Below are 44,460 nucleotides of genomic sequence, written 5' to 3'. Positions count from 1 at the left end.
GCGCCCGGGCCCCCCCCCGGGGGCCGCGCCGCCGCCGGCGCCCGGGGGGGGGCGGGGGGGGGGCCCGCGGGGGCCGGGGGGGGGGGGGGGGGGGGGGCGGCGGGGGGGGGGCCCCCCCCCCCCCCCGGGGGGGGGCGCCCCCGCGACAGACACTTCAGCGGGTCAGGAGATGCAGCCGCTCTTGCCGGTGGCGCTGATGCAGCCGCTCTTCGGCGTCGCGCTGATGCAGCCTTCCTTCGACTGGGCGCCGCCCGGACCGGAGTTGGCAGCGACCCACTTCTGCCACACGGACTCTTCGGTCATGCGCTTGATGAGCTTCTCCATGATGGAAACCTCCATAGATGTTTCTTATTCGGCATTCGCTACTGAATAGACAGGATTCATATCTTTCACCCCATCTGCAACGAACGTAAAGAGTTGGTCAAGAGAGTGTCAAGGGGAGGGGCGGGCCGGATGGCGCACTTCGCGCGGCTCCCACGAAGGCCCCTCGACTCCTACGGGGACCCCTCACCTCCGGAACCGGCCACCGGAAGCACCTTCACCCGCACAGCTTCCGTATCGCTGTCGTTGTGCCCCTTCGCCCAGTTCTCCAGCGTCGTACGGCAGGCGTGGTCCAGATGGCGCACCGCGGTCAGATCCAGCTCGATGAGCCGGTCCTTGGGCAGCGCCTCCAGGGTCTCCAGAATGCGCGGCAGGCGCAGGAACGTGGCGTTCCCGGTGAGGGTCACGACCAGTCGGCCATCGGTCAGTTCCCGTACGCCCACGTGCACATGGGAGGTGTCCCAGGCGGACTTGACCACCGCTAGCACCAGGCCGATGACCACGCCTTCGAACATGTTGGTCACCACGATGGCTATCGCGGTGGTGGCGAGGACCAGCGCCTCGCCCCGGTGAGCGCGGGCCAGCGGGACGATCGCCTTGACGGGGATCAGCTTGCAGCCCGCGTGCACCAGGACGCCCGCGAGCGCGGCGAGGGGGATGATGCCGAGCGCGGCGGGCAGCAGCACGGCGAACAGCAGCAGCCAGGCGCCGTGCAGGATCCGGGAGAGCGGAGTACGCGCCCCGGCCTCGACGTTGGCGGAGCTGCGCACGATGACCGCGGTCATCGGCAGGGCCCCGAGCACGCCGCAGACCGTGTTGCCGACACCCTGGGCGACGAGTTCCTTGTCGTAGTGCGTGCGTGGCCCGTCGTGCATACGGTCCACGGCGGCGGCGCTGAACAGCGATTCGGCGGAGGCGATCAGGGTGAACGCCAGGACCGTGCCGAGCGCAGCCACGCTGCCGAGGGCCGCCAGGTCACCGGGTCCCGGTGGCTGGATGGCGTCGACCAGACCTCGTACGGTCACGTTCGCCACATCCAGGCGCAGCCCGGCGGACACGGCGGTGGCGAGTGCGACGGCGGCCAGCGGAGCGGGCACCAGACGTACGGCCGCGGGCAGTTTCGGCCATAGCACCAAGACGGCGATGGTACCGAGGCCGATGCCCGCGCCCGCCGGTGAGGCGACGCCGCTCAGCGTGTCCACGACCAGTCCGGGCAACCCTGTGATCTTGTCGATACCGGACAGCGGCTGCTCGGCCCCGACCATGCTGTAGAGCTGACCGAGAATCAGTACGAGCCCGATGCCCGCCAGCATCCCCTGGACGACGGACACCGAGATGGCGCGGAACCAGCGACCGCAGCGCAGCAGACCGAGGACGATCTGTAGTACGCCGGTGAGCAGCACGATGGCGCCGAGCACGCCGAGCCCGAATTCGCGTACCGCCTCGAAGACGAGCACGGTCAGTCCGGCGGCGGGCCCGCTCACCTGTAGGGCGCTGCCCGGCAGGAAGCCGACGACGAGGCCACCGACGATGCCGGTGACCAGGCCGAGTTCGGCGGGTACGCCGGAGGCCACGGCCACGCCGACGCACAGCGGCAGCGCGACAAGGAACACGACGAGCGAGGCGAGTACGTCCTGGCGCGGAACGCCCGGTTCACGCAGTGCGCGAAAAGGGGAGGCGGCCTTGGGGGAAGTGGCCTTGGGGGTACCGGCCTTGGGGGTACCGGCCCTGGGAGAGGTGGCCCTCACAGCGGACCGAACGCCGGTCGGCCGTCGAAGGACGGCTGGTGGGCAGCAACGGCCCCGGTGTGCACCTCGTAGTACCAGGCGTGCAGGGTGAGCGATCCGTCGTCGGTCCGCTCCCGCACGCAGGGGTAGTCGCGCAGTCTCGCCAACTGCGCGAGCACATGCACCTGTACGGCTTCCGCCACGTCCGCGGAGGACGGGACGACGGAACGCAGGGCGGCGTCCGGAGCGACGGAGTGTTCGAGCCAGTCGCGCACGGCCGGTACGGCGGAGAGGTCTTCGCCCCGCACCAGGGCGCCGACCGCCCCGCAGTGCGAGTGCCCGCAGACGACGATGTCGCGGACCCCGAGCACGCACACCGCGTACTCGATGGTCGCGGCCTCACTCATGGGGCGGTTGTCCTGGCCGGTCGGTTCGCGCGATGGGTAGGGCGGTACCACACTGCCGGCCGTACGGAGTTCGAAGAGTTCACCGGGGTCTGCTCCGGTGATGAGAGCGGGGACGACACGTGAGTCGGAGCACGTGACGAAGAGGGCTTCGGGCGACTGCCCGGCTCTGAGGGCCTGGAAGGCCTCGGTGTTACGAGGGTCCGCCACATGAGTCGTGGCGAAGGAACGGGCGTTGTCGATCAGTGACTTCAAGGCGGCCTGCCTCCTGCGTCGCTACGGCCGGGGGCCGGGACGCGGTGTGGTCGGGTCGGAAAGCGGCAATGGGGTGGCGCGGACTGCTGTCGCAGCGGGTTGTGCGGCACCCGCGAGACAGCCTGAACGGCTGTCGCGTCTTCCACTTTGCCATCGCATTAACCTTGGGGGGTAGAGCAAATTTCTGCCAAAGGTTGAGTAAAAGACGCCCCTGCCGCCCCCTGGAGTGGAAGTTCGTCCAACGATCAACTTTTCAAGCGGCGACCAGGTGCGATCGCGTGGAGCACGAGCGGCGATTCCGTTCGCGCCTCCTTGCGATCGCGACGCGGCGGGGTGAAGGCGCGACGGAGCGAAGAGGGGCGGGCGCCAGACGGAAGGTGCCGTACGGAGATGTACGGCCGGTTCGAGCTGGACATGAACAGCCGCCTGGAGCTGGACCTGGCCGCGGCGACGGTGCCCGGCCCACGCAGACCGCATGGCGAGGCCGCCTCGGCTCGGGGATGACCCCGAGCCGCCGCCCGTGGCCGTAGGGAGTCGGGGACGTGGCCGGCAAAGTCGACGAGTCGGCGGCGCCCGAGCTACGAGGCTTGAGCGAACTTGTGCCGGGGCGGAGTCACCTCTTGACAGAACTGCACGTCGCTGAGCCACCCCACGCTCCGTGTTCATCACTCCGCAGTGCCTTGTGATCTCAGCAGCTCGAACACGCTGGAGAAGCTGTCCTGGCCGTGGCCGTCGGCCGATCGCCTGTCGAGCAGGGCTTTCAGCGGCTCATGGACGTCGGTGGCAATGCCGCTGGCTCTGCTGAGGTGGATGAGGCTGTCGACCCCGGCCCGGTTCAGGTCGACCGTGGAGACCCCATCCGCATACGCCGCTGCTTCGGCCTCGCGCGCCAGTTCGGGCAGGAACTCGGCCATGCCGTGCAGCCATCGGGCCGCCAGCGGGGCGAACACCTCAGGGGTGGTGCCCACCGAGTTGAGGAGTGCCGCAGCATGCAGAAACCCGGTAAGGGCCGCGTATCCGGTGCCCAGCAGGGCCAGGTCGTGGACCTCCGCAGAGCCGGGGTCCGTGCCGAAGTAGTGTGCCGGCGCCATCACTTCCAGCTCGCGCCGGTGGGTGGTGAAGGCACTCTGGGAACCGCTGTAGAGGAAGAAGCCCTCCGGGGTGGCGACGGTCTCGGGGAGGGCCATCATGGCGCCGTCGAGGTAGTCGGCGCCGTGTCCGGCGGCCCAGGCGGCCAGCTCACGAGCCTGACCGGGGGTGCTGTTGGCCAGGTTGACCAGGGTGCGGCCATGCAACGCGGAGACGGTGGGACCGAGGGTCTGCCATACAGCGTCGTGGTCGAGGAGCGGGGCGATCACCAGTGGGCCGGCCGCGACCGCCTCGGTGGTGGTTGTCGCGTGGATGGCGCCCTGGGCGACGAGTGCGTCGGCTTTGGCGGCGGTGCGGTTCCATACGGTCGTCGGGTAACCGGCGTCGAGGAACGCGGAGGCAATTGGGGTGCCCATCCGGCCGAGACCGAGGACCGTGACGTGCGGCTTCGTCTGCTCAGGCATTCCGCTCGCCCTTCGTGATCGTCTCGATGACGCTGGCGATGCCGCGGGAGCCGTTTCCGGTGGCCGCCGCCCGATCCAGCAGGTTCCCGATCAGCTCCGGCACGTCGGTGCCGATGCCGCGGGCCCTGCTGGTGTGCAGGAGGTGCTCCATCGCTGCCGCGTGCACCTCCACGGTGCCGTCGTCGTCCGGGAAACGGCCGTCCTCGATCTGGCGGGCGTGGTCGGCCATCAGCGAGGTGACGAACGGCATGTGCCCCGTCGCCACCGCGGCGAAGGCCGCCGGGTCGACGTCTGCCGCGCCCACCAGGGCCACGGCGTGGTAGAAGCCCGCCAGCGCACCCCAGGCCAGACCGAACAGTGCCGTGTCGTACAGCGGGGACAGCGCCGGGTCAGCGCCGAGGTGTACGGAGTTTCCCAGGCTCGCCAACACCGTCCGGTGGGTGGTGAAGGCTTCCGGAGAGCCGCTGAAGACGAACAGCCCCTCGGGCCGCCCGACCAGCCGGGTGCCGCTCATGGCGGCGCCGTCGAGGTAGTCCGCGCCGTGCCCGGCCGCCCAGTCGGCGATACGGACGGCTTCCTCCGGAGTGCCGGAGGTCAGGTTCGCCAGGGCACGGCCGCGCAGGCGCTCCGCCACCGGATCGAGCAGGTATTCCACGGTCTTGTAGTCCGGCACGCAGACCACGACCAGGGGACTCGCGGCGACCGCTTCCTCCACGGTCGTCGCCCGGACGGCGCCCTGGGCGACGAGTGCGTCGGCCTTCGCGGCGGTGCGGTTCCATACGGTCGTGACGTAGCCGGCGGCGAGGAAGGCCTGTGCGAGCCGGGTGCCCATCTGCCCCAGGCCGATCACCGACACCGTGGACCGCTCGTGGTTCTCGTGCTCCGACATGTGCTGACTCCCTGGCTCATTCGACTGACGGCACCGGACGGCTCGTTCGGTGTGCCCTCACTGTGTCGACCGGCGCTGTCGGACCTCTGTCGAGCCACTGTCGGTCCCCGGACAGCCGCTGCCGGTCGGCCGGATACCGTGCAGTCATGTACTTTTCCGTGCTCGGCCCGCTCACTGTCCGGACGGCGGCCGGAAGCACGGTTGACGTCCCGGAAGCGAAGGTGCGCGCCCTGCTGGCCGCTCTGCTCGTCCACGCGGGACAGACGGTCTCGGCCGACCGCCTGGTGGACGAACTATGGGGCGATCGGCTGCCCGGAAACCCGGCCGGTGCCCTGCAGACGAAGGTTTCCCGGCTGCGCCGCGCCCTGGCGCGGGCCGAGCCCGGGGCCGAGACACTGGTGCAGTCGAGGCCCCCGGGATACCTGCTGCGTATCGGCCCCGGAGACATGGACTCCCGTCAATTCGCCGATATGACTGCTGCCGCGTACGACACCGAGGACCCACGTACCAGGGCGGACCTGCTAACCGACGCTCTGGCGCTGTGGAGGGGGGAGGCCTTCGCCGACCTGCGCGACCTTCCGTTCCTGCGCGCCGCGGCCGGACTCCTTGAGGAGCAGCGCCTGACCACCATGGAAGCGCTCGCCGAGACCCGCCTTGAACTGGGCGAGCACCACACACTCAGCGGCGAGTTGGGTGAGCTGGCGGTCCACCACCCGCTGCGGGAGCGGCTGCGCGCCGTGCAACTGCGGGCCCTCTACCGGGCCGGGCGCCAGTCCGAAGCACTGGCCGTGTACGACGAACTGCGGAAGCAGCTGGCCGACGAACTGGGCGTGGACCCCGGACCGGAACTGACCGCTCTGCACCAGTCGATCCTCGCCCACGACGCGGCCCTTGAGACAGCCTCCGTCCCAGGCAAGATGAGGTACGGCGACCTGGCGGCGCCGCTCACCGGTCTGATTGGCAGGCAGGACGCGGTGCCCGCGATAGGTGAACTGCTCACCAGCCACCGGCTGGTGACGCTGACCGGCCCCGGCGGGGTGGGCAAGACTCGCCTGGCGGAGGAGGCGGCCGGCCGTGCGGCCGGTGCCTATCTCGACGGCGTCCGGATGGTCGGCCTCGCCGGATCCACCGAGGTGGCCGAGCAACTGAGCGCTGCCCTGGGCGTACGGGAGGAGGGAGCGGTGGGCCTGGAGGACGCTCTGCGGTCGAAGCGACTCCTGCTGCTCCTCGACAACTGCGAGCACGTCATCGACTCGGCGGCCGACGTTGTACGCCGGGTCCTGGCCGCCGCACCCGGGCTGAGCGTCCTGGCCACCAGCAGGGAACCACTCGGCCTGGCCGGAGAGGCGGTGTGGACCGTGCCGCCGCTGCCCCAGGCCGACGCCGAGGAGCTGTTCTCCGTACGGGCCGCGGCCGCCGCGCCCGGATTCGCCGTCACCGAGCACAACGCGGAGGCCGTCGCGACGATCTGCCGACGCCTCGACCGGATACCTCTTGCGCTGGAACTCGCTGCCACTCGGGTCCGTGCGCTGGGTGTGTCGGAGTTGTCCGCCCGCCTGGACGACAGGTTCCGTCTGCTGGCCGGCGGCCGGCGCGGCGTTCCACCGCGCCAGCGAACCCTCAGGGCAGTGATCGACTGGAGCTGGGAACTGCTTGCCGATGACGAACAGAAGCTCCTGCGCCGCCTGGCGGTCTTTGCCGACGGCTGCACCCTGGAAGCGGCCGAGGCCGTGTGCGGCAGCGATGACCGGGACGTCCTCGACCCGCTGATCCGGCTGGTGGACCGCTCGCTGGTCACCGTGGCCGACGGCCCTCGATACCGGCTGCCGGAGTCGGTGTCGGTGTATGCGCTGGAACGCCTGGTGGAGGCGGGTGAGTCCGAGGCTCTCCACCTACGCCACCACGCCTTCTACGCCGAACTCGTCGAACAGGCCGCAGCCCGACTCCACAGCTCTGAGCAGCAGCTCTGGCTGACGCGCCTTGACCGCGAAAGCGCCAACCTGCGTATTGCCCTGGAACGCGCCGTGCGACGACAGGACGCCACCGGGGCAATGCGCATGGTGCTCGCCACAACCTGGTACTGGTTCCTGCGCGGCCGGCTGAGCGAGGCCCGGCGATCGCTGGACGAAACCCTGCGTATCACCGGCGACGCCGAGGCGGGCCTCCGTTCCCAAGCCGCCGTCTGGCATGCGGGATTCACGATGCTGGCCGGGGAGGGACCCAACGGTCCAGCCCGTGCGCCCGAGAAAACCACCGACGACCGAGCCGGTGGCGCACGTGCCGCATGGTTCCTCGGCTACGCCTCGCTCAGCGCTGGCGAAGACCTGGCACGCAGCGAGACTCTGGTGGATCGTGCCCTGGCCGACTTCCACACAGCCGGGGACCGCTGGGGAATCGCCGCGGCACAGAGCACCCGGGCCACCCAGGCCCTGCTGCGGGGCGACCTCGCCGCACTGCGCCACAGCGCCGAGGACGGCCACGCGCTCTTCGAAGAACTCGGCGATCGCTGGGGACAGTTGCAGACCACCTATCCACTGGCAGCACTGGCCGCGATCACCGGCGACTACACGCACGCCGCACAACTGCACCAGGACGGTCTCTGCCTGGCCGAAGAACTGGGCTTCTGGACAGACGCCGCCGACCGGCTCACCGGGCTTGGCAGGGTCGCCCTCCTGACCGGTGACTTCCCGCTGGCCACCGAGCGCCACCGGCAGGCGATGGCCCTGGCCGCCGAACACGGCTACGCGGCGGGCGAGATCCACGCCGAAATAGGCCTCGCCCTCGGAGCCCGGCGCGAGGGCGACTTCGACCTCGCCGAGAAGCACCTCCGCAGAACCCTCGCATGGCACCACGATGTCGCCTTCGGCCCCGGCCCCGCACTGCTCCTTGCCGAACTCGGCTTCCTCGCCGAACAACGCGGCGACGCACCCGCGGCCCTCGCCCTGCACCGACAAGGTCTCGCCGTCGTCCGTGACAGCGGCGACCCCCGGGCCCTCGCCCTCGCCCACGAGGGCCTCGCCGGGGCGTACGCCCTCGCGGGTCAACCCGTGCAGGCCGCCCGCCTCCTGGGCATAGCCACCCGGGCCCGGGAATCCTCCGGCGCCCCTCTCCCGGAGGCCGAACGCGGCGACGTCGAGCGCATCACTGCCAAGGTTGTCGCGACGCTGGGCGCAGAGACGTTCGCTGCAGAGTTCTCTGCCGGCGTCGACGACGATCCCGACGTAGGACGCCACGGCGGGTCGACGAGTAGAGAGGGCTGAGGAACCCGACACGGTCACCTTGGCCGAGCCCGAGGCCCGACGGGGCCCGGTGAGCACCTCCCACAAATGACCCTTTCCCGGAGCAAGATCAAGAACAATCGGCGGAAGCGGTCCGGATCGCGGATTCACTGTCACAACTCGTCCTAGCCGCCGTAGGCCGCGAACGGCGCCCTGTCCGCACGCCACATACCTGCCTGCGAAGTATCTATGCTGGTCAAGCAGCGCAAGCTCTCTTCAGAGGCAAGAAAACACGAGGAGACGGATCTGGCCTGGCGGGCACTGGACGCGGGGTGGCAGATCCTTTACGAGCCGGAGTTGCTGCTCCAGCACCCCAAGACCTCCCCCGCCCGGCACGCGGTCTACTACCGGATGACCGCCCGCAACCGCGTCTGGCTCGCCCGGCGTAACCTTCCGCTCCCTCTCATCCCTGTCTACCTGGGCATCTGGACGCTGCTGACTCTGGCCCGCACACGGTCGCTCGGTGGGCTGCGAGCCTGGGCGGGTGGCTTCGTCGAAGGCGTGCGCCGCTCGTGCGGCCGGCGGCGGCCCATGCGCTGGCGCACGGTATGGCACATGACCCGCCTTGGCCGACCGCCGGTGATCTGACCCGTCGTACGGCCCCGGTCTCCGAGCGCGAGAAGCGGCTCTGAACAGAAGAAAACTCCTGTTCAGAGCCGCGAAGGCAGACGAGTCGGGCTGTACGCCGGGTTCTGTCGCCCGGTCGCCTCGCGGCGGCCGGGGAGACGGCCATCCATCTAGGGTCCGCATTGCTACGGACCTCGTGCGGTCTACCCGCGGACTCGGGCGGGCAGCCCTCAGTCATCCGCGCAGGGTCCTGTTTCCAGGGCCCCTCTTGACCTTGCTCCAGGTGGGGTTTACCTAGCCGCCTGAGTCACCTCAGGCGCTGGTGGTCTCTTACACCACCGTTTCACCCTTACCGGAGGCCGAAGCCTCCGGCGGTCTGTTTTCTGTGGCACTGTCCCGCGGGTCACCCCGGGTGGCCGTTAGCCACCACCTTGCCCTGTGGAGCCCGGACGTTCCTCGGGAAGAGCCCCTGGTGAGGGGAGCTTCACGCGGCCGTCCGCCCGGCTCGTCTGCCGTGTCGACCATGCTACCCGCCGTGTGCGGGAGCTCCGGCCCCCGGACGAAGCCGACGCCCCCGTCGCAAGGAACGAGCCCGCCAGGATGAGCAGGAAGGCTGTCGCGACGCCCGCCGTGATGGGTTCGGAGAGGAACGCGACGCCTGCCGCCACCGCCACCGCCGGGTTCACGTAGGTGAAGACGACCGCGCGGGTCGGGCCCGCCTCCCGGATGAGTTCGAGGAAGACGACGAAGGCCAGGGCCGTGCAGATGACGCCCAGGCCCGCCAGGGAGGCAAGGGTTTGAGGGCTCGGCACCGTCGTGGGCCAGGTGGCCGCCGCCGGGAGTGCGTAGACGAGGGCCGCCAAGGTCAGGCAGGGGGCTATCAGTTGGAGCGTGGGGACCGCCTTGAGGTGGCGGGCCACGATCAGCGGGGCGATCGCGTAACCGAGTGCCGTGAGCAGGACCTCCGTGAGGGACCAGGCATCGCCGCCGGTGAGGTGCGGGACGGTGAGGACCGCCACCCCGCCCAGGCCCAGGCCGAGGCCCGTCAGACGGCGTGCGCCGAGCCGCTCCGTGTCGCCGAAGAAGCGGGCCAGGACTGCGCCGATGATCGGTACGGCGGCGATCAACAGGCCCGCTGTGGAGCTGGAGAGGCGGCGCTCGGCGTCGGTCAGGGTCCACCAGGGGCCCAGGATCTCGATGCAGGCGAAGGCCAGCATCGGCTTCCAGTGGGTGCGCAGGACGCGGGTGAGGCCCCCTTGGCGCAGCGCGAACGGCAGCAACAGGGCGGCGCCGAGCGCACAGCGGGTGAAGACCACCATCGACGGTGAGAGGTCTTCGACCGCCACCTTGATCATCAGGTAGGGGATGCCCCAGAGGACGCCCATGAGGGAGAAGAGGAACCAGCCGCGTGCAGTCATGCGGGCAGTTTCAGGCCGTTCGACGCCCGCCGTCTTGAACGCTGTTGCGGTACGCCGCCGGGGTCACCCCTAGTACCCGGCGGAACCAGCGCGTCAGATGCGCCTGGTCGGCGAAGCCCACCAGGGAGGCTGTCTCCGCCGGTCGCAACCCCGCCTCCAGGAGCGCGCGGGCCCGGGTCACGCGGTGCTGGGCGAGCCACGCATAGGGCGGCATCCCCGTCGACGTACGGAAAGCGCGCAGGAGTTGGTAGCGGGACAGGCCGAGGGGCGCGGCGAGTTCGGCGAGGGAGGGTGGGGCCAGGAGCTCATCCGCCAGGCGGTCGCGTACCGCGCGGGCGATGCGGTCGGCGCCGGGCACCGTGTCGCACAGGAGCCGGGCGCCGCCGTGCCTGCGGGCGAGGGTGGTGAGCAGCCAGGGGAGGCGTGACTCGGCCTCCAACGGTTCGGGGCTGATGCTGAGTTCGGTGTGTGCCGTGCGCAGGGCCGCCGCGAGCTCGGGGTCGTTCAGGACCGGGTCGCGGAAGTGCGGGGCGGTGACGGTGCCCTCTGCGAGGAGGTGGGGCGCCGGGTACATCGCCCTGTACGCGTAGCCACCTTGGCGGCCGGGGCCACCCGTGTGCACTTCGCCGGGCGCGAGTACGACGATGGTTCCCGGGCCCACGTCGAGGCGGCCGCCCCGGTAGTCGATGATCTCGGAGCCGCCGACACAGACGCCGACGGTGAACTCCTCGTGGTAGTGCGGGGCGTAGCGGTGCCGGTCGAAGCGGGCGGTGAGGAGGTCGAGGGGCGGCGCGCACGGTTCGATGCGGGCGCGGGTCCAGACCGCGTGCTCTCGACCGCCCTGCGGTACCGCGTGCTCACGGCCTCCGTGCACAGTCCCGCCATCCATGCCGCTCCCCCTCGTCGCCGTCCTCAGGGGTGCAACGCCCGCGTGCCCCTCTTCCATGCCGTCGCCAGGTCCGCGTCGTCGGGAAACCGGCCGTGGATCTCCAGGATGACCATGCCGTGCGCGAAGGCCCAGGCTGCGCGGGCCAGGTCGATGTCGTTGTCGCAGGCCCGCATGAGGGGGGCGGCGGCCCGGTCCTCCAGGCCCGGCGGGAGGGCGTGGCGCGGGAGGGGGCGTTCGGTGGCGAGGCGGTAGAGGTGGGGGTGGGCGAGGGCGTAGGCGCGATAGGCGTCGGTCAGGGCCTGGAGCGAGCCGGGGTGCTCGGCCTCGGCCGCCTCGCAGGCTTCCGCCGATTCGGCGAGCATGTGCGCGATCAGCTCGACCTCCACCGCCGTCTTGTCGGGGAAGTGCTTGTAGAGGGACGGGGCCTTGATACCGAGCCGGTCGGCCAGGGAGCGCATCGTGAGCTTCTCGGCACCCGACTCCTCCAGGAGTTCGCGCGCCGCCGAGACGATCTCCCGCGCGCGGGGGGTGAGGCGCGACCCTCCGGGCGCGGCCCGCTGCTCCCGTCGCTGGTCAGCCACGCTGGAAGCCTTCCTTCGTACGCAGTCCATAGCCGAAGGCACGATCGTACGAGATGTGGGCGAGCCAGCCGCACAGGGCGGCGAAGGCGGGGGCCCATACGACCGGCGTGAAGGGGTAGAGAGCCACGAGGGCGAGGGGGACCAGGGCACGGTGGGCCGTGTTGTAGAACGGCACGGCGCGGGGCGGGAGTTGCCCCTTGGCCATGCGGGGCGCGTCACTGACCCCGACCAGGAAGGTCAGATCGGGGGCGATGAAGAAGGCGAAGGCCAGAACGCCCGCGAGCCAGCCGTGATTGACGGCTTCGAGCACGGCGAAGACCGACCAGAAGAGCGCGTTCGCCAGCCAGGCGACGCGGCGGGCGACGGTGAGCGCGCCGCCGGTCGTGGCCGGGGCGGTGACGTTCTCGGGGTGCGTTGCCGTGGCGCTCATGGGGTCCTCCTCGAAAGCGGCTGGCTAACCCTGTTAGCCAGAACGCTATGGCTAACACCGTTAGCCGTCAAGGGGTGCGCCGCGAGGAGAAGGCACCCGGAGCGTCCCCGGAAGAACTCCAGAAGGCCCAGCGCCCGCTTGACCTTGCCGCAGCGTCAACGTTTCTACTGGCCTCATGAGCGGGAGCATGAGCGGGAGTGCTCGACCTGCCTGTCGGCGCGCAGACCTCCCTCACGCTGGAACTGACGGCGCCCGTCACGGCGGTCGGGTTCCTCGGAAAGCGCCGCCCTGTGACGACGGTACGACTGCATGCCGACGATCCCGAGAGGTTCCTCACCACCCTCAAGCGGGCGCGAACTGGACCTTCGCCGTCCCCGGCTCCGCCTGCGTGAGTCGCACCCTCAGCCGTTCCCCCAGCGGCAGTTCACCCGGACCGCCCTCGATGCGGGCGACGATCGCGGGGTCGGTCAACTGGACCGTCCCGGCGGCCGGTTCACGTCCCTCCTGAACGTCCACCACCACCGCGTCGAAGAACTCACCGACGCGGTCCTTGAGCAGTGCGGCCTCGACGATGTCCACGCACTCGCGCTCCACGGTGTTGGCGCGCCGCGTGCCGTCCGCCATCTCCTTGGGCAGCTCGGGCAGCGCGGCGAGCACCCAGTCCGGGGGCTCGGCCCCGGCGACCGCAGCCAGACAGAGCTCGGCGGCGTACCGGTCGACGAGGCGGCGCAGCGGGGCCGTGCAGTGGGCGTAGGGGGCGGCGACGGCGGCGTGCGTGGTGAGGTCGGGGACGTCGCCGCCGCTGAACGCGGTGTAGCCCGCGCCGCGCAGCAGGGTGGTGCACTCCTGGAGGAACGCGGCGTGATGCGGCTGGTGCGGGTCGAGGGAACGGACCAGCTGGGCGTACGGGACGTGGTGCGGCCAGTCGATCTCCAGGGCCTTCGCGGTACGCCGGAGCCGGCCGACCGCGCCGTCCGGGGCGGTGGGCAGGGTGCGCAGGATGCCGGTGCCCGACTGGATCATCAGTTCGGCTGCGGCCATTCCGGTGAGGAGGGAGATCTGGGCGTTCCACCCGTCGGCGGGGAGCGGGGCGCGGAAGTCGAGTTCGTACGCGCCGTTCCGCTCGACGATCTCCTGTTCGGGGACGTTGAGGGAGATGCCTCCCCGCTCCACCTCCAGCTGCTCGCGGAGCCGCCCGATGTCGGCGAGCAGGGCCAGGGACTCCTCGGCGGTGCCGCCGTCGATGGCCTGCTGCACCCCGTCGTAGTCGAGCTTCGCGCGGCTGCGTACGAGGGCACGGCGTACGTCGGTGGAGATGGCCCGCCCGTCGCCGTCGAGGTCGATCGTCCACAGGACGGCAGGGCAGTCCTGCCCCGGAAGGAGACTGGCCGCGCCCTCGCTCAGCGAGGTGGGGTGCAGCGGCACCTTCTCGTCGGGGAAGTAGAGGGTGGTGACACGGCGGTGGGCTTCGGTGTCGAGCGGCGCGCCCGGCGTGACGTACGCGGCGACGTCCGCGATGGCGTACCTCACCCGGAATCCACCACCGCCCCGGCCGTCCCTCCGGTCCCGCCGGGAGAGGTGCATCGCCTGGTCGAGGTCGACGGAGGTGGGCGGGTCGATGGTGAAGAAGGGGATGTCGGTCGCGTCGTACGAGGGGAGGCGAGGAGCGGCGACGGCCTGCTCGGCATCAGCGAGAACGTTCCCGGGAAAGGCGTCAGGAACATCCAGCTTCACACGCAGCTCACGCAGCACGCCCCGCAACGGAGCCTCGGCTGCGCCGGTCACACGGAGATGGCGGCGGGGCATGGGTCGAGCGTAGGCCGGGCGGGGCAGGGCGGCACGGCGAGGACGGGGGACCCAACCGCCGGGTGACCGGCAACGCCCCCGCGGCGATTACCCTGGCCCCGGGGCCGCCGCACCCCCCTCCCGTCACCTCCGAAGGAGACCCATGCTCGTCCTGCTGCCGCCCTCCGAAGGCAAGGCCCCCTCCGGCCGCGGCGCCCCCTTGAAACTGGAGTCGCTCTCGCTCCCGGCGCTCGCCCCCGCGCGGCAGGCAGTCCTCGATGAGCTGGTCGACCTCTGTGTGGCGGACGAGGAGAAGGCCCGCGGCGTACTCGGCCTGAGTGAGGGCCTGCGCGGCGAGGTCGCGAAGAACACCGAGCTCCGCACGGCCGGCGCCCGCCCCGCCGGGGAGATCTACACCGGCGTCCTCTACGACGCCCTCGACCTCGCCACCCTGGACGCCCCCGCCAAGCGCCGCGCGGCCCGCTCGCTGCTCGTCTTCTCCGGCCTCTGGGGCGCCGTCGGCATCACCGACCGCATCCCCTCCTACCGCTGCTCGATGGGCGTGAAGCTGCCCGGCATCGGCGCTCTGGGCGCCCACTGGCGTACGCCGATGGCCTCGGCGCTGCCCGAGGCCGCGGGCGACGGACTCGTACTGGACCTGCGTTCGTCGGCGTACACGGCAGCCTGGAAACCGAAGGGCGAGGTCGCGGACCGGACCGCGACGGTACGGGTGCTGCACTCACAGCTGGTCGACGGAGTCGAGAAGCGTTCCGTCGTCTCACACTTCAACAAGGCGACCAAGGGCCGGATCGTACGGTCCCTGCTGGCCACCGGCACCCAGCCGAAGAACCCGGCCGAACTGGTCGAGGCGCTGCGGGACCTCGGCCACGTGGTGGAGGAGCAGGCGCCCGCGAAAGCGGGCAAGGCATGGGCGCTGGACGTGGTGGTCCGGGAGATCCACTGACGGACTCCCTCGTCGCGTTGCAACATGCGCAACACCCTTTGCGTATGCTGCGTACGCCAGGGCAGGATGCACCTATGACTACCCCCGCCTCCGTGCTCGATCTCGCCCCCGTCGTCCCCGTGGTCGTCGTGGAGGACATCGCCGACGCCGTGCCGCTGGCGCGTGCGCTGGTCGCGGGCGGGCTGCCCGCGATCGAGGTGACGCTGCGGACGCCCGCCGCGCTCGACGCGATCCGGGCGATCGCGGCGGAGGTGCCGGACGCGGTGGTCGGCGCGGGCACCGTCATCTCGCCCCAGAACGTCGCGGACTCCGTCGACGCCGGGGCCCGCTTCCTGGTCAGTCCGGGCTGGACCGACACGCTGCTCGACGCGATGAAGGCGTCGGGAGTGCCGTTCCTGCCGGGTGTCTCGACGACGTCCGAGGTCGTGGCGCTGCTCGAGCGCGGCGTGTACGAGATGAAGTTCTTCCCGGCGGAGGCGGCCGGTGGGACCGCCTACCTCAAGTCGCTCGGCGGACCGCTGCCGCAGGCCCGCTTCTGCCCGACGGGCGGGATCGGCCTCACATCGGCGCCGTCGTATCTCGCACTGAAGAACGTCGGCTGTGTGGGCGGCAGTTGGATGCTTCCCGCGGATGCGATCTCAGCGAAGGACTGGCCCCGGATCGAGTCCCTGGCCCGCGAAGCCGCAGGCCTGCGCTGACCCCGCCCTGCGCTGCGGGTACGTCGTGGCTGGTCGCGCAGTTCCCCGCGCCCCTTCGGGGCCCGGAGCCTCAGCGCAGGTGCGACGTGTCGTTCAGGAGCCGCACCGACGCGTTCCCGTCCCCGTAATATGCCACCGCCGACACCGAAGCCGCCGAAAGCTCCATCCGGAACAGCGACTCCGGCGGCGCCCCAAGCGCCAACCGCACCAGCGTCTTGATCGGCGTGACATGCGTGACAAGCAGCACCGTGCGGCCCGCGTACTCGGCGACGAGCCGGTCCCGTGCCGCCGACACCCTGCGGGCCACGGCGGTGAAGGACTCGCCGCCGGGTGGCGCGGCCCTGGGCGAGGCCAGCCAGGCGTTCAGCTCCTCCGGCTGACGCTCCCGCACCTCGCCGAACGTGAGGCCCTCCCAGGCGCCGAAGTCCGTCTCGCACAGCCCTTCTTCGATGCGTACGTCGAGTCCGAGCCGGACGGCCACGGCCTGTGCCGTCTCTTGGCAGCGCTTGAGCGGTGAGGAGACGATCGCCTGGATCGTGCCCCGCGCGGCGAACGCCGCAGCCGCGCGCTCGGCCTGCTCCCGGCCCACGTCGGAGAGGGACGGGTCGGACCCGCCGCTCCCGGAGAACCGCTTCTGGGGGGTCAGCGCGGTCTCGCCGTGCCGCAGCAGTACGAAGGTCGCGGGGGCGCCCAGGTCGGCGGGAGCGGCCCAGCCGACGGGCGGGGCCTGCGCGGCCACGTTGCCCGCGGCACGGACGTCCGCCCCCGGCCCGCCGGAAACGGCCCTCGCGTCCAGCTCCGCCGTCGAGTCGGACGGCGACCTTCCCCAAGCTCTCAACTCCGTTCGAGCAGGGGAGACCCCATCCTTGCCCCGCTTGCCCGCGTCCATCGCCTCGTTGGCGAGACGGTCCGCGTGCTTGTTCTTCTCGCGCGGGATCCACTCGTACGTCACCTGGGACGACGGGAGGATCCGCGCGGCCTCGGCGGCGAGCGGCTTCATGTCCGGGTGCTTGATCTTCCAGCGGCCCGACATCTGCTCGACGACGAGCTTGGAGTCCATGCGGACGTGCACCGAGGCGGTCGGGTCGAGTTCGTACGCAGCCTTGAGTCCCGCCACGAGCCCCTTGTACTCGGCGACGTTGTTCGTCGCGACGCCGATGTACTCCGCGGCTTCCCGCAGCGTCTCCCCCGTGGTCGCGTCGATGACGACCGAGCCATAGCCCGCGGGCCCCGGGTTGCCCCGTGACCCACCGTCGGCCTCGACGATGAACTCCCGCACGGCCACTGTCCCTTACAGACCCGACTCGGACGTACGGACCAGGATGCGGCGGCAGTTCTCGCACCGCAGGACCGTGTCCGGGGACGCCGCCTTCACCTCGTTGACCTCGGTGATGTTCAGCTCCAGGCGGCAGCCCTCGCAGCGCCGCTGGTAGAGCTTGGCCGCGCCGACGCCGCCCTGCTGGACGCGCAGCTTGTCGTAGAGCTTGAGCAGGTCGGCCGGGACCGAACCCGCCACGACCTCGCGCTCCTTGGAGGCGGTGGCGGTCTCGCCGTCGATCTCCTCGGAGGCCGCGTCACGCCGGGCCGTCGCGTCGTCGATCTTCGACTGGACCGAGGAGACACGTTCCGTCAGCTCGGAGACCCGCTCCTGGGCGGCCTCGCGGCGCTCCATGACCTCGAGGACGACGTCCTCCAGGTCACCCTGGCGCTTGGCGAGCGAGGTGATCTCATGCTGGAGGTTCTCCAGGTCCTTGGGCGAGGTGACGGCGCCCGAGTCGAGGCGCTGCTGGTCGCGGGCGGCGCGCTGGCGCACCTGGTCGACGTCCTGCTCCGCCTTGGTCTGCTCGCGGGCGCAGTCGCTCTCCTCGGTCGTCGAGGCGACGAGCAGGTCGCGCAGCTGCGCGAGGTCCTTGTTCAGCGACTCGATCTCGGCGTGCTCGGGCAGGGACTTCTTCTTGTGCGCCAGCTGCTGGAGGCGTACGTCGAAGGCCTGGATGTCGAGGAGTCGGATCTGGTCGGCGGGCGCGGCGTTCAGTTGGGGGCTCCAGGTGTGTCGTTGGCAGAGGCCGCGTGGGCGGTCCAAGGGTCGGTGACCGTCTTCGAGACGTGGACGCGAAGTCCCCATCCGTGACGGTCGGAGATCTCATCGAGCTGCGCCGCGGCCAGTTCGCACCACGGCCACTCGGTGGCCCAGTGCGCGGCGTCGAGCAGCGCGAGCGGGGTCTGCGCACGGGCCTCCGACACCGGGTGGTGGCGCAGGTCCGCGGTGAGGAAAGCGTCCACGCCGGACGCGCGTACGTCGTCGAAGAGGCTGTCGCCGGAGCCGCCGCTGACCGCGATGGTGCGGATCGGCTGCTCGGGATCGCCCGCGACGCGGATGCCCTGCGCGGTGGCGGGCAGACGCTCGGCCGCGCGCGCGGCGAGCTCTCGAAGCGTGAGGGGGTGTTCGAGCTCGCAGATCCGCCCGAGGCCACGGCGGCCGTGCTCGTCGGCCGGGTCCGGTACGAGGGGGCGCAGGACCCGGAGGTCGAGCGCGCCCGCGAGGGCGTCGGAGACGCCGGGGTCGGCGCGGTCCGCGTTGGTGTGCGCCACGTGCAGCGCGACGTCGTTCTTGATCAGGTCGTGGACGACGCGGCCCTTGAAGGTTCCGGCCGAGACCGTCGTCGTACCGCGCAGATAGAGCGGGTGGTGCGTGACCAGGAGCTGGGCGCCCAGCTTCACCGCTTCGTCGACGATGTCCTGGACGGGGTCGACGGCGAAGAGGACGCGGGAGACCTCCGCTTCGGGGTCGCCGCAGACCGTGCCGACCGCGTCCCAGCTCTCGGCCAGTTCGGCGGGCCACAGGGCGTCGAGGGCGGCGATGACTTCAGACAGACGGGGCACAGAGGAAAGGCTACCTGTCCTCCGTGCCCCACTGGCCATGGCTTACGTACTGCTACCAGCCGCCTACCAGCCGCGTACTACTTGACGAGGAAGCCCTTGAGGTCGTCGAGGACCGAGTTCGCCGCCGTCACACCGAGGCCCAGGTACCAGGTCTCGTCCGGGACGTCCTTGGCCTGACCGTCCTTCACCGCGCCGAGCTTCTTCCACAGGGGGTTCTTCTCGGCCTCGGAGCGGCCCGTCTTCTTCGCGTCGCCGTAGACACCGGTGAAGATCCAGTCGGCGTCGGCCTCGTCGATCTTCTCCGTGCTGATCTCCGTGGCGAGGTCGTTGACCTGCTGGTTCTTGGGGCGGGGCAGGCCGGTGTCGTCGAGGATCGTGCCGATGAAGGACGCCTTCGCGTAGAGGCGGACGCGGTCCGGCATGTAGCGGAGCATCGTGATGGTGGGCTTGTCGCCGCCGATGTCCCGGCCCAGGGCCTTCGCCTTCTTCTCGTACGCGCCGAGTTCCTGCTTCGCCTTGGCGGTCTTGTCGAGCGTGGCCGCGTTCAGGAGGTAGTTCTCCTTCCACGTGAAGCCGGGGCGGACGGAGAAGACGGTCGGGGCGATCTTGGCGAGCTGCGGGTAGAGCTTGGCGGCGCGCAGTTCGCTGCCCAGGATCAGGTCCGGCTTGAGGTTCGCGATGGCTTCCAGGTTGAGGGCGTTGATCGTGCCCACGTCCTTCGGATTCCCCGCGTCCTTCTTCAGGTAGCCGGGTATGCCGTCGTCGCCTTCGGTGGGGGCGTAGCCGACGGGCTTGACGCCGAGCGACACGACGTTGTCGAGTTCGCCGACGTCCAGGACCACGACCCGCTTGGGCTGCGTCTTGAGCTCGGTCTTGCCGCGGGCGTGCGTGATGGTGCGCGGGAACTCGCCGGGCTTCGCCGTGGTGCCCATCTTCGCGGTCTGCTCCGCGGCCTTGGTGAAGTCGTCGCCGCCCTGGGCGACCGCCTTGCTGCCGCTGCCGTTGTCGGACTTGCCGGAGCCGTCGCTGTCACCGGCGCCGCAGGCCGCGAGGGAGAGCGCGCCTGCCACGGCGAGGGCGATCGCGGCGGTGGCACGGTGGCGGCGGGGCTGTACGGGCCGTAGGGACGAGGAAGGCGGTGCCATCGGTGCTCCATGCTCCAGAAGGTGTGCTGCGTCGCTCCAGAAGGTGCCGCTTCCGCGGGATCGATCCTGCCGCTCCACAACCACTTAGGTTCGCCTTACTTTAAGCGTGGCCTCCCCACCCAGCACAACCACCCCCACCCCCTCAGGCGAATCGGTACATCGCCACCCTTCTGTGTGAAGCGGGCGGCCACAGGTGCCACGGCAGTGCGTGCGAAAACTAGCTTCGTGGCCCGGAGGTCCCCCCATGACAGCGCCCACGATCGAGTCCGAGCCCCTGACCGCGCCCCTGGCGCCGCCCACGCATTCCCCTGGCCCCACGCCGGCCCCAGTGATCACAGTCGACGGTTCGTACGCCGCCCGCCTCACGCACGACGGCGGTTCCTGGTTCCCCGAGCGCTGGACCCTCGACTCCCCCGAGCCGTACGCGGTGCCACTGCCCGGCAGCCAGCCCGAGGAGCCCGGCACCGAGGTGCTCCCGATGCCCGACGGACGCGTCCTCATCCACCGCGTGGTCGATGGACGGCACGCGTTCGCGCTCCTGTACCCGACGGGTCCCGAGACCGGCGAAGTGCCGCTAGGCGCCGTGGAGTGCGACGAGTCCCGGCTGACCCTGCTGCCGCCGTCACCGGACGGCGGCAGGGCGTACGCACTCGCGGTGGGCCCGGAGTCGACGGCCCTGTGGCTGGTGGCGGGCGGCTCATTCGGGCCCGAGCACGTCGCCGAGATCCCCGGGCGATGTTCGGGCGGGGTCTGGCTCGACGGAGAGGGCCGGTTGCTGGCCCTCGACCGGGAGCTCGACGGCCGGGTCAAGGCGGTCGCGGTCGACCTGGAGCGGGGCGGCGAGGTGTCGCCGTTCCTCCAGATCGCCGAGGAGAGCGACGACCGGCTGCTGCTCGCGGACGCCGACAGCGGGCTGCTCCTGATCCGCTCGGACGCACCGGGTCACGACCGGCTCGGCTGGGGGGTGTTGGGCGGTACGCGCCCGGTGCGTTTCCCCGAGTGCCTGCGCCTGCCCGACGTCGCGGCGACACCGTTCGCCATCCAGCCGGGCCAGACACTGATGCCGGAGAGCTGCGCGGTGGCGCTGCGGATCGACGGGGCGGCGGGCAGCTGGCTCGGCCTGTGGCGTCCCACCGAGCGTCGACTTCACCAACTGGCGGCGCCCGCAGGGTGGTTGGCCGGTTCGGGATGGTGGACGCGAGCGGGTGCACTCCACCTTCCGTACGCGACGGAGGCGGTGCCGTGTGGTGTCGCCGAGGCGGAATTCCCGGCTCCGGCAGCCGCGCCCGTGGTGGCTGCCGCCCGGCCTGTTCCCTTGCAGCAGGCGCCTCTCACCGGGCGCGAGGGCGTTGGTTAGACTCGCCCGGCTGTACCGAACGATCTTCTTTACCGTCTTACGGGGTGAGTGTGTTGATGAGGACCGAGATCAGTACGGATTCCGAGCGGAATCCCGAGCCGCGGGAGGCGGCGGGTACCTCCGGTGCGGGTAGGCATCGGGGGCCTGTGTCTGAGCGCGACGGGGGCGGGGCGCCGCGGGGCCGGCATCGCCGGCAGGGCGACAAGGGCTGACCTGCCTGGGGCTCCGCCCCAGACCCCGGTCCTCAATCGCCGGACGGCTGAAATCTTTCAACCGTCCGGCGATTGAGGACGCCCGGCGCAGCCGCCCGCGGCGGAGCCGCGACTGTCACAGCCGGGAAGGGGCGGAGTTGAGGACACATCAGTCCCGCTTCAGCCCCAGCACCTCCGCCGCCGCGAACGTCTCGTTCGCAGGCCGCCCCGCGTAATAGGGCGACAGGACCCCATCCAGCTCCTCGTACGTGAACACACCCTTCGCCGTATCGAACTTCGCCGCCACCTTGGGCCGCTCGACCACGGCGACCATGCCCCCATGGACCACGAGCAGCTGACCATTGATCCCGGCGGCTGCGGGCGACGCCAAATAGCCCACCAGCGGGGCCACATGCTCGGGAGCGAGCGCGTCGAGCTCCCCCGCGCCCGGCTCCTGGAAACCGGCGAAGACATCCTCCGTCATCCGCGTACGGGCACGCGGGCAGATGACGTTCGCCGTCACCCCGTACTTGCCGAGCGCCAACGCGCTCGACGTCGTCAGGCCGACGATGCCCCCCTTCGCCGCCGCATAGTTCGGCTGACCCGCCGACCCCGCGAGGAACGCCTCCGAGGACGTGTTGACGATCCGGCCGTACACCGGAGCCCCCGCCGCCTTGGACCGCTCACGCCAGTGCACCGAAGCGAAGTGGGTCGTATTGAAGTGGCCCTTGAGGTGGACGTGGATGACCGAGTCCCATTCGCCCTCGCTCATCGAGAAGATCATCCGGTCCCGCAGGATGCCCGCGTTGTTGACCAGGATGTCGAGCTTCCCGTACGTGTCGACCGCCGACTGGACGAGCCCGCGCGCCTGTTCGTGGTCCGCGACATCGCCGAGCTGCGCGACCGCCTGCCCGCCCGCCGCGCGGATCTCCGCGGCGACCTCCTCGGCAGGCGTCGCCGACGCCTCGCCCGAGCCGTCCCGGCCCGGCTGCCCGAAGTCGTTGACGACGACGCTCGCGCCGAGCCTGCCGAGTTCGAGGGCTTCCGCACGGCCCAGGCCCCGGCCCGCTCCCGTCACGATCGCGGCCAGGCCTTCGAGTGGCCGTGGCAATGGCTGTGGCAGCTGTGACATCAGGGATCAAGGTCCTCTCAGATCTCGATGCACGTACGCAGCGCGACGCCCGTACGCATCTGGTCAAGCGCTTCGTTGATCCCGGCGAGCGGCACCCGGTGGGTGATCAGGCTCTCCAGGTCGATACGGCCCGCGCGCCACAGCGCGATGGCCCGCTCGTAGGACTTCAGGACGTCGCCGCCGCCGTACATGGACGGCAGGATCTTCTTCTCGTCGAAGAACAGCTCGAACATGTTCAGCTGGAGGAAGTCGTCGAGAGCGCCCGCGCCGACGATGCACAGTGTCCCGCCGCGCCGCGTCGTCTCGTACGCGGTGCGGGCGGTGGCGGACTTGCCGACGACCTCGAAGACGTAGTCGAAGCCTTCCCCTGCCGTCACCCGCTGCTTGGCGTCCGCCAGCGCGTCCGGTGCGACCGCCTCCGTCGCGCCGAACTTCAGCGCGGCCTCGCGCCGCGACGCCACCGGGTCGACGGCGATGATCTGCGCCGCGCCCTTGAGCCGCGCGCCCTGGATCGCTGAGATGCCGACGCCGCCGCAGCCGATGACGGCGACCGATGAACCGGCGGCCACATCGGCGGTGTTGATGGCCGCGCCGAGCCCCGTCGTCACCCCGCAGCCGATCAGTGCCGCGATGTCGAAGGGCACGTCGTCCGGGATCGGCACGGCGCAGCCCGCGTCGACCACGACCTCCTCGGTGAAGGTTCCCGTACCCGCGAAGCCGAAGACATCGCCGCCGGGGCGCTTGAAGTTGGGGGTGCCCGCGTTCATGAACCCGGCGAGGCACAGCTGGCTCTGGCCGCGCTTGCACGCAGGACACTGGCCGCAGGCGGGCAGCCAGCACACCAGGACCCTGTCTCCCTCACTGATCCCGCTGACGCCGTCGCCGACGTCGATGATCTCGCCCGCGCCCTCGTGTCCTGGGATGAACGGCGCGGGCTGCGGCAGTACGCCGTTCATCGCGGATACGTCGGAGTGGCACAGGCCGGTGGCCCGCACCCGGATCTTCACCTTGCCGGGGCCGAAGCCCACCGCCTCGACGTCGTCGAGGACTTCGAGTTTGTCCTGGCCTATCTCGTGCAGTACGGCTGCGCGCATGGTGCGGCTCCTCTCGTACGAAACTCAGGCGTGTTCGACGGTCGTGTCGGCGAGGACCGGCGCGTCGTCCCGTTCGACCGCCGTCACCGACACCTGGACGCGGCCTTCGGACCGCCACATCCGGATCCGCAGGGTCTCCCCCGGGAAGACGACCCCGGTGAAGCGTGTGCTGTAGCTCCGCACCCGCGACACATCGCCGCCGAGCACCGTGTCGACGACGGCCTTGAGCGTCATCCCGTAGGTGCACAGGCCGTGCAGGATCGGGCGGTCGAAGCCCGCCAGCTTGGCGAACTCGGGGTCGGCGTGCAGGGGATTCCAGTCGCCGGAGAGCCGGTAGAGCAGCGCCTGCTCCTCGCGGACGGGGCGCTCGACGGTCATGTCGGGCTCGCCCTCGGGGGCCGGGAGGCGGGTGGAGGGGCCACGGTCGCCGCCGAATCCGCCTTCTCCGCGTACGAAGATCTGGGCGTCGTTCGTCCACAACGGGCCGTCCCCGTCCGCCACTTCGGTACGCAGGACGAGGATCGCGGCCTTGCCCTTGTCGTACACGGCGGCGACCTTGGAGGTGCTGACGGCCTCGCCCCTGACCGGGATCGGGCGGTGCAGCGTGACGGTCTGGCCGCCGTGCAGGACCGCGGCCAGGTCCACCTCGATGCCGGGTGACGAGAGCCCGCCGACGACGCCCATGCCCGCGCCCGCGACGGTCGCGAAGCTGGGCAGGACGTGCAGTCCGGACTCCAGGGTGTAGCGCAGCTCGTCGGGGTCGGTGGCGGGGACGCCGGCGCCGAGGCCCAGGTGGTAGAGCTGGATGTCCTTGTGATCCCAGGCGATCTCGGCCGACCTGGGCTCCGCGGCTACGGCTTTCGCGGCATCGATGGGCATGTGGCGGCAGCTCCTTGGCCGGAGATGAAGACCTCGGTGCGGCCGTCCGCACCGTCGGTCGCACCGAGGTCGCAACAGGGCCGGAAGGAGCCCGTTCTAGAACGCGTTCCAGTCCGGCGAACCCATGTATAGCCGAGCGTCCGGTAGTTGTGAAGACTCCTGACGTCACGTCAGATACGTGATCCGGGGGGCGGCAGTGGTTGCGGCAGTGACATTTGTACCGGCCAGGTCCGTACAAGCGGCATCTGCCGCCGCCCGTCCCCGGATTCGTAATGTCAGAGCCATGACGAAGACAGCGAAGACGGCGGGAAGCAAGCCCGGGACAAGGTCCGTGCCCCGCTCCCGCACAGAGCCTGCCGTGTCCTTCACCGGCGGTGTGATCAAGGCCTTCGGCCCGCTCCGCGCCGTCGACGGCATCGGCCTGGAGATCGGCCGCGGCGAGACCGTCGCCCTGCTCGGCCGCAACGGCGCGGGCAAGTCCACGACGATCTCCCTCCTGCTCGGCCTCGACGACCCCGACGCGGGCCGCGTCGAGCTCTTCGGCGGCCCGCCCGAGGACGCGGTGCGCGCCGGGCACGTGGGCGCCATGCTCCAGGAGGGCCGCCTCGTCCCGCGTGTCACGGTGCGCGAGCTCGTCTCCTTCGTGGCCGGGCGCTACCCGGCGCCGCTGCCCGTCGGCGAGGCCCTTGCGCTCGCCGGGATCGAGGAGCTTGCCGGGCGGCGCGTGGACAAGCTGTCCGGGGGTCAGACGCAGCGGGTGCGGTTCGCGGTGGCGCTCGCGGGGAACCCCTCGCTGATCGTCCTGGACGAGCCGACCGCCGCTCTCGACGTGGAGGCGCGCCAGGCCTTCTGGACGTCGATGCGCGCCTACGCACACCGCGGCCACACCGTCCTCTTCTCCACCCACTATCTGGAGGAGGCGGACCAGCACGCCGACCGGATCGTCGTCATGGACCACGGCCGGATCGTCGCCGACGGCAGCAGCGAGCAGGTCAAGCGCTCGGCGGGCGGCAACGTCGTCTCCTTCGACCTGGCCGGGCGCGGCACGGAGGATCTGACGCTGCTGCCCGGCGTGGTCTCCGCGGAGGTACGCGGGGACCGAGCCCTGCTGCGTACGGAGGACTCGGACGCGACCGTGATCGCGCTCGCGGAACGCGGTGCGATCCGGGGCCTGCGGGTCGCGGCGGCATCGCTGGACGACGCGTTCCTGGCCCTGACCGCCCCTCTCACTTCGGAGACCGCGTGATGTTCGACTACCTCAGGCTCGAAGTACGCAGAACGCTCCGCGACACCGGCTTCGTGATCGGCGGCATCGGCATCCCGGTCCTGATGTATCTGCTGTTCACCAACATCGGCGGTGGCTCGGACTACGACGACTGGAAGACGACGTCGATGATCGGCATGGCCGCGTACGGAACGGTGATCGCCGCCCTGAACACCGGAACCGGCGTGGCCGAGGACAAGACGATCGGCTGGCTCCGGCAGCTGCGCGTGACGCCGATGACGCCCCGCGAGGTCGTCGTGGGCCGGGCGCTGACCGGTTCGGTCACGGTGCTTCCGGCGATCGTGGCGGTGTTCGCCGCGGGCGGCCTGGTCAACGGCGTACGCCTGGAGGCGTGGCAGTGGGCGGCAGCGGCGGTGCTGCTCTGGCTCGGCTCGCTGCCCTTCACCCTGCTGGGGCTCGGCAACGGCTACCGGCTCACCGCGCAGACCACGGGCGTGGTGAACACGGCGTGCAATCTGGGCCTCGGGGTGCTCGGCGGCCTGTGGTTCCCCGTCGGCCTGTTCCCCGGCTGGCTGCGCACTCTGTCCGACTTCACCCCCACGCGCCGCTTCGCCGAGCTCGGCATGTCCGTGACGGACGGCGGCAGCCTCGGTCTCGGGACTGTCGCGGTGCTGACCGCCTGGCTGCTCGCGTTCGGTTCGTACGCTGTGACCTCGTACCGCCGGGCCGCGCGGACTGTATGACGGGCGCGACGAGGCGCCACGGCGCGACAGGAGAAGCAATGCCGGTGAAGAGCTTCTGGCAGAGGCGCACGCGCCATCTCGCCCACTGGAAGACCAGTGGCAGGGCGCAGTTGACCGAGATGCGGGCGAAGGAGAAGTCCGGCCGGAGCAGGCCCGAGGACCTGGGCCCGCCCAACGGTTTCGCGATGCTGCCCTGGCTCCTGATGGGCATGGGCTCCTTCTCCAACGTCCTTCAGGGCAAGACGGGGAATCCCTGGCTCGGCGGCCTCGGCCTGCTGGTCTTCAACTCCCTCTACATCAACGTGGTGTTCCGCGCCTTCAGCAAGAAGGCGCGGGAGGCGCGCGCCACCAAGTACGCGCTGCTCGCGCTGACCGCGGTCACCTTCGCCCTCGCCATCGGCTACGGCGGCAGCTGGTTGATGTTCTTCCCGCTGCTCGGCCTTGCCACCGGCTCGGTCCTTCGGGGTAAGCAGCTCGCTCCCGCGGGGATCGCCCTGAGCATCGCCGCGGCGGTGGTCGGCGGGCTGCGGGACGGCTGGGACGCGGCGGGCATCGCGTACGGGACGTTCCTCTCCACGATGGTGACGGCCGCGATCCTGGCCCTCTCCGAGACGGTCAAGGAACTCCGCACCACCCGCGAGGAGTTGGCCCGTACAGCCGTAGAAAGGGAACGCCTGCGCTTCTCCCGTGACCTGCACGACCTGCTCGGCCACACGCTCTCGGTGATCGTGGTCAAGGCGGAGGCCACGCGCCGCCTCGCTCCCCGCGATCTGGACGCGGCGCTCGGTCAGGTCGCCGACATCGAGTCCGTCGGCCGCCAGGCCCTGACCGAGATCCGCGAGGCCGTCACCGGCTACCGCGAGGGCAGCCTCGCCACCGAACTCGACCGGGCCCGCGATCTCCTGGACGCGGCGGGCATCGAGTCGTTCGTACGCCAGTCGGGGCCGCCCCTCGCCCCAGAGACGGCGGCGCTGTTCGGCTGGGTCGTCCGGGAGTCCGCCACGAATGTCGTACGGCACTCCAAGGCGACCCGCTGCGAGATCGAGGTGGCGGGCACAGCCGAACGGACCCGGCTCCTGATCACCGACGACGGCCGCGGCGTAGGTTCCGGATCACCCGGCAGCGGCTTGAAGGGCCTGACGGAACGTCTCGCGACGGCGGGCGGCTCCTTGGAGTCGGGCCCGGGGCCGCACGGCGGCTTCCGGGTCACGGCGGAACTCCCGGTCACGGAGCCAGGCCTCGACTCCGCCCTCACCCTGGAGGAGCACACCCCATGACGAGACGTGCTCCGGGGAACGAGCTATGCGCCGTCGCGGCTGTCGCGGCCGTCGCGCAGGGAATGGATCATGCTCTGCAGGATCCGGAACGCGCCTGACCGCTCAGTCTCGGTCATACCGGCCAGCATTCTGACCTCGACGGACCGGACCGCCACGGTCGCCGCCTCAAGGCTCCGTCGGCCGCGAGGCGTGAGCCGCGTGGGAAGAACCTTCCCGACGGGTGCCGCCGCGGGCCTGGTCACGTAGCCGTCTCTCTCCAGGGTCTGGAGCAGCACGTTCATCGACTGCCGTGTCACGAACGCGCCCCGCGCGAGTTCGGAGTTCGACAGGCCCGGCCGTTGAGCCAGCAGCTCAAGGCAGGAGTAGTGCGTCACGCTCATCCCGAGCGGCCGCAGCACCTCCTCCATGGCTACGCGGAGCGCGCTCGACGCCTCTTTCAGCAGGTAGCCCAGTGACGTCTCCAAGTCGACGCCCACACCGTTTTGACTCATGTCAGTATTCTGACATACCTTGGTTCGTGTCAGGAAGCTGACACGAACCAGGAGGAACATCATGCCCGCCACCGGCCCCGACTTCATCTCGCTCCAGGCGCGCGACCTCGCCGCTTCACAGGCGTTCTACGAGCAGTACCTCGGCCTCGTCCGCTCGCAGGCAGGACCTCCGCACGCCGTCGTCTTCGAGACGAAGCCGATCACGTTCGCCCTCCGCGACATCGTTCCCGGCACCGATCTCGCATCCGTCGCCCAGCCCGGCATCGGTGCCGCGATCTGGCTCCACGCCACGGACGCCCAGGCCATCCACGACGCCCTCGTCGCCGACGGCCACACCATCGTCTCGGCACCGATCGACGGCCCCTTCGGCCGGACATTCACCTTCGCCGACCCCGACGGTTACCAGGTCACTCTCCACGACCGCGCCTGATCGGCCACGCGCCACCGGACGAGGTTCCGCTTCGTAGCGGGCGTAAGACGGCACGGCAGAGCCCCACCGTGCCGGGCACGATGGGGCTGCCTTGAACTCTGCGGGTGGCCGACTTGTCAGACGGTTCCGAACTCTCCGGCCTTGACGCTCGCCACGAAGGAAGCGAACGGGCCGGCGGGGAAGTCCAGGACCGGACCGGACGGGTCCTTGGAATCACGGACGGGGACCACACCGCGCGTAGCGGCGAGGTTGGAGGCGACCTCGATGCAGTCGCCGCCGTCGCTGCTGTAGGAGGACGTGAACCACTGCGGATCTTCGGTCGTCACGGGGTGCCCTTTCGAATCTGCTCGATCATGGCCACTGACGCCGCTTGCGAGAGCGCTTCGGCCTGTAGCTGATGGTAGGCCGTCAGTATGGGCAGAACGAGCCCGGTATTCTGCGCCGCGCCACCTCAACAAGCCGCCAGCCATACGCTGTTCCCCGTGAACGAGATGCCGCAGGACCACCGCCCGGCCAAGTCTGTACGAGTCCTTCTCGCCGAGGATCAGGGCATGATGCGGGGCGCGCTCGCGCTGCTGCTCGGCATGGAGGAGGACATCGAGGTCGTCGCGCAGGTCGGCGCGGGCGACGAGATCGTGGACGCGGCGCTGATCTCCCGCCCCGACGTGGCACTGCTCGACATCGAACTGCCGGGCCGCAGCGGGCTCGACGCGGCGGCGGACCTGCGCGAGGAGTGCCCCGACTGCCGGGTCCTCATCCTCACGACCTTCGGGCGGCCCGGCTATCTGCGCCGGGCCATGGAGGCGGGCGCGGTGGGATTCCTGGTCAAGGACGGCCCGGTGGAAGACCTCGCGGAGGCGATCCGCCAGGCCCTGCGCGGCGAGACAGTCATCGACCCGGCCCTCGCCGCAGCCGCGTTGAGCGCGGGCCCGAGCCCGCTGACCGCCCGCGAGGCGGATGCCCTGCGGGCCTCCGTGGACGGGGCGACGGTCTCCGACATGGCGGAGAAGCTGCATCTGTCGGAGTCGACGGTGCGGAACTATCTCTCGGCGGCGATCGGGAAGACGGGGACACGGAACCGGATGGAGGCGGTGCGGGAGGCGAGGCAGCGGGGCTGGCTCTAGCGGGCGTCCCGCCTCCAGCAGAGTTCACGCCCGGGTTCTTCTCTCCCGGGGGTCCGCGCCCCGCCGCGAACGCCGGACGGGCTGAATTCATTCAGCCCGTCATGGGGGTCCCCCCTGCTCTTTAAGAGCTTGGGGGAGATTGAGGACATCTTGTCGGGGGTCCAGGGGGCGGAGCCCCCTGGTTTCGGGAAGGGGCGGGATTGGGGAAAAATCAGCGCCTGGCCCCCTCCCGCGGCATCCACACCAACAGCACCACAACCCCCACCAGCAAAATGCACCCGCTGGTCCGAAACGCCATCGCGTACCCCGCGGTCAGCGCCTCCGGACTGGTCGAACCCCCCATCCGCGAAGCGGAAACCGTCGAGAGGACCGCAAGCCCCAACGCACCCCCCATCGTCCGCGACGTATTGATGAGCCCCGAGACAAGCCCCGCATCCCCGGGATCAGCCCCGGAAGTACCCAGCGAGGCCAACGGCGTCGTGGCGAGCCCCGCGCCGAACATCATCACGATGCCGGGCAGCATGATCGAGGTGACGTACCCGCCGTCGGCGGTCATCATCGACTGCCAGCCGAAGCCGGCCGCCGCCACGACCATCCCGAGCACCGACACGTTCTTGGCGCCGAGCACCGGCATCAGCCGGGGCGCCAGCTTCGAGCCGAAGACGATCGTCAGCGAAGAGGGAATCAGGGCGAGGCCCGCCTTCAACGCCGAGTAGCCGAGGACGTTCTGGGCGTACAGCGTCATGAAGAACCACATGGCGAACATGCCGCCACCGCACACGAACATCGCCGCGTTCGCCGCCGAAACAGACCGCACCCGGAACAGCTTCAGCGGCATCAGAGGCACCTTCGTACGCGCCTCGACGAGGAGGAAGAGGCCGAGCAGGGCGAGCCCCGCGGCCAGCGGTACCAGGGTCGCCGCCGCGGTCCAGCCCTTCTCCTCGGTCTGCACGATCCCGTACGCCAGCGTGGCGAGCCCCGCCGTCACGAGCACCGCGCCCGGCACGTCGAGGCGGCGTGCCCCGCCCGCCCTGCTCTCGGTGAGCCAGGCCACGCCCGCGACGAAGACGAGAGCGCCGATCGGCACGTTGATCAGGAGCACCCAGCGCCAGGAGAGCAGGTCCGTGAGGACCCCGCCGACCAGACCGCCCGCGGCGCCGCCACCCGCGCCCACCGCGGCCCAGGTCCCGATGGCCCGTATCCGGGCGGGCCCCTCGGGCACCGCCGAGGTGAGGATCGTCAGGGTCGATGGGGCGAGGACCGCCGCGCCGAGCCCCTGCACGGCCCGCGCCACGAGCAGCTGCCACTCGGCCTGCGCGAGCCCGCCCGCGAGCGAGGCCACGGTGAAGAGCCCGAGTCCGACCAGGAACATCCGCTTCCGGCCGAAGAGGTCACCGGCCCGCCCGCCGAGCAGCATGAAGCCCGCGAAGGCGATCGAGTAGGCGTTGACCACCCATTGCAGTCCGACCGCGCTCATGCCCAGGTCGGAGCGCATGGACGGCAGGGCGGTGTTCACCACGGACACGTCGAGGACGACCAGGAACTGCCCGGCGCAGGCTGCGAGCAGTACCGCCCACATGGGGGCGGACTTCCGCGGGGTCTCGGCTATGTAAGTGGCGGGGGGCGTTTGGACCATGACAGCGATGCTCTCAAAAATCCGGTGCCCCCTGCATCGGGGTTTCGTCGGAGGGGGCCTACGCCGTGCGTCCTAGGACTCCGGGGACTCCGGGGACTCCGGGGACTCCGGGGACTCCGGGGACTCCGGGGACTCCGGGGACTCCGGGGGCTCCGGGGGCTCCGGGGGCTCCGGGGGCTCCGGGGGCACGTTCGCCCTGTCCCCCCTACCCCTTCCGCAACAGCGTCACCACCGCCGCACCCCCGAGCCCGATGTTGTGCGCGAGCCCCACCCTGGCCCCCGCCACCTGCCGTGCCGCCGCATCGCCCCTCAACTGCCAGGTGAGTTCCGCCACTTGGGCGATCCCGGTGGCGCCGAGCGGATGTCCCTTGGAGATCAGGCCGCCGGAGGGGTTCACCACCCAGCGCCCGCCGTATGTCGTCGCCCCGCTCTCCACCAGCTTCCCCGACTCCCCCGCGGCGCACATGCCGAGGGCCTCGTATGTCAGGAGCTCGTTGATGGAGAAGCAGTCGTGCAGCTCGACGACGTCGACGTCCTCGATGCCCAGGCCCGACTTCTCGTAGACCTCACGCGCCGCCGCCCTCGACATCGGCTGCCCCACGACGTCGATGCACGAGCCGGAGTCGAAGGACTCCCCCGTGTCCGTCGTCATCGCCTGCGCCGCGATCTCCACGGCACGCTCCTCAAGACCGTGCCGCTCCACGAACCGCTCCGACACCACCACCGCGGCCGCCGAACCGTCCGACGTCGGCGAGCACTGGAGCTTGGTGAGCGGGTGATGGATGGTCTTGGCGGCGAGGATCTCGTCGACTGTGTACGCGTCCTGGAACTGGGCGTACGGATTGTTCACCGAGTGCCGGTGGTTCTTCGCGCCCACCGCGGCGAGCTGCGCCTGCGTGGTGCCGTACTTCTCCATGTGCTCGCGCGCCGCGTTGCCGAAGATCTGGGCGGTGGGCGGGGTCATCTCGAAGCCGTGCCGTTCCGCCATCACGCCGTAGTGCCGGGCGACAGGAGATGTCTTGAAGTCCCCGCCGTCGCTCCCGCCCCCCAGCGCGCCGCGCGCCATCTTCTCGAAGCCCAGCGCGAGCACGCAGTCGTTGATGCCGCCCTCGACGAACTGCCGCGCCATCATCAGCGCGGTCGACGCCGTCGCGCAGTTGTTGTTCACGTTGTAGACGGGGACGCCGGTCAGGCCCAGTTCGTACGCGGCCCGCTGCCCGGCGGTCGAGGCCTGGAAGCAGTACCCGACCGGGACCTGCTCCACGTCCTCGTACGAGATCCCGGCGTCGTCGAGCGCTTTCGTCCCCGCCTCCTTCGCCATGTCCCAGTACTGCCAGTCCCGCGTCTCGGGCTTCTCGAACTTCGTCATTCCGACGCCGACTATGTACGCCTTCACTGTCCAGCTCCTCTAGATGACGGGGCGCGGCTCGGGGTCCCTCGGCAGGCCGAGAAGCCGTTCCGCGACGACGTTCAGCTGCACCTGCGTGGTCCCGCCCGCGATGGTCAGGCAGCGCGACATCAGGAAGCCGTGCAGCGCCCGCTCCCCGGCGCCCTCGCGCACCGCGCCCGCGGGCCCGAGCAGTTCGAGGGCCAGCTCGGCGACCTTCTGCTGGTGCGGGGTCTGCACGAGTTTGCGGACGGAGGCCCCGGCTCCCGGCTCCGCGCCTGACACCTGCCGCATCGTCGTGCGCAGGCCGATGCAGGCGAGGGCGTGCGCCTCGGCGGCCAGTGCGCCGATCCGTGCGCGGTAGGCGCCGTCGAGATCACCGGCGCGCCCGATGAGCGCTTCCAGACCGGTGTCGAAGGTCAACTGGTCGGCCATGTGGACGCGTTCGTTGCCGAGCGTGTGGCGCGCGACCCGCCAGCCGTCGTTCACCTCGCCGACGACCGCGTCGGCGGGCAGCAGGACATCGTCGAAGTAGACCTCGTTGAAGAGGGAGTCCCCGGTGATCTCCTTCAGCGGGCGGATGTCGACGCCGTCGGCCCGCTTCATGTCGATGAGGAAGTACGTCAGCCCCTTGTGCTTGGGGGCGTCGGGGTCGGTGCGGGCAAGCAGAATCCCGTGGTCCGCCCACTGCGCGGCGCTCGTCCACACCTTCTGCCCGTTGATCAGCCAGCCCTCGTCGACCCGCTCCGCCCGCGTCCGCAGCGCGGCCAGGTCTGATCCCGCCCCGGGCTCGCTGAACAGCTGGCACCACAGCACCTCACCCTTCAGCGTCGGCGCCAGGAACCGCTCCTGCTGCTCCCGCGTCCCGTACGCGATGAGCGAGGGCACCACCCAGGTGGCGATCCCGAGATCACTGACGCGGACCCCGGAAGCCGCCAACTCCTGCTGTACGGCAAGCTGTTGGACGGGTCCCGCGCCGAGCCCGTACGGCTCGGGCAGATGCGGCGCCGCATAGCCGGTCGGCGCGAGTGCCTTGCGGGCGGCGGCCGGGTCGAGCCCGCGCGCCTGCCCGATGACCTCACGCGCCCGCTCCCGGTACACCTCCGCCTCCTGAGGCAGCTCCATCCGCAGCTCCCGCCGCGCCCCGCCCTCCGCGAGCCGCACCGCCCGCAGCCGGTGCGCGTCGCCGGCGCCGAGCAGCTGCCGGGCGACGAGTGAGCGACGCAGGTACAGGTGCGCGTCGTGTTCCCAGGTGAAGCCGATGCCGCCGAGGAGCTGGATGGCGTCCTTGGCGCAGGAGTACGCGGCGTCGAGCGCCGCACCCGCGGCGAGCGCGGCGACGAGTCCCCGCACCTCCGGGGGCTCGTCGGCCGCCCGTACCGCGTCCCAGGCAAGCGCCCGCGCCTGCTCGAGCCGCACCAGCATGTCCGCGCACATGTGCTTGACCGCCTGGAACTGCCCGATCGGCCGCCCGAACTGCTCGCGCACCTTGGCGTACTCGGTGGCGGTCTCCAGCGCCCAGGCCGCGACTCCGCACGCGTCCGCCGCGTGCACGGCGCAGGCCAGGTCCCGCACGAGCGCCGCGTCGACGTCGAGCGCCCGCCCCGCCGGGACCTCGGCCCCGTCCGCCGTCACCTCGGCGGTGGGCCGCGTCGGATCGGCGCTCTCCTGCGTACGTACGGTCAGCCGGGCCGCGTCGACGGCGAGCCACACCGTCCCGCGCGCGGACTCCGCGGCCAGGATCAGGAGGTCGGCATCGGCCCCGGAGAGCACGGGCGGGGCGGTGCCGTCGAGGACGTAGCCGTCCGGCACGGACACCGCGGTCAGGGTGCCCGCACCGAGCGCGACGGCGCCGATCCGGGCGCCGGACGCGAGGTCAGCGGCGAGTTCACGGGCGCCTGCCCGGTGCAGCACGACCGAGGCGAGGGAGCTGGCCAGGTAGGGCCCGGGGAGCGCGGCCCGACCGGCTTCCTCCAGGACGACGGCGAGGTCGACAAGATCGCCACCCCCTCCTCCGTACTCCTCGGGCAGATGCGCCGCGAGCAGCCCTTGCTCGGCGAGGCCGTCCCAGTAGGCGGGGCGGCCGCCTGTGCCGGGCGGGGCGTCAAGGAGCTTGCGTATCTCTTCGGGGGGTACGGCGCGGGCGGTCCAGCCGCGCACCGCCGCCGCCAACTCCCGCTGTTCGTGCGTGATTCCGATGCCCATGCGCGTCCTCGCCGGTAGCAGCTTCTGGGACGGCGACAGACTAGAACACGTTCCATTCTGACGGAAGGTCAGATGCTGGACTCATTGATGGACCACTTATCCGGCCGGTTAACAACAGGTCAAGAGTTCCCCTCGTACGACATCCGTCGGAATAGTCGCCCCGGGAAACAGGTTCGTTCTGCACGTACCCCCTGTTCCACACGTACTCCTGCCCCTGCCAAAATCTGCACCGCCCCCGGAGGCCCCACGTAATGACGCAGTCGACGACCCACCAACGCGGCACCCGCGGAGTCGTCCCCGTACTCGCCTTCGCAGGCATCGTCGTCGCGGTGATGCAGACGCTCCTGGTGCCGGTCATCAAGGACCTGCCGACGCTGCTGAGCACCACGCCGTCGAACGCCACCTGGGTCATGACGGCGACGCTGCTCGCGGGCGCCGTCTCGACCCCCATCATGGGCCGCCTCGGTGACCTCTACGGCAAGCGCCGTATGCTCCTGACCAGCCTGGCCGTGATGGTCGTCGGCTCCCTGATCTGCGGTTTCACCGACGACCTCGTAGTGATGATCGTCGGCCGCGCCCTCCAGGGCTTCGCGATGGGCGCCATCCCGCTCGGCATCGGCCTGATGCGCGACGGGCTGCCCCGCGAGAAGCTCGGCTCCGCGATGGCCCTGATGAGCTCCTCCATCGGCGTCGGCGGCGGCCTCGCACTGCCGATCGCCGCACTGACCGCGCAGCACGCCGACTGGCACATGCTGTTCTTCGGGGCGGCGGGACTCGGGGTCATATCGATGCTCCTGACCGTCCTCTTCGTACCCGAGAGCACGGTCAGGGCCCAGGGCACCTTCGACGTGCTCGGCGCGATAGGCCTCTCCGCAGGGCTCGTGCTCTTCCTGCTCCCCATCACCAAGGGCAGCGACTGGGGCTGGACCTCGGGCATGACGCTCGGCCTGTTCGGCGCGGCAGCGGTCGTCCTGGTCCTCTGGGGCGTGATGGAGCTGCGCCTCAAGGCGCCGCTGGTGGACCTGCGCACGACGGCACGCCGCCCGGTCCTGTTCACCAACCTCGCCTCGATCATGGTCGGCGTGGCGTTCTACGCGATCTCGCTGGTGCTTCCGCAGTTGCTCCAGCTCCCCGCGTCGACCGGCTACGGTCTCGACCAGTCCATGGTCGTCGCGGGCCTGTGCGTGGCGCCGCTCGGCCTGACGATGATGTTCACGGCCCCGGTCTACGCCCGCCTGTCGGCGAAGTACGGCCCGAAGGTGACCCTCATCCTCGGCATGTTGATCATCGCTATCGGCTACGGCGCAGGCCTCGGCCTGATGAGCGCGGCCTGGCAGACGATCATCATCGCGGTGGTGGTGGGCGCGGGCATCGGCCTCGCCTACTCCTCGCTCCCGGCGCTGATCATCGGCGCGGTCGACCCCTCCGAGACGGGCGCGGCGAACGGCCTGAACACCCTGATGCGCTCGATCGGTACGTCAGTGTCGAGCGCCGTGATCGGCATGGTCCTGGCCAACACGGCGGACCACGTGGGTGGCGTCGCCATCCCCACGATGACGGGCTTCCGCACGTCCTTCCTGATCGCCACGGGCGCGGTCGCCCTGGGCCTCGTCTTCGCCCTGTTCCTCCCCTCCGCCCGCCGCTCGGCCAAGACCCAGCTCCGGGCCAGCAGCGAGGAGGACGCGAACCTGCGCGCCGCGACGGAGGCGCTGGCCGGATTCCACGGTCGGGTCCTGAGCCCCGCCGGGGCGCCGGTCGCGCGGGCCAAGGTCACGCTGATCGACCGCAGGGGTCGGCAGGCGGGGTCGGCCCTCACGGACGAGGGCGGGCGCTACGCGCTTGCCGTGCCGGGCGACGGCTCGTACGTCCTGGCGGCGACGGCTGCGGGACATGCGCCGCTCGCGTCTGCGGCGGCACATCGCGGGGACGAGAGCGCGGTGGAGGTGGACCTTCTGCTGCCGGGCGGGAGTGACGTGCTGGCGTAGGGGCGGGCCCTGCGGGGCTTTCCCCGATCCCGCCCCTTCCCGAAGCTGGGGCTCCGCTCCAGACCCCGGCGCCAGCCGGATTTCGGGAAGGGGCGGAGCTAGGGAGAAGGAGAAGCCCCTAACCCCCTGGCGCGACCTTCTCCAGCTCATCGATCGTCCCGGACATCACGGTCCGGATGTGCTCGGTGAGGTGCGCGGCGGGCCAGTCCCACCAAGCGGCGGCCAGCAACCGCTCCACCTCCGACTCGCTGTACCGCGTACGGATCAGCTTGGCGGGGTTGCCGCCGACAACCCCGTAATCAGGGACGTCGTCCACGACAACCGATCCGGAGGCGATGACGGCACCGTGCCCGATCCGCACGCCCGGCATCACCATCACCCCGTACCCGAACCACACGTCATGGCCGACAACGGTGTCCCCCCGCCCCGGCAGCCCACTGATCAGATCGAAGTGGTCGCTCCACGAGCCCCCCATGATGGGGAACGGGAAAGTCGATGGCCCGTCCATCCGGTGATTGGCCCCGTTCATGATGAACCGCACTCCCGTGCCGAACGCACAGAACTTGCCGATGCGGAGCTTCTCGGGCCCGTAGTGGTAAAGGACATTGCACGTCTCGAAGGCGGTCGCGTCATCCGGGTCGTCGTAGTAGGAGTACTCCCCCACCTCGATCAACGGAGACGTCACCAACGGCTTCAGCAGCACGACACGAGGCTGGTCCGGAAACGGATGCAGCACGGTCGGATCAGCCGGTACGAGTTTCATGGGTTACGCCTTCCACTCCTGGTCCCGCTCCTGGTGACGGCCCCGCCTCCGTCAACGGCCGGGCCATGCGGCAGCATAGGGCGGCCCGCAGACGAACCCCCATCGCTTTACCTCACGACCGGGAGGAACCCCCATGGCTCCCAAGCCGGAGATTCTGGCCGCCTTCGAAGCGGCGAAGGGGTTTATGCCCACCGGCGAAGGCCTCGCCCTGTACGACGCGGCAGCGGAAGCCGCGACGCTCGGCCTGCCGCTCCTGGAGGTCGGCACGTACTGCGGCCGCTCCACGATCCTGCTGGCGGAGGCCGCGCGCGAGGCCGGCGTCATGGCGATCACGGTGGACCACCACCGCGGCAGCGAGGAGCAGCAGCCGGGCTGGGAGTACCACGACCCGGCGACGGTCGACCCGGAGGTGGGGCAGATGGACACCCTCCCCACCTTCCGCCGCACGCTGCACCACGCGGGCCTGGAGGACCACGTCATCGCGATCGTCGGCCGCTCGCCGCAGGTGGCGAAGGCGTGGGGCGGCCCGCTCGGCCTGGTCTTCATCGACGGCGGCCACACGGACGAGCACGCCACGGGCGACTACGAGGGCTGGGCCCCGCACATCGCGGACGGCGGCCTGCTCCTGATCCACGACGTCTTCCCGAACCCGGCGGACATCATGACGGGCCAGGCCCCGTACCGCGTCTACCTCAGGGCCCTGGAGTCAGGCGCGTTCACCGAGATCTCGGCAACCGACTCACTGCGCGTCCTGCGGCGAACGGGAGCGGGGATCTGACGTAGGCGGCTCAGGGACCTTCTGATGGATCTCCGCAGGGCGTGTCCGTTGCAGGGAAATCGCAGTGGCGCAAGGCAGCGACGTAGCGGAGAATCCGGGGGCACTGCGGAGCACGTGGCCGCCCCGTAAGGTGGCAGTCGTGTCGTACGTAGGTCCGGAAATGCAGCCCCCACGCCCGCCCCGCCGCTTCAGCGGCGGCCCCCTCACCGTGACGCTTGCCGCGCTGGTGCCGACGTGCCTGGCGGGGTGGCTCATCTACGAGGCGACGAGCGGGCCCGGCGGGAGCGAGCCGCCACGAACCCTCCCCTCGTCGAGCCGGTCCGCCCAGGGCTCGTCGTCGGACAAGGCGTCCCCGTCTGCCTCCGAGAAGGACGACGACAAGGGCGACAAGGGCCACGGCAAGGCCAGCGGCGAGCCGAGCTCGACGAAGCCCCCGAAGTCTTCGAGCCGCCCCGCCGCCTCCGGCCCCCTCAAGGGCAAGGTCGTCGTCATCGACCCCGGCCACAACCCGGGCAACGGCAAGCACACCGCCGAGATCAACCGCCTGGTGAACATCGGCACGCACAGCAAGGAGTGCGACACCACAGGCACCTCCACCAACCACGGCTACACCGAGGCCCAGTTCACCCTGGACGTCTCGCACCGTATGCGCACGCTGCTCGAGAAGCAGGGCGCCACGGTCAAGTTCACCCAGGACGGCGACCGCCCTTGGGGCCCCTGCGTCGACGAGCGCGCCCGCATCGGCAACAACGCCCACGCGGACGCCGTGGTCTCCGTCCACGCCGACGGCTCGGCGGCGGGCAACCGCGGCTTCCATGTGATCCTGCCCGCGTCGGTGAAGTCGGGTGCGGCGGACACCTCCAAGATCGTCGTTCCGTCGCGTGCCTTGGGCGAGCGCGTCGCAGGCAAGTTCCTGAGCGCGACGGGCAGCGCCCCCTCGAACTACATCGGCGACGGCACCGGCCTCGACGTACGCAAGGACTTGGGCGGCCTCAACCTGTCGACCGTCCCCAAGGTCTTCATCGAGTGCGGCAATATGCGGGACGCCAAGGACGAGGCACTGCTGACCAGCGGTACGTGGCGGCAGAAGGCCGCGCAGGGCATCTCTGATGGAATCGTGAGTTTCCTGCGCGGATAACGGGTTGGTAGGCCGGTAGGTCTTTATCCCGAGCAGACACCCCACCCGTGCGGACGATAATGTCCTCCGTACGATGGGGGGCCATCCCCGCGCTTTACGCCACGACCTGGGGCGACAGCGACGCCTCCGATGACGAGACGACTGACGAAGGACCTGAAGTGAATTTCCGCTCCCTCACTCGAGGCGACGGCGTGGTGATCGGAGCAGCGGTGTTGCTCTTCATCGCCTCGTTCCTTGACACATACGGTGACACCTCCGGCGACGACGCCCCCAACTCCTGGGACAACCTGGGCCTTGTCATGGGGATGTACGTCGCAGGCATCATCGGCGCCGCACTGATCGTGCTCGCTCGGAGTCTGCCGCAGCCGAGCAAGGTCGTGGGGCTCGACCTTGGGCAGTTCGGTGTCGCCCTGACCATCTTCTCGGCGTGGACCGCTTTCTGGTCGATCATCGACCCGATGGGTGCCTTCGACGACCTGCTCGGCGGGTTCGGCGGCGGCAAGGAGCCCAGCGCCGGAACCGGCCTGGTCCTCGGCCTGATCGCCGCCCTCGTCCTCGCGGGCGCGGCCATCGCCACCCCGCTCGTCCCCGCCCTGAAGGCGGCCCTCGCCGGTGCCCCCCGCCCCGCCGCCCCCCAGCCCTACGGCGGCCAGCCGCAGGGTGGTTACGGCTACCCCGGTGCGCAGGGTCAGCCGCAGCCGGGCCAGCCGTACGGCGCTCAGCCGGGGCAGCCGCAGCCCGGTCAGCCCTACGGCGCCCAGCCGGGTCAGCCGCAGCCGGGGCAGCCGCAGCCGGGGCAGCAGACGCCGCCGCCCGCGCAGGCGCAGGCCACCGGTGACTTCTCGCCGTTCTGGTTCGCCGTGCCGGTGCCGCGTCCGCTGTACGCGGAGGACGGTTCGCCGACGCCGATCGCCGAACTGGCGCCCGGTACGTGGTACTTGGCCGTCGAGCAGCGCGGTCCCGGCCTCGTCGCCCAGACGCAGGACGGCCGTCGTGGCGTGCTGCAGGACACCACGGGGATTCAGCGCGGCTGATCTCTCCCGCACCTCGCGGCCCCTCGCCCTTTCGGGCGGGGGGCCGTTGTCGTACAGTCGCCACCCTGTACTGAACTGACGAACCGTCAGGAACGGGAGGATCGGGGTATGCGCCTTGGACTCGCACTCGGCTACTGGGGGCGCGGCCCCGACCCGCAGCACGTCTCCCTCGCCCAAGAGGCCGAGCGGCTCGGGTACGACTCCGTGTGGACGGCGGAGGCGTGGGGGTCCGATGCCTTCACTCCGCTGACCTGGATCGCTGCCCAGACCTCACGGATCAAGCTGGGTACGGCGATCGCGCAGATGGCGGCGCGGTCACCGGTGACGACGGCCATGCACGCGCTCACCCTGGACCACCTGTCCGGCGGGCGGATGATGCTCGGGCTCGGGCTTTCCGGGCCGCAGGTGGTGGAGGGGTGGTACGGGCGGCCGTTCCCGAAATCGCCGCTGACCGCCACGCGGGAGTACGTGGATGTCATCCGCCAAGTGCTGCGGCGGGAGGGGCCTGTCGCCCTCGACGGGCGCTTCCACTCGCACCCCTACCAGGGCGATGACGGCAGCGGGCTCGGGAAGCCGCTCAAGCCGATCACGCATCCGCTGCGGGCCGACCTGCCCGTGCTCCTCGGGGCCGAGGGGCCGAAGAACATCGCCCAGACCGCGCGGATCGCGGACGGGTGGCTGCCTCTTTACTGGTCGCCCATGCGGGCCGATGTGTACACCGCCTCGCTGGAGGGAGCGCGGGACGGGTTCATGGTCGCGCCCATGGCGCGGGCCAAGGTCTGCGACGACGTGGCGGAAGGGCTGCTTCCGGTCAAGGCGATGCTGGGGTTCTACATCGGCGGAATGGGGCACTCCGCGCGAAACTTTCATGCGGATCTGATGGCCCGGATGGGGTTCGAGGAGGAGGCGCGGAGGATTCAGGAGCTGTTCGCCGCGGGGCGGCGGGAAGAGGCGGTGCTTGCCGTGCCGGATCAGTTCGCCGACGAGATCTCGCTGGTCGGGCCTCGCGAACGGATCGCTGAGCGGCTGGAGTTGTGGCGCAAGGGGCCTGTGACGGATCTGCTGGTGCTTGCGCCGGATCCACACACCCTGCGTGTGCTGGCGGAGCTGAACACGATCGGGTGACTCGATCTGTCCTGGCGGGATCTCACGGCTCAGCGGGCCTGCGTTCGCCCTCATGGAAGCGCCGTACGAGGTCGAGATCGAGCCCGAGGTGCGCGCCTGGCTCGACTCCCTCCCCCGAGAGCACTACCGCGCCGTCGAGCGGCACGCGGATCGCTTGGCAGCGGCGCCCACGACACTCGGCGAACCACATGCTCGACATCTCCAGGTCCTCTGCGCGAACTGCGCTTCCACTTGGGCCGAGCAGATCGAGGGCGGTGGCGCGAGCCCGACGCTCCCGCTACTACGGCAGTTGGCTGCGGCGCTCGACGCGCAGCTGGACATGTCCATCGGTGCCGACGAGATGTCACTGGCTTTCGCCCGGCACGCCGCTTAGTCGTGCTCCCCGGCTCAGGTCGGGGAACACGACAGTCGACGTTCAGCCCTTGACCAGCTCCCCGGCCGACGGCACCCGATCCTTCACTTCCGCCCCCGCGCTCTTCCCCGCGCCCTTCACCGAGTTGATGACCCCGTCGAACGAGCTGACGATCGAATCCGTCGAGTCCCCCTTGCGCAGCTTCGACGGGAGTCCCTTCAGTGCGTCGATCCCCGCCGTCAGCGGCGCCACCGCCTTGGCCAGGGTCGGGTCGCCCTGCGCGTTCTTCGTCGCCGCCTTCAGGCGGTTGTAGGCGAGGGTCCCGGCGAGTCCCGCCTTGACCAGGGCGAACTTGCGTCCGTCGGCGCCCTTCTTGAACTTTCCCGCGCGGAAGGGCTTCACGATCCACTGGTACGTCGCCCCGGCCGCGATCCCCGCGTTCGCCACGAACCGCGTCTTGGCGAACTTCTGCTTCTCCGCGGAGCTCGTACCGGACGGCGTGGATCCCGCGTCACTGGCGTCGTCGTCATTGCACGCCGTCGCGCCCGCGAGCAGCGCGCAGCAGAGCACGGGGGCGACGAGCGAGCGGCGTACGGACACGGCGGACAGCGACACTGCGGACAGCGGCACGGGGGACCTCCCGGAGTGGACAGCTCTTCCGGCAGCCTCACCCCGGACAGCGGGGGCCGCCACCCGGGCGAGCCCGTACGGGTTTCAACCGGGCCGGGCCCGGTACCCGCCCCTCATGTCCACCCGACAAGCACATGGCAGCCAGGCAGCGAGGATCATCGTCGTCGTCGCGGACGTGATGGCCATCATCCTCGGACTGTGGATCCTGATGTACTTGCTCGACGCGAACCGCGCAAACGACCTCGTCAAGGTCGTCCACGACGTGGCTCGCTGGCTCGCGGGCTGGTCACACGATCTGTTCACGTTCGACGAGGCCTGGGCCAGGGTCGTCGCGGGCTACGGCCTCGCCGCTCTCGTGTACGTCCTCGTCGGCCACGCCATCGCGGGACGCCTGCGCCGCTACTGAGACGCCGACACTGAGCGCCGCTACTGACCCCCGGCGGCCGGAGCCCCGCAGCACTCCGGTGCGAGCCCCACCGGCAGCCGCTCGCCCGAGAACACCGCGCAGGTGGCCTCGTCGCCGCCCAGCGCCGCCACGGCCAGCAGCAGGGAGCCCGCCGTCCATGTGGTCAGTTCCTCGGGCCAGATCGCCTTGTCGTCGAAGACGTAGCCCGTCCAGTAGAGGCCGGTCTCCGGGTCGCGCAGGTGCTGGATCGACTGGAGGATCTCCAGGGCGCGGTCGGACTCGCCCAACACCCACAGGGCCAGGGCGAGTTCGGCGCTCTCGCCGCCCGTCACCCAGTTGTTGGGGATGACGCAGCGCACGCCGAGGTCCGGCACCACGAAGCGGTCCCAGCCCTCCTCCATACGGGACTTGGCCTCCACGCCCGTCAACGCACCGCCCAGGACCGGGTAGTACCAGTCCATCGAGTAGCGGTCCTTGTCGAGGAAGCGCTCGGGGTGGCTGCGTATCGCGTGGGCAAGGGAGCCCGTTGCCAGTTCCCAGTCCGGCTGGGCTTCTTCCCGCTGCTCGGCGATCGCCAACGCGCAACGCAGCGCCTGGTGGATCGATGAACTGCCCGTCAGGAGCGCCTCGTTGACCGGTGTACCGTCCGGCTCCCTCTTCCAGCCGATCTGGCCGCCCGGCTGCTGGAGCCCGAGAACGAACTCCACCGCCGCCACCACTGTCGGCCACAGGCGGTCCAGGAACGTGTCGTCGCCGGTCGAGAGGTAGTGGTGCCAGACGCCCACGGCGATGTACGCGCAGAAGTTCGTCTCGCGGCCCCGGTCCGTCACGTCGTGCGGATCCCCGTCGGCGTACGCCGCGTACCAGGAGCCGTCCGGGTTCTGGTGCCGCGCGAGCCAGTCGTAGGCGCTCGCCGCCGCCGCGTGCTCGCCCGCCGCGTCCAGGGCCATGGCGGCCTCGGTGTGGTCCCAGGGGTCGAGGTGGTGGCCGCGGAACCATGGGATCGCGCCGTCCTCACGCTGGACGGCGAGGATGCCGCGTACGGTCCGCGTGGCCTGATCCGCCGTCAGGACGCCAGGCAGGACCAGGTGTTCCGTCCGCTCCGGGCTCGTCACGCGTCGGTCTTCGCGTTGGTCTTCGCGTTGGTCTTCGCTTTGGTCTTCGTGTTGGTCTTCGGCTGGTGCGGCAGCTTCGGAAGGTGCGGCTTTGTCGCGTACGCCACGAAGCTCTTGCCTACGACCGGGTTGAGGAGTTGCTCCGCCACCTTCGTCGCCAGTGGCTTCTTCATGAT

General features: G+C 70.5%; 41 protein-coding genes, 1 other RNA gene and 3 pseudogenes (1 of these 45 cut by a window edge). 17 read left to right on the top strand and 28 right to left on the bottom strand.

Annotated elements, in window-relative coordinates:
* Nucleotides 1-162: 162 nt before the first annotated feature.
* The 5 genes from ACGFSB_RS03985 to ACGFSB_RS03965 form a co-directional block, all read right to left on the bottom strand.
* Nucleotides 163-339, bottom strand: coding sequence for a hypothetical protein (locus ACGFSB_RS03985; RefSeq protein WP_393393556.1), 177 nt, complete (start codon nucleotides 337-339; stop codon nucleotides 163-165).
* Between the two features lie 155 nt (nucleotides 340-494).
* Entirely contained in the window at nucleotides 495-1,982 is a 1,488-nt protein-coding gene (locus ACGFSB_RS03980) for a SulP family inorganic anion transporter (RefSeq protein ID WP_393393849.1), read from the bottom strand.
* A gap of 83 nt (nucleotides 1,983-2,065) precedes the next feature.
* Nucleotides 2,066-2,707, bottom strand: a complete 642-nt coding sequence (locus ACGFSB_RS03975; protein ID WP_393393554.1) for a carbonic anhydrase — start codon at nucleotides 2,705-2,707, stop codon at nucleotides 2,066-2,068.
* A 665-nt stretch (nucleotides 2,708-3,372) separates the two neighbouring features.
* Nucleotides 3,373-4,260 (bottom strand): NAD(P)-dependent oxidoreductase, encoded by an 888-nt coding sequence (locus ACGFSB_RS03970; RefSeq protein WP_393393552.1) that lies wholly within the window; start codon nucleotides 4,258-4,260, stop codon nucleotides 3,373-3,375.
* Entirely contained in the window at nucleotides 4,253-5,149 is an 897-nt protein-coding gene (locus ACGFSB_RS03965; RefSeq protein ID WP_393393549.1) for an NAD(P)-dependent oxidoreductase, read from the bottom strand. The genes ACGFSB_RS03970 and ACGFSB_RS03965 overlap by 8 nt, the downstream gene beginning before the upstream one ends.
* 146 nt (nucleotides 5,150-5,295) lie before the next feature.
* Here ACGFSB_RS03965 and ACGFSB_RS03960 point away from each other — a divergent pair, with 146 nt between their 5' ends.
* Both ACGFSB_RS03960 and ACGFSB_RS03955 read left to right on the top strand, forming a co-directional pair.
* Entirely contained in the window at nucleotides 5,296-8,409 is a 3,114-nt protein-coding gene (locus tag ACGFSB_RS03960) for a BTAD domain-containing putative transcriptional regulator (protein WP_393393546.1), read from the top strand.
* A gap of 249 nt (nucleotides 8,410-8,658) precedes the next feature.
* Nucleotides 8,659-9,015: pseudogene (locus ACGFSB_RS03955) on the top strand (glycosyltransferase family 2 protein); the annotation flags it as partial.
* A gap of 77 nt (nucleotides 9,016-9,092) precedes the next feature.
* Here the strand turns inward: ACGFSB_RS03955 and rnpB are convergent.
* The 6 genes and pseudogenes from rnpB to ACGFSB_RS03925 form a co-directional block, all read right to left on the bottom strand.
* Nucleotides 9,093-9,502, bottom strand: an RNA gene (gene rnpB / locus ACGFSB_RS03950) — RNase P RNA component class A.
* Nucleotides 9,503-9,632: 130 nt separating this feature from the next.
* Nucleotides 9,633-10,349: pseudogene (locus ACGFSB_RS03945) on the bottom strand (DMT family transporter); the annotation flags it as partial.
* 73 nt (nucleotides 10,350-10,422) lie between these two features.
* A complete protein-coding gene (locus tag ACGFSB_RS03940) occupies nucleotides 10,423-11,301 on the bottom strand; it encodes an AraC family transcriptional regulator (protein WP_393393543.1) in 879 nt (292 codons plus the stop codon).
* A 23-nt stretch (nucleotides 11,302-11,324) separates the two neighbouring features.
* Nucleotides 11,325-11,882, bottom strand: a complete 558-nt coding sequence (locus tag ACGFSB_RS03935) for a TetR/AcrR family transcriptional regulator (protein WP_393393540.1) — start codon at nucleotides 11,880-11,882, stop codon at nucleotides 11,325-11,327.
* The gene (locus tag ACGFSB_RS03930) at nucleotides 11,875-12,312 is read right to left on the bottom strand and encodes a DUF4260 family protein (RefSeq protein ID WP_393393538.1); all 438 of its coding nucleotides are present in this window, start codon (nucleotides 12,310-12,312) and stop codon (nucleotides 11,875-11,877) included. The genes ACGFSB_RS03935 and ACGFSB_RS03930 overlap by 8 nt, the downstream gene beginning before the upstream one ends.
* Before the next feature lie 342 nt (nucleotides 12,313-12,654).
* The gene (locus ACGFSB_RS03925) at nucleotides 12,655-14,118 is read right to left on the bottom strand and encodes an RNB domain-containing ribonuclease (protein WP_393393535.1); all 1,464 of its coding nucleotides are present in this window, start codon (nucleotides 14,116-14,118) and stop codon (nucleotides 12,655-12,657) included.
* A 142-nt stretch (nucleotides 14,119-14,260) separates the two neighbouring features.
* Between ACGFSB_RS03925 and yaaA the strand changes: the two genes are divergently transcribed.
* Complete coding sequence (gene yaaA / locus ACGFSB_RS03920) at nucleotides 14,261-15,061, top strand: peroxide stress protein YaaA (protein WP_393393532.1); 801 nt, start codon at nucleotides 14,261-14,263, stop codon at nucleotides 15,059-15,061.
* A 74-nt stretch (nucleotides 15,062-15,135) separates the two neighbouring features.
* Nucleotides 15,136-15,759, top strand: a complete 624-nt coding sequence (gene eda, locus ACGFSB_RS03915; protein ID WP_393393529.1) for a bifunctional 4-hydroxy-2-oxoglutarate aldolase/2-dehydro-3-deoxy-phosphogluconate aldolase — start codon at nucleotides 15,136-15,138, stop codon at nucleotides 15,757-15,759.
* Nucleotides 15,760-15,829: 70 nt separating this feature from the next.
* Here the strand turns inward: eda and ACGFSB_RS03910 are convergent, their stop codons facing one another.
* The 4 genes from ACGFSB_RS03910 to ACGFSB_RS03895 form a co-directional block, all read right to left on the bottom strand.
* Nucleotides 15,830-17,038, bottom strand: coding sequence for a bifunctional RNase H/acid phosphatase (locus ACGFSB_RS03910; protein ID WP_393393527.1), 1,209 nt, complete (start codon nucleotides 17,036-17,038; stop codon nucleotides 15,830-15,832).
* A gap of 12 nt (nucleotides 17,039-17,050) precedes the next feature.
* On the bottom strand, nucleotides 17,051-17,794 hold the full coding sequence (locus tag ACGFSB_RS03905; RefSeq protein ID WP_393393847.1) for a zinc ribbon domain-containing protein: 744 nt from the start codon (nucleotides 17,792-17,794) through the stop codon (nucleotides 17,051-17,053).
* Nucleotides 17,791-18,642, bottom strand: a complete 852-nt coding sequence (locus ACGFSB_RS03900) for a Nif3-like dinuclear metal center hexameric protein (RefSeq protein ID WP_393393524.1) — start codon at nucleotides 18,640-18,642, stop codon at nucleotides 17,791-17,793. The genes ACGFSB_RS03905 and ACGFSB_RS03900 overlap by 4 nt, the downstream gene beginning before the upstream one ends.
* A gap of 77 nt (nucleotides 18,643-18,719) precedes the next feature.
* Nucleotides 18,720-19,787 (bottom strand): ABC transporter substrate-binding protein, encoded by a 1,068-nt coding sequence (locus ACGFSB_RS03895; RefSeq protein ID WP_393393521.1) that lies wholly within the window; start codon nucleotides 19,785-19,787, stop codon nucleotides 18,720-18,722.
* 244 nt (nucleotides 19,788-20,031) lie between these two features.
* Here ACGFSB_RS03895 and ACGFSB_RS03890 point away from each other — a divergent pair, with 244 nt between their 5' ends.
* A complete protein-coding gene (locus ACGFSB_RS03890; protein ID WP_393393518.1) occupies nucleotides 20,032-21,144 on the top strand; it encodes a hypothetical protein in 1,113 nt (370 codons plus the stop codon).
* A 360-nt stretch (nucleotides 21,145-21,504) separates the two neighbouring features.
* Here ACGFSB_RS03890 and ACGFSB_RS03885 read toward each other — a convergent pair whose 3' ends face one another.
* From ACGFSB_RS03885 to ACGFSB_RS03875, 3 genes are read right to left on the bottom strand one after another with little or no spacing between them, the layout of a single operon-like run.
* Complete coding sequence (locus tag ACGFSB_RS03885; RefSeq protein WP_393393515.1) at nucleotides 21,505-22,467, bottom strand: 3-oxoacyl-ACP reductase; 963 nt, start codon at nucleotides 22,465-22,467, stop codon at nucleotides 21,505-21,507.
* 17 nt (nucleotides 22,468-22,484) lie between these two features.
* The gene (locus ACGFSB_RS03880) at nucleotides 22,485-23,561 is read right to left on the bottom strand and encodes a Zn-dependent alcohol dehydrogenase (protein WP_393393512.1); all 1,077 of its coding nucleotides are present in this window, start codon (nucleotides 23,559-23,561) and stop codon (nucleotides 22,485-22,487) included.
* A 24-nt stretch (nucleotides 23,562-23,585) separates the two neighbouring features.
* Nucleotides 23,586-24,440, bottom strand: coding sequence for a MaoC/PaaZ C-terminal domain-containing protein (locus ACGFSB_RS03875; RefSeq protein WP_393393509.1), 855 nt, complete (start codon nucleotides 24,438-24,440; stop codon nucleotides 23,586-23,588).
* Nucleotides 24,441-24,798: 358 nt separating this feature from the next.
* On the opposite strand from ACGFSB_RS03875, the gene ACGFSB_RS03870 reads away from it, so the two are divergent.
* From ACGFSB_RS03870 to ACGFSB_RS03860, 3 genes are read left to right on the top strand one after another with little or no spacing between them, the layout of a single operon-like run.
* Nucleotides 24,799-25,686, top strand: a complete 888-nt coding sequence (locus ACGFSB_RS03870) for an ATP-binding cassette domain-containing protein (protein WP_393393844.1) — start codon at nucleotides 24,799-24,801, stop codon at nucleotides 25,684-25,686.
* Nucleotides 25,686-26,408, top strand: a complete 723-nt coding sequence (locus ACGFSB_RS03865; protein WP_393393506.1) for an ABC transporter permease — start codon at nucleotides 25,686-25,688, stop codon at nucleotides 26,406-26,408. Before ACGFSB_RS03870 ends, ACGFSB_RS03865 begins: the two co-directional genes overlap by 1 nt.
* Nucleotides 26,409-26,446: 38 nt before the next feature.
* On the top strand, nucleotides 26,447-27,685 hold the full coding sequence (locus tag ACGFSB_RS03860) for a sensor histidine kinase (RefSeq protein WP_393393504.1): 1,239 nt from the start codon (nucleotides 26,447-26,449) through the stop codon (nucleotides 27,683-27,685).
* Between the two features lie 23 nt (nucleotides 27,686-27,708).
* On the opposite strand, the gene ACGFSB_RS03855 is transcribed toward ACGFSB_RS03860, so the two are convergent.
* Nucleotides 27,709-28,176 carry a MarR family winged helix-turn-helix transcriptional regulator gene (locus ACGFSB_RS03855; protein WP_393393502.1) on the bottom strand — a complete coding sequence of 156 codons (468 nt, stop codon included), beginning with the start codon at nucleotides 28,174-28,176 and terminating at the stop codon, nucleotides 27,709-27,711.
* Between the two features lie 61 nt (nucleotides 28,177-28,237).
* Here ACGFSB_RS03855 and ACGFSB_RS03850 point away from each other — a divergent pair, with 61 nt between their 5' ends.
* Nucleotides 28,238-28,606 (top strand): VOC family protein, encoded by a 369-nt coding sequence (locus ACGFSB_RS03850; protein WP_393393499.1) that lies wholly within the window; start codon nucleotides 28,238-28,240, stop codon nucleotides 28,604-28,606.
* Nucleotides 28,607-28,722: 116 nt separating this feature from the next.
* Here ACGFSB_RS03850 and ACGFSB_RS03845 read toward each other — a convergent pair whose 3' ends face one another.
* Both ACGFSB_RS03845 and ACGFSB_RS03840 read right to left on the bottom strand, forming a co-directional pair.
* The gene (locus ACGFSB_RS03845) at nucleotides 28,723-28,932 is read right to left on the bottom strand and encodes a DUF397 domain-containing protein (protein WP_393393496.1); all 210 of its coding nucleotides are present in this window, start codon (nucleotides 28,930-28,932) and stop codon (nucleotides 28,723-28,725) included.
* Nucleotides 28,929-29,030, bottom strand: a pseudogene (locus ACGFSB_RS03840) (transcriptional regulator); the annotation flags it as partial. The gene ACGFSB_RS03845 and the pseudogene ACGFSB_RS03840, both read right to left, overlap by 4 nt.
* A gap of 67 nt (nucleotides 29,031-29,097) precedes the next feature.
* Here ACGFSB_RS03840 and ACGFSB_RS03835 point away from each other — a divergent pair.
* Nucleotides 29,098-29,730, top strand: coding sequence for a response regulator (locus ACGFSB_RS03835; RefSeq protein WP_393393841.1), 633 nt, complete (start codon nucleotides 29,098-29,100; stop codon nucleotides 29,728-29,730).
* 211 nt (nucleotides 29,731-29,941) lie between these two features.
* On the opposite strand, the gene ACGFSB_RS03830 is transcribed toward ACGFSB_RS03835, so the two are convergent.
* The 3 genes from ACGFSB_RS03830 to ACGFSB_RS03820 form a co-directional block, all read right to left on the bottom strand.
* Nucleotides 29,942-31,366 (bottom strand): MFS transporter, encoded by a 1,425-nt coding sequence (locus ACGFSB_RS03830; protein WP_393393494.1) that lies wholly within the window; start codon nucleotides 31,364-31,366, stop codon nucleotides 29,942-29,944.
* 205 nt (nucleotides 31,367-31,571) lie between these two features.
* A complete protein-coding gene (locus ACGFSB_RS03825) occupies nucleotides 31,572-32,762 on the bottom strand; it encodes a lipid-transfer protein (RefSeq protein WP_393393492.1) in 1,191 nt (396 codons plus the stop codon).
* 12 nt (nucleotides 32,763-32,774) lie between these two features.
* Entirely contained in the window at nucleotides 32,775-34,958 is a 2,184-nt protein-coding gene (locus ACGFSB_RS03820; protein WP_393393490.1) for an acyl-CoA dehydrogenase, read from the bottom strand.
* Between the two features lie 251 nt (nucleotides 34,959-35,209).
* Between ACGFSB_RS03820 and ACGFSB_RS03815 the strand changes: the two genes are divergently transcribed.
* Nucleotides 35,210-36,943 (top strand): MFS transporter, encoded by a 1,734-nt coding sequence (locus ACGFSB_RS03815; RefSeq protein WP_393393488.1) that lies wholly within the window; start codon nucleotides 35,210-35,212, stop codon nucleotides 36,941-36,943.
* Between the two features lie 118 nt (nucleotides 36,944-37,061).
* On the opposite strand, the gene ACGFSB_RS03810 is transcribed toward ACGFSB_RS03815, so the two are convergent.
* Nucleotides 37,062-37,706, bottom strand: coding sequence for a CatB-related O-acetyltransferase (locus tag ACGFSB_RS03810; protein WP_393393486.1), 645 nt, complete (start codon nucleotides 37,704-37,706; stop codon nucleotides 37,062-37,064).
* Nucleotides 37,707-37,839: 133 nt separating this feature from the next.
* Here ACGFSB_RS03810 and ACGFSB_RS03805 point away from each other — a divergent pair, with 133 nt between their 5' ends.
* The 5 genes from ACGFSB_RS03805 (at nucleotide 37,840) to ACGFSB_RS03785 (ending at nucleotide 42,154) form a co-directional block, all read left to right on the top strand.
* Nucleotides 37,840-38,484, top strand: coding sequence for a class I SAM-dependent methyltransferase (locus ACGFSB_RS03805; RefSeq protein WP_393393483.1), 645 nt, complete (start codon nucleotides 37,840-37,842; stop codon nucleotides 38,482-38,484).
* A 139-nt stretch (nucleotides 38,485-38,623) separates the two neighbouring features.
* Nucleotides 38,624-39,622, top strand: a complete 999-nt coding sequence (locus ACGFSB_RS03800) for an N-acetylmuramoyl-L-alanine amidase (RefSeq protein ID WP_393393480.1) — start codon at nucleotides 38,624-38,626, stop codon at nucleotides 39,620-39,622.
* Nucleotides 39,623-39,780: 158 nt separating this feature from the next.
* Nucleotides 39,781-40,656: a hypothetical protein gene (locus tag ACGFSB_RS03795; RefSeq protein WP_393393839.1), complete on the top strand. Its 876-nt coding sequence runs from the start codon at nucleotides 39,781-39,783 to the stop codon at nucleotides 40,654-40,656.
* Nucleotides 40,657-40,764: 108 nt separating this feature from the next.
* Nucleotides 40,765-41,781 carry an LLM class F420-dependent oxidoreductase gene (locus tag ACGFSB_RS03790; protein ID WP_393393477.1) on the top strand — a complete coding sequence of 339 codons (1,017 nt, stop codon included), beginning with the start codon at nucleotides 40,765-40,767 and terminating at the stop codon, nucleotides 41,779-41,781.
* Between the two features lie 52 nt (nucleotides 41,782-41,833).
* Nucleotides 41,834-42,154, top strand: coding sequence for a hypothetical protein (locus ACGFSB_RS03785; protein WP_393393474.1), 321 nt, complete (start codon nucleotides 41,834-41,836; stop codon nucleotides 42,152-42,154).
* A 42-nt stretch (nucleotides 42,155-42,196) separates the two neighbouring features.
* On the opposite strand, the gene ACGFSB_RS03780 is transcribed toward ACGFSB_RS03785, so the two are convergent.
* Nucleotides 42,197-42,757: a hypothetical protein gene (locus ACGFSB_RS03780; RefSeq protein ID WP_393393836.1), complete on the bottom strand. Its 561-nt coding sequence runs from the start codon at nucleotides 42,755-42,757 to the stop codon at nucleotides 42,197-42,199.
* A gap of 121 nt (nucleotides 42,758-42,878) precedes the next feature.
* Between ACGFSB_RS03780 and ACGFSB_RS03775 the strand changes: the two genes are divergently transcribed.
* Nucleotides 42,879-43,169 (top strand): hypothetical protein, encoded by a 291-nt coding sequence (locus tag ACGFSB_RS03775; protein WP_393393471.1) that lies wholly within the window; start codon nucleotides 42,879-42,881, stop codon nucleotides 43,167-43,169.
* Between the two features lie 20 nt (nucleotides 43,170-43,189).
* On the opposite strand, the gene ACGFSB_RS03770 is transcribed toward ACGFSB_RS03775, so the two are convergent.
* Both ACGFSB_RS03770 and ACGFSB_RS03765 read right to left on the bottom strand, forming a co-directional pair.
* Nucleotides 43,190-44,284 carry a prenyltransferase gene (locus ACGFSB_RS03770; RefSeq protein ID WP_393393468.1) on the bottom strand — a complete coding sequence of 365 codons (1,095 nt, stop codon included), beginning with the start codon at nucleotides 44,282-44,284 and terminating at the stop codon, nucleotides 43,190-43,192.
* On the bottom strand, nucleotides 44,281-44,460 hold the 3' end of the coding sequence (locus tag ACGFSB_RS03765) for a methyltransferase domain-containing protein (protein ID WP_393393465.1). The gene runs 618 nt beyond the window's last position; only the last 180 of its 798 coding nucleotides appear in the window; the start codon falls outside the window, past its right edge; the stop codon is at nucleotides 44,281-44,283. Before ACGFSB_RS03765 ends, ACGFSB_RS03770 begins: the two co-directional genes overlap by 4 nt.

This window comes from Streptomyces sp. NPDC048441, assembly GCF_043200235.1.
Lineage (GTDB): Bacteria > Actinomycetota > Actinomycetes > Streptomycetales > Streptomycetaceae > Streptomyces.
This window is presented reverse-complemented; position numbering and strand designations above follow the sequence as displayed.

Coding starts and splice junctions, on each gene's coding strand:
- ACGFSB_RS03985 (WP_393393556.1), bottom strand. CDS start 339: ATGGAGGTTTCCATCATGGAGAAGCTCATCAAGCGCATGACCGAAGAG.
- ACGFSB_RS03970 (WP_393393552.1), bottom strand. CDS start 4,260: ATGCCTGAGCAGACGAAGCCGCACGTCACGGTCCTCGGTCTCGGCCGG.
- ACGFSB_RS03965 (WP_393393549.1), bottom strand. CDS start 5,149: ATGTCGGAGCACGAGAACCACGAGCGGTCCACGGTGTCGGTGATCGGC.
- ACGFSB_RS03960 (WP_393393546.1), top strand. CDS start 5,296: ATGTACTTTTCCGTGCTCGGCCCGCTCACTGTCCGGACGGCGGCCGGA.
- ACGFSB_RS03940 (WP_393393543.1), bottom strand. CDS start 11,301: ATGGATGGCGGGACTGTGCACGGAGGCCGTGAGCACGCGGTACCGCAG.
- ACGFSB_RS03930 (WP_393393538.1), bottom strand. CDS start 12,312: ATGAGCGCCACGGCAACGCACCCCGAGAACGTCACCGCCCCGGCCACG.
- ACGFSB_RS03925 (WP_393393535.1), bottom strand. CDS start 14,118: ATGCCCCGCCGCCATCTCCGTGTGACCGGCGCAGCCGAGGCTCCGTTG.
- yaaA (WP_393393532.1), top strand. CDS start 14,261: ATGCTCGTCCTGCTGCCGCCCTCCGAAGGCAAGGCCCCCTCCGGCCGC.
- eda (WP_393393529.1), top strand. CDS start 15,136: ATGACTACCCCCGCCTCCGTGCTCGATCTCGCCCCCGTCGTCCCCGTG.
- ACGFSB_RS03895 (WP_393393521.1), bottom strand. CDS start 19,787: ATGGCACCGCCTTCCTCGTCCCTACGGCCCGTACAGCCCCGCCGCCAC.
- ACGFSB_RS03890 (WP_393393518.1), top strand. CDS start 20,032: ATGACAGCGCCCACGATCGAGTCCGAGCCCCTGACCGCGCCCCTGGCG.
- ACGFSB_RS03885 (WP_393393515.1), bottom strand. CDS start 22,467: ATGTCACAGCTGCCACAGCCATTGCCACGGCCACTCGAAGGCCTGGCC.
- ACGFSB_RS03880 (WP_393393512.1), bottom strand. CDS start 23,561: ATGCGCGCAGCCGTACTGCACGAGATAGGCCAGGACAAACTCGAAGTC.
- ACGFSB_RS03875 (WP_393393509.1), bottom strand. CDS start 24,440: ATGCCCATCGATGCCGCGAAAGCCGTAGCCGCGGAGCCCAGGTCGGCC.
- ACGFSB_RS03865 (WP_393393506.1), top strand. CDS start 25,686: ATGTTCGACTACCTCAGGCTCGAAGTACGCAGAACGCTCCGCGACACC.
- ACGFSB_RS03860 (WP_393393504.1), top strand. CDS start 26,447: ATGCCGGTGAAGAGCTTCTGGCAGAGGCGCACGCGCCATCTCGCCCAC.
- ACGFSB_RS03855 (WP_393393502.1), bottom strand. CDS start 28,176: ATGAGTCAAAACGGTGTGGGCGTCGACTTGGAGACGTCACTGGGCTAC.
- ACGFSB_RS03850 (WP_393393499.1), top strand. CDS start 28,238: ATGCCCGCCACCGGCCCCGACTTCATCTCGCTCCAGGCGCGCGACCTC.
- ACGFSB_RS03835 (WP_393393841.1), top strand. CDS start 29,098: ATGCCGCAGGACCACCGCCCGGCCAAGTCTGTACGAGTCCTTCTCGCC.
- ACGFSB_RS03830 (WP_393393494.1), bottom strand. CDS start 31,366: ATGGTCCAAACGCCCCCCGCCACTTACATAGCCGAGACCCCGCGGAAG.
- ACGFSB_RS03820 (WP_393393490.1), bottom strand. CDS start 34,958: ATGGGCATCGGAATCACGCACGAACAGCGGGAGTTGGCGGCGGCGGTG.
- ACGFSB_RS03815 (WP_393393488.1), top strand. CDS start 35,210: ATGACGCAGTCGACGACCCACCAACGCGGCACCCGCGGAGTCGTCCCC.
- ACGFSB_RS03810 (WP_393393486.1), bottom strand. CDS start 37,706: ATGAAACTCGTACCGGCTGATCCGACCGTGCTGCATCCGTTTCCGGAC.
- ACGFSB_RS03805 (WP_393393483.1), top strand. CDS start 37,840: ATGGCTCCCAAGCCGGAGATTCTGGCCGCCTTCGAAGCGGCGAAGGGG.
- ACGFSB_RS03790 (WP_393393477.1), top strand. CDS start 40,765: ATGCGCCTTGGACTCGCACTCGGCTACTGGGGGCGCGGCCCCGACCCG.
- ACGFSB_RS03785 (WP_393393474.1), top strand. CDS start 41,834: ATGGAAGCGCCGTACGAGGTCGAGATCGAGCCCGAGGTGCGCGCCTGG.
- ACGFSB_RS03775 (WP_393393471.1), top strand. CDS start 42,879: ATGTCCACCCGACAAGCACATGGCAGCCAGGCAGCGAGGATCATCGTC.